The organism is Variovorax sp. AB1(2024) (assembly GCF_037482385.2).
Classification (GTDB): Bacteria; Pseudomonadota; Gammaproteobacteria; order Burkholderiales; family Burkholderiaceae_C; genus Variovorax.
In genome coordinates this window covers 794039-849324 of the sequence record NZ_JBBHKP020000002.1, presented here as the reverse complement: position 1 = coordinate 849324, position 55286 = coordinate 794039, and the positions used below count along the sequence as shown (strand labels likewise).

The 55286-nt window shown below is 66.0% G+C and carries 53 protein-coding genes (2 of these 53 running past the window's edge); 31 read left to right on the top strand and 22 right to left on the bottom strand.

What is annotated here, in order from left to right:
- Nucleotides 1–1119: the 5' portion of an aspartate aminotransferase family protein gene (locus WIX39_RS30830; RefSeq protein WP_409196862.1), read on the bottom strand. The gene continues 258 nt to the left of window position 1, outside the view; 1119 of the gene's 1377 nt are visible here — the first part of the coding sequence; it begins with the start codon at nucleotides 1117–1119; the stop codon falls past the left edge of the window.
- Nucleotides 1120–1322: 203 nt separating this feature from the next.
- Between WIX39_RS30830 and WIX39_RS30825 the strand changes: the two genes are divergently transcribed.
- The 4 genes from WIX39_RS30825 to WIX39_RS30810 all read left to right on the top strand — a co-directional run bounded on the left by WIX39_RS30825 (nucleotide 1323) and on the right by WIX39_RS30810 (nucleotide 6347).
- The gene (locus WIX39_RS30825) at nucleotides 1323–2057 is read left to right on the top strand and encodes an alpha/beta hydrolase family protein (protein WP_409196861.1); all 735 of its coding nucleotides are present in this window, start codon (nucleotides 1323–1325) and stop codon (nucleotides 2055–2057) included.
- A gap of 247 nt (nucleotides 2058–2304) precedes the next feature.
- Nucleotides 2305–4002, top strand: coding sequence for an EAL domain-containing protein (locus tag WIX39_RS30820; RefSeq protein ID WP_409196860.1), 1698 nt, complete (start codon nucleotides 2305–2307; stop codon nucleotides 4000–4002).
- Between the two features lie 83 nt (nucleotides 4003–4085).
- On the top strand, nucleotides 4086–4808 hold the full coding sequence (locus WIX39_RS30815) for a winged helix-turn-helix domain-containing protein (protein WP_409196859.1): 723 nt from the start codon (nucleotides 4086–4088) through the stop codon (nucleotides 4806–4808).
- Nucleotides 4809–5105: 297 nt separating this feature from the next.
- Nucleotides 5106–6347 carry a D-alanyl-D-alanine carboxypeptidase family protein gene (locus WIX39_RS30810; RefSeq protein WP_081269193.1) on the top strand — a complete coding sequence of 414 codons (1242 nt, stop codon included), beginning with the start codon at nucleotides 5106–5108 and terminating at the stop codon, nucleotides 6345–6347.
- A 255-nt stretch (nucleotides 6348–6602) separates the two neighbouring features.
- Here WIX39_RS30810 and WIX39_RS30805 read toward each other — a convergent pair whose 3' ends face one another.
- The 9 genes from WIX39_RS30805 to WIX39_RS30765 all read right to left on the bottom strand — a co-directional run bounded on the left by WIX39_RS30805 (nucleotide 6603) and on the right by WIX39_RS30765 (nucleotide 15018).
- Nucleotides 6603–7484, bottom strand: coding sequence for a DMT family transporter (locus WIX39_RS30805; RefSeq protein ID WP_409196858.1), 882 nt, complete (start codon nucleotides 7482–7484; stop codon nucleotides 6603–6605).
- A gap of 26 nt (nucleotides 7485–7510) precedes the next feature.
- Nucleotides 7511–8536, bottom strand: coding sequence for a phosphotransferase enzyme family protein (locus WIX39_RS30800; RefSeq protein WP_409196857.1), 1026 nt, complete (start codon nucleotides 8534–8536; stop codon nucleotides 7511–7513).
- Nucleotides 8537–8590: 54 nt separating this feature from the next.
- Nucleotides 8591–9055 carry a hypothetical protein gene (locus tag WIX39_RS30795; RefSeq protein ID WP_285412714.1) on the bottom strand — a complete coding sequence of 155 codons (465 nt, stop codon included), beginning with the start codon at nucleotides 9053–9055 and terminating at the stop codon, nucleotides 8591–8593.
- A 118-nt stretch (nucleotides 9056–9173) separates the two neighbouring features.
- Entirely contained in the window at nucleotides 9174–10562 is a 1389-nt protein-coding gene (locus tag WIX39_RS30790; protein WP_409196856.1) for an FAD-dependent oxidoreductase, read from the bottom strand.
- Nucleotides 10563–10579: 17 nt separating this feature from the next.
- Nucleotides 10580–11029: a GNAT family N-acetyltransferase gene (locus WIX39_RS30785; protein ID WP_409196855.1), complete on the bottom strand. Its 450-nt coding sequence runs from the start codon at nucleotides 11027–11029 to the stop codon at nucleotides 10580–10582.
- Nucleotides 11026–11592: a phosphonate degradation HD-domain oxygenase gene (locus WIX39_RS30780; RefSeq protein ID WP_409196854.1), complete on the bottom strand. Its 567-nt coding sequence runs from the start codon at nucleotides 11590–11592 to the stop codon at nucleotides 11026–11028. Before WIX39_RS30780 ends, WIX39_RS30785 begins: the two co-directional genes overlap by 4 nt.
- A 6-nt stretch (nucleotides 11593–11598) precedes the next feature.
- Nucleotides 11599–13047 (bottom strand): phosphonoacetaldehyde dehydrogenase, encoded by a 1449-nt coding sequence (gene phnY / locus WIX39_RS30775; RefSeq protein WP_409196853.1) that lies wholly within the window; start codon nucleotides 13045–13047, stop codon nucleotides 11599–11601.
- A gap of 14 nt (nucleotides 13048–13061) precedes the next feature.
- The gene (gene phnA, locus WIX39_RS30770) at nucleotides 13062–14288 is read right to left on the bottom strand and encodes a phosphonoacetate hydrolase (protein ID WP_409196852.1); all 1227 of its coding nucleotides are present in this window, start codon (nucleotides 14286–14288) and stop codon (nucleotides 13062–13064) included.
- Nucleotide 14289: 1 nt separating this feature from the next.
- Nucleotides 14290–15018 carry a phosphonate utilization associated transcriptional regulator gene (locus tag WIX39_RS30765; protein WP_106937991.1) on the bottom strand — a complete coding sequence of 243 codons (729 nt, stop codon included), beginning with the start codon at nucleotides 15016–15018 and terminating at the stop codon, nucleotides 14290–14292.
- Nucleotides 15019–15178: 160 nt separating this feature from the next.
- Between WIX39_RS30765 and WIX39_RS30760 the strand changes: the two genes are divergently transcribed.
- From WIX39_RS30760 to WIX39_RS30735, 6 genes are all read left to right on the top strand, one after another.
- A complete protein-coding gene (locus WIX39_RS30760) occupies nucleotides 15179–16219 on the top strand; it encodes a putative 2-aminoethylphosphonate ABC transporter substrate-binding protein (RefSeq protein WP_106937992.1) in 1041 nt (346 codons plus the stop codon).
- A gap of 127 nt (nucleotides 16220–16346) precedes the next feature.
- Nucleotides 16347–17489, top strand: coding sequence for a putative 2-aminoethylphosphonate ABC transporter ATP-binding protein (locus WIX39_RS30755; protein WP_285412723.1), 1143 nt, complete (start codon nucleotides 16347–16349; stop codon nucleotides 17487–17489).
- Between the two features lie 41 nt (nucleotides 17490–17530).
- Nucleotides 17531–19240, top strand: coding sequence for a putative 2-aminoethylphosphonate ABC transporter permease subunit (locus WIX39_RS30750; RefSeq protein WP_234383183.1), 1710 nt, complete (start codon nucleotides 17531–17533; stop codon nucleotides 19238–19240).
- A 52-nt stretch (nucleotides 19241–19292) separates the two neighbouring features.
- On the top strand, nucleotides 19293–20423 hold the full coding sequence (locus WIX39_RS30745) for a 2-aminoethylphosphonate--pyruvate transaminase (RefSeq protein ID WP_409196851.1): 1131 nt from the start codon (nucleotides 19293–19295) through the stop codon (nucleotides 20421–20423).
- Nucleotides 20424–20555: 132 nt separating this feature from the next.
- Nucleotides 20556–22949 carry a DNA polymerase II gene (locus WIX39_RS30740; RefSeq protein ID WP_409196850.1) on the top strand — a complete coding sequence of 798 codons (2394 nt, stop codon included), beginning with the start codon at nucleotides 20556–20558 and terminating at the stop codon, nucleotides 22947–22949.
- Nucleotides 22950–23027: 78 nt separating this feature from the next.
- The gene (locus WIX39_RS30735) at nucleotides 23028–24245 is read left to right on the top strand and encodes an acetate/propionate family kinase (RefSeq protein ID WP_409196849.1); all 1218 of its coding nucleotides are present in this window, start codon (nucleotides 23028–23030) and stop codon (nucleotides 24243–24245) included.
- Between the two features lie 94 nt (nucleotides 24246–24339).
- Here the strand turns inward: WIX39_RS30735 and mrdA are convergent, their stop codons facing one another.
- Together mrdA and WIX39_RS30725 are read right to left on the bottom strand one after the other, a co-directional pair.
- On the bottom strand, nucleotides 24340–26328 hold the full coding sequence (gene mrdA / locus WIX39_RS30730; protein ID WP_409196848.1) for a penicillin-binding protein 2: 1989 nt from the start codon (nucleotides 26326–26328) through the stop codon (nucleotides 24340–24342).
- An 81-nt stretch (nucleotides 26329–26409) separates the two neighbouring features.
- Nucleotides 26410–27621 (bottom strand): MFS transporter, encoded by a 1212-nt coding sequence (locus tag WIX39_RS30725; protein WP_253819910.1) that lies wholly within the window; start codon nucleotides 27619–27621, stop codon nucleotides 26410–26412.
- Between the two features lie 104 nt (nucleotides 27622–27725).
- Here WIX39_RS30725 and WIX39_RS30720 point away from each other — a divergent pair, with 104 nt between their 5' ends.
- A complete protein-coding gene (locus WIX39_RS30720) occupies nucleotides 27726–28241 on the top strand; it encodes a winged helix-turn-helix transcriptional regulator (RefSeq protein ID WP_409196847.1) in 516 nt (171 codons plus the stop codon).
- Here WIX39_RS30720 and WIX39_RS30715 read toward each other — a convergent pair.
- Nucleotides 28174–28965 carry a YoaK family protein gene (locus WIX39_RS30715; protein ID WP_081269201.1) on the bottom strand — a complete coding sequence of 264 codons (792 nt, stop codon included), beginning with the start codon at nucleotides 28963–28965 and terminating at the stop codon, nucleotides 28174–28176. The genes WIX39_RS30720 and WIX39_RS30715 overlap by 68 nt on opposite strands.
- Before the next feature lie 83 nt (nucleotides 28966–29048).
- Complete coding sequence (locus WIX39_RS30710; RefSeq protein WP_409196846.1) at nucleotides 29049–29576, bottom strand: hypothetical protein; 528 nt, start codon at nucleotides 29574–29576, stop codon at nucleotides 29049–29051.
- 298 nt (nucleotides 29577–29874) lie between these two features.
- On the opposite strand from WIX39_RS30710, the gene WIX39_RS30705 reads away from it, so the two are divergent.
- From WIX39_RS30705 to WIX39_RS30695, 3 genes are all read left to right on the top strand, one after another.
- Nucleotides 29875–30072 carry a hypothetical protein gene (locus WIX39_RS30705; protein ID WP_081269203.1) on the top strand — a complete coding sequence of 66 codons (198 nt, stop codon included), beginning with the start codon at nucleotides 29875–29877 and terminating at the stop codon, nucleotides 30070–30072.
- 152 nt (nucleotides 30073–30224) lie between these two features.
- Nucleotides 30225–30386, top strand: a complete 162-nt coding sequence (locus tag WIX39_RS30700) for a DUF2256 domain-containing protein (RefSeq protein ID WP_285412731.1) — start codon at nucleotides 30225–30227, stop codon at nucleotides 30384–30386.
- Between the two features lie 94 nt (nucleotides 30387–30480).
- The gene (locus tag WIX39_RS30695; protein WP_285412732.1) at nucleotides 30481–32022 is read left to right on the top strand and encodes a cryptochrome/photolyase family protein; all 1542 of its coding nucleotides are present in this window, start codon (nucleotides 30481–30483) and stop codon (nucleotides 32020–32022) included.
- Between the two features lie 23 nt (nucleotides 32023–32045).
- Here the strand turns inward: WIX39_RS30695 and WIX39_RS30690 are convergent, their stop codons facing one another.
- Nucleotides 32046–32966 (bottom strand): LysR family transcriptional regulator, encoded by a 921-nt coding sequence (locus WIX39_RS30690; protein ID WP_106938009.1) that lies wholly within the window; start codon nucleotides 32964–32966, stop codon nucleotides 32046–32048.
- A gap of 140 nt (nucleotides 32967–33106) precedes the next feature.
- On the opposite strand from WIX39_RS30690, the gene WIX39_RS30685 reads away from it, so the two are divergent.
- Both WIX39_RS30685 and WIX39_RS30680 read left to right on the top strand, forming a co-directional pair.
- On the top strand, nucleotides 33107–34549 hold the full coding sequence (locus WIX39_RS30685) for an MFS transporter (protein WP_409196845.1): 1443 nt from the start codon (nucleotides 33107–33109) through the stop codon (nucleotides 34547–34549).
- A 172-nt stretch (nucleotides 34550–34721) separates the two neighbouring features.
- Nucleotides 34722–34991 (top strand): hypothetical protein, encoded by a 270-nt coding sequence (locus WIX39_RS30680; RefSeq protein WP_409196844.1) that lies wholly within the window; start codon nucleotides 34722–34724, stop codon nucleotides 34989–34991.
- Nucleotides 34992–35019: 28 nt separating this feature from the next.
- Here the strand turns inward: WIX39_RS30680 and WIX39_RS30675 are convergent, their stop codons facing one another.
- From WIX39_RS30675 to WIX39_RS30665, 3 genes are all read right to left on the bottom strand, one after another.
- Nucleotides 35020–35658: a phosphatase PAP2 family protein gene (locus WIX39_RS30675; RefSeq protein WP_409196843.1), complete on the bottom strand. Its 639-nt coding sequence runs from the start codon at nucleotides 35656–35658 to the stop codon at nucleotides 35020–35022.
- A 66-nt stretch (nucleotides 35659–35724) separates the two neighbouring features.
- On the bottom strand, nucleotides 35725–36243 hold the full coding sequence (locus WIX39_RS30670) for an H-NS family nucleoid-associated regulatory protein (protein WP_253819912.1): 519 nt from the start codon (nucleotides 36241–36243) through the stop codon (nucleotides 35725–35727).
- 145 nt (nucleotides 36244–36388) lie between these two features.
- On the bottom strand, nucleotides 36389–37333 hold the full coding sequence (locus tag WIX39_RS30665) for a LysR family transcriptional regulator (protein WP_409196842.1): 945 nt from the start codon (nucleotides 37331–37333) through the stop codon (nucleotides 36389–36391).
- A 95-nt stretch (nucleotides 37334–37428) separates the two neighbouring features.
- Here WIX39_RS30665 and WIX39_RS30660 point away from each other — a divergent pair, with 95 nt between their 5' ends.
- Both WIX39_RS30660 and WIX39_RS30655 read left to right on the top strand, forming a co-directional pair.
- Nucleotides 37429–37953 (top strand): carboxymuconolactone decarboxylase family protein, encoded by a 525-nt coding sequence (locus tag WIX39_RS30660; protein WP_409196841.1) that lies wholly within the window; start codon nucleotides 37429–37431, stop codon nucleotides 37951–37953.
- A gap of 31 nt (nucleotides 37954–37984) precedes the next feature.
- Nucleotides 37985–38944, top strand: a complete 960-nt coding sequence (locus tag WIX39_RS30655; protein ID WP_081269220.1) for a Bug family tripartite tricarboxylate transporter substrate binding protein — start codon at nucleotides 37985–37987, stop codon at nucleotides 38942–38944.
- A gap of 94 nt (nucleotides 38945–39038) precedes the next feature.
- Here WIX39_RS30655 and WIX39_RS30650 read toward each other — a convergent pair whose 3' ends face one another.
- From WIX39_RS30650 to WIX39_RS30640, 3 genes are all read right to left on the bottom strand, one after another.
- Complete coding sequence (locus WIX39_RS30650) at nucleotides 39039–39443, bottom strand: hypothetical protein (protein WP_409196840.1); 405 nt, start codon at nucleotides 39441–39443, stop codon at nucleotides 39039–39041.
- Complete coding sequence (locus tag WIX39_RS30645) at nucleotides 39428–39685, bottom strand: hypothetical protein (RefSeq protein WP_409196839.1); 258 nt, start codon at nucleotides 39683–39685, stop codon at nucleotides 39428–39430. Before WIX39_RS30645 ends, WIX39_RS30650 begins: the two co-directional genes overlap by 16 nt.
- A 540-nt stretch (nucleotides 39686–40225) precedes the next feature.
- Complete coding sequence (locus WIX39_RS30640) at nucleotides 40226–41353, bottom strand: branched-chain amino acid ABC transporter substrate-binding protein (RefSeq protein ID WP_409196838.1); 1128 nt, start codon at nucleotides 41351–41353, stop codon at nucleotides 40226–40228.
- A 133-nt stretch (nucleotides 41354–41486) separates the two neighbouring features.
- Here WIX39_RS30640 and WIX39_RS30635 point away from each other — a divergent pair, with 133 nt between their 5' ends.
- The gene (locus WIX39_RS30635; protein ID WP_234383148.1) at nucleotides 41487–42131 is read left to right on the top strand and encodes a TetR/AcrR family transcriptional regulator; all 645 of its coding nucleotides are present in this window, start codon (nucleotides 41487–41489) and stop codon (nucleotides 42129–42131) included.
- 166 nt (nucleotides 42132–42297) lie between these two features.
- Here WIX39_RS30635 and WIX39_RS30630 read toward each other — a convergent pair whose 3' ends face one another.
- A complete protein-coding gene (locus WIX39_RS30630; RefSeq protein WP_409196837.1) occupies nucleotides 42298–42597 on the bottom strand; it encodes a hypothetical protein in 300 nt (99 codons plus the stop codon).
- Between WIX39_RS30630 and WIX39_RS30625 the strand changes: the two genes are divergently transcribed.
- The 12 genes from WIX39_RS30625 to WIX39_RS30570 form a co-directional block, all read left to right on the top strand.
- On the top strand, nucleotides 42584–43108 hold the full coding sequence (locus tag WIX39_RS30625) for a MaoC/PaaZ C-terminal domain-containing protein (protein WP_106938019.1): 525 nt from the start codon (nucleotides 42584–42586) through the stop codon (nucleotides 43106–43108). The genes WIX39_RS30630 and WIX39_RS30625 overlap by 14 nt on opposite strands.
- On the top strand, nucleotides 43105–43887 hold the full coding sequence (locus tag WIX39_RS30620) for an enoyl-CoA hydratase/isomerase family protein (RefSeq protein ID WP_409196836.1): 783 nt from the start codon (nucleotides 43105–43107) through the stop codon (nucleotides 43885–43887). Before WIX39_RS30625 ends, WIX39_RS30620 begins: the two co-directional genes overlap by 4 nt.
- A 3-nt stretch (nucleotides 43888–43890) precedes the next feature.
- Nucleotides 43891–44274 carry a Zn-ribbon domain-containing OB-fold protein gene (locus WIX39_RS30615; protein WP_409196835.1) on the top strand — a complete coding sequence of 128 codons (384 nt, stop codon included), beginning with the start codon at nucleotides 43891–43893 and terminating at the stop codon, nucleotides 44272–44274.
- Nucleotides 44274–45428 carry an acetyl-CoA acetyltransferase gene (locus tag WIX39_RS30610; RefSeq protein ID WP_409196888.1) on the top strand — a complete coding sequence of 385 codons (1155 nt, stop codon included), beginning with the start codon at nucleotides 44274–44276 and terminating at the stop codon, nucleotides 45426–45428. The genes WIX39_RS30615 and WIX39_RS30610 overlap by 1 nt, the downstream gene beginning before the upstream one ends.
- 7 nt (nucleotides 45429–45435) lie before the next feature.
- A complete protein-coding gene (paaN, locus tag WIX39_RS30605) occupies nucleotides 45436–47088 on the top strand; it encodes a phenylacetic acid degradation protein PaaN (protein ID WP_409196834.1) in 1653 nt (550 codons plus the stop codon).
- A gap of 34 nt (nucleotides 47089–47122) precedes the next feature.
- Nucleotides 47123–48484 (top strand): phenylacetate--CoA ligase family protein, encoded by a 1362-nt coding sequence (locus tag WIX39_RS30600; protein ID WP_285412750.1) that lies wholly within the window; start codon nucleotides 47123–47125, stop codon nucleotides 48482–48484.
- A 139-nt stretch (nucleotides 48485–48623) separates the two neighbouring features.
- A complete protein-coding gene (locus tag WIX39_RS30595; RefSeq protein ID WP_285412751.1) occupies nucleotides 48624–49721 on the top strand; it encodes a hypothetical protein in 1098 nt (365 codons plus the stop codon).
- A gap of 20 nt (nucleotides 49722–49741) precedes the next feature.
- Nucleotides 49742–50755, top strand: a complete 1014-nt coding sequence (locus WIX39_RS30590; protein WP_409196833.1) for a 2Fe-2S iron-sulfur cluster-binding protein — start codon at nucleotides 49742–49744, stop codon at nucleotides 50753–50755.
- 48 nt (nucleotides 50756–50803) lie between these two features.
- Nucleotides 50804–51970: an ABC transporter substrate-binding protein gene (locus WIX39_RS30585; RefSeq protein WP_409196832.1), complete on the top strand. Its 1167-nt coding sequence runs from the start codon at nucleotides 50804–50806 to the stop codon at nucleotides 51968–51970.
- 22 nt (nucleotides 51971–51992) lie between these two features.
- Nucleotides 51993–53030 carry a branched-chain amino acid ABC transporter permease gene (locus WIX39_RS30580; RefSeq protein ID WP_285412753.1) on the top strand — a complete coding sequence of 346 codons (1038 nt, stop codon included), beginning with the start codon at nucleotides 51993–51995 and terminating at the stop codon, nucleotides 53028–53030.
- Complete coding sequence (locus WIX39_RS30575) at nucleotides 53027–54814, top strand: branched-chain amino acid ABC transporter ATP-binding protein/permease (RefSeq protein ID WP_285412755.1); 1788 nt, start codon at nucleotides 53027–53029, stop codon at nucleotides 54812–54814. The genes WIX39_RS30580 and WIX39_RS30575 overlap by 4 nt, the downstream gene beginning before the upstream one ends.
- A protein-coding gene (locus tag WIX39_RS30570) for an ABC transporter ATP-binding protein (RefSeq protein ID WP_409196831.1) crosses the window boundary here: on the top strand, nucleotides 54811–55286 show its 5' portion. The gene runs 289 nt beyond the window's last position; 476 of the gene's 765 nt are visible here — the first part of the coding sequence; the start codon lies at nucleotides 54811–54813; its stop codon lies off the right edge, out of view. Before WIX39_RS30575 ends, WIX39_RS30570 begins: the two co-directional genes overlap by 4 nt.

The following is a 55286-nucleotide window of genomic DNA, read 5'->3' as shown; positions in this document are numbered from 1 at the left end:
GAAGCCGCGCACTCGTTCCTGGACTTCATGGCCCAGCAGTTCCGCGCGCGGCATCAGCCCCAGCGCGGGGTCGTGCAGGATCTCGAGGTTGGCGAGGGCCACCGCAGCAGACAGCGAGTTCGCAGCGAAGGTGTTGGGGACCGAGCCATCGGGGATGCGCGCGGCCAGCTCGCTGCGCATGGCGATGCCGGCCATGGGCACGTCACCGCCGATGCCCTTGCCGAAGGTCAGCATGTCGGGTTTCACACCCGTGTGCTCCACCGCCCACATGCGGCCCGTGCGGCCGGCGCCGCACTGCACCTCATCCACGATCAGCAGCGTGCCGCTGCGGTCGCAGGCCTTGCGCAGCAGCTGCAGGAATTCGGGTGAAGGCGGGACGTACCCGCCTTCGCCCTGCACCGGCTCCACGATCACGGCGGCCACGTCGTCGGCGGCCGTGTAGGGCGTGTTCAGCAGGTAGTCGACGTATTCGCCGGCGATCTGCTCGGCCGATTTGTGGGTGGTGTCGAACGGGAAGCGATAGGCGTATGGGTAGGGCGCATGGATCACGCCGCCCATGAACGGTCCGTAGCCCTTGCGGTAGGCCGTGCCCGTGGTCAGCGCGTTCGACGCATGCCACACGCCGTGATAGCCGCCGTGGAAGGCGATGATCTGGTGGCGGCCCGTCACGCGCCGCGCGAACTTCACAGCCGCTTCGAGCGCATCGCTTCCGCTCTGCGCGAAAAATGTGATGCAGTCGTTGCGCAGGCCTTCGGGCATCAGGGCCGACAGGCGCGCGGCCAGCTCGGTGCGGCGGGTGCTGTTGACCTCCATCGCATGCATGAGCTGCTGCGACTGCTCGACGACCGCTTTCTGCACCTTCGGATGGCAGCGGCCCACACTGCTCACGCCGACGCCGGCCGACAGGTCGATGAAGGTGCTGCCGTCCGGGTCCTTGAAGGTGGCGCCGAAGGCGCGGTCCATGACGACCGGCATGCGGCCGCCGCCGCGCGCCATGGATTCGGTGCGAGCCGACAGCGCCAGGGCTTCGGCCGCGCGCGGTCCGGGATAGGGGCCCGCGGCCATCTTGGGTGCGTCGGGGAAATGCAGGTTTTCGAGAAGGGATTCGATGTCGTTCACAACATACCTCGGTGAGTCTCTGGGTGCTTGAGTGCAGGCGCGTTCAGCACGCCAGCCGCAGTCATGGTTCCATCGATCACCGCAGTCCATTAGCCCGAATCGGCAAGTCCGCTGCCCTGGCGGTGGACCGGAACGCGGCGCGGCGTTCGTCGGCACGGCAGAATGCGGGCCTGGACGGGGCAAGAACTTGATGAAACTGCATCATGCAAAACGCGATCGAGCCCACACATGACAGGGAGTTGCTTTCAATGCTGACGCAGACGCTGCAAGACGGAGTTGATTCATTCAAGGTGTCGGTTCAGGAAGCGGCCGCCGGCGCTCCCGTGGTTCTTTTCGCGGTGGGCACGGGCGGCCAGCCAGAGCGTCACGCGACTCTCCTCGGTGCCTTGGCCGGGTCTGGCTGCAAGATCGTGGCGCCGCATTTCGAGCGGCTTGCTTCGACCACCCCGAGCGAGGACGAACTGACTCTCCGCGCAAGGCGTCTTTCCCTCGCACTCGACGCATTCACTGAGCCATCGGCGAAGGTGGTGGGAGTGGGGCATTCGATTGGCGCGGCCACCCTCGTTGCCAAGGCGGGAGCTCAAATGTGGTTAGCGCCAGGTCGACGCGTCTGGATTGCACCGGACGGTCGCTTGACTCGTCTGGCTCTCTTGGCTCCCCCTACCGGATTCTTCCGCGCGCCCGCAGCGCTTGATGCGGTGCGAGTTCCAGTCCTGGCGTGGGTAGGTTCGGCGGACAGCATCACTCCGCCAGTCCAAACCGAATGGATGGCGAGTGCCATGCGCGCTTCGATTGCCGTGGACGTCCGCGTCACGGAAGGAGCAGGTCACTTTTCATTCATGGACATTCCCCCGCCGCATACCACGGAGCCACTGCCCGACAAGAATGCGTTTCTCCAGGCGTATTCGCGCGAGATTTGCAAGTTCGTGATCGGCTGAAGCGCGGAAAAAAAGCGCGCGGCAACTTTGGTGCGAGGGAACAATGGTCGCCACGGGGCGGCCATCTCGGCCGTGGAACCTGATATCTGGAGTGGCCCCCGTCTTCTGCAGCTTGTGATTCGAATCACACTTCGGAGTCGATAGAGGTCCGCAGCCGCTGCTTTACTTCCTCGCGTCCGTCATATTTCGCCCAAGCGGGCGTGAATGCAATATCGTTCGGGCTTTACCCGCGAATGAAAGTTGCGTGATGTTCCGTGCCGACTTTCATCCAGGCAAATCAACCATATCTCGGCGCGACAATGACCCCGATGCGTCAGTGCTGGGTCAGATGGCGTCCAACAGACAGCGCATCATCGTGTGGTCGACGTTCGGCGTTGTGGCCACGCTCGCGGTGCTATGCGCATTTCTGATTGCCGACGAACAACGCACGATACGCGCGGCCGCGGCGGCCGTCATCTCCAAACCGCTGGAGCGGGTTGCCGAAGTCAATGCGGCGTTCGCGGAACTGCGCGCCCTGGATGCCCAACCATGCTCCTCGACGCATCTTGAAGCACTGCGGTCCATCGCCTTTCGATCCGCGATCATTCGCGACGTCGTCTACCAGGGCGATAACGCCGGCCCGCGGTGCAACGGCAACATTGGCGCCGCCGCTTCCAGCCTTCCTTCCGACAGTCCCGATTTCACGACCGAGACAGGCCGCCGGATATGGCGCAATGTCGACCTGCCGCTCTCGCCCGGCGTCAAATCCACCCTCGTCAAGGAAGGCGCCTACGAGCTCCTCGTCGCGCCGGAGAAGCAGCCGGCGACGGTGGAGGATGGCCGCTACGCGTTGAGTGTTGTCTTGTTGAACAGCGCAACCGGCACGATGCTCGTCGTGCGTGGCGCAGATCCAGGCATCGCGCAACCGTTGTTCATCCCGGGCTCCACGTACTGGCTTCGGGGTGACATCATTTCAGTCGCGTGCCTGCCTGGGCAGGTCACCTGCTATGTGCTGAAGGCGCGCGGGTTGGCTGTCCTGATGAGCAACCTGATGCTGCTCATCTTCACAGGAATTCTTGCCGGCATCGGTGTGGCGTTCGGCATCGCATCCTGGTCCGCTCGCGGATACAGAACGCGCACCATCGACGCGCTGCTGCGCGAGGCGGTTGCCAAGAAGGAGCTGTTCATGCACTACCAGCCGATCGTGGACAACCGGACCGGCGAGACGGTGTCAGCGGAGGCGTTGATGCGATGGACCCTGAAGAGCGGGGAAAGCGTCTCACCTGCGGTATTCATCCCCATCGCCGAAGCGAATGAACTGATCGGCAAGTTGACTCTGCTGGCGCTCCAGCGGGTCTCCGAGGACTTCGGCGATTTCCTTCGCACCCACAAGAACTTCAAGATCAGCGTGAACGTCGTTCCCGCGGACATGATGGACAGCAGCTTCCATCAGTCGCTGCAGCATCACTTTGTAGAAGCCGGCATCGCGCCGACGCAATTGGCCTTTGAACTCACAGAGCGGACTTCCGCAAGGCTCGAATCCGCAGTGACCGTGATGCTGGAGCTGGGCGGTCGTGGCCACGAAATCTACATCGATGATTTCGGCACGGGGTACGCCAACCTGTCCTACCTCAGCGACCTGAAGGTCGACAAGATCAAGCTGGACAAGAAATTCACCGACACCGTGGGCACGGGCACGTTGAGGGAGCGAATCGTCCCATCCGTGATTGAGCTGGCCAGAGAACTGGGTGTGGAAATCATCGTCGAGGGCGTCGAAAGCAGCGCACAGGTCGAGTACTTCCGGGATCGCGGAGTGCACCTGATGCAGGGCTGGTTTTACGGCCGCCCGCTGGCTGCGGAGGCGCTTATTCGCACGCTGGAGGCCGCCCAGGCGCATAGCAATGCTTCGCCATGGGCTGGACAATTCAGAAGATTCGCCGAGGTGTGTTGTGGAGAGGAATCTTGAAGACAATCAGGGCAGCGCTTGTTGATCGAGACCCGAGTCGCAGAGATCAACTGAGTTCGCTTCTTCGGCGGATCGGTCCCTCCGTGCATGAGTTTCAGGATTCCAACGAATTCCTGGAGCGGCTCGCGGAAAATCACGAGTTCGATGTGCTGGTGATGACTGTCAAGCGCCATTCGGAGTGGCTCGGCGTCTCGGGCATTTGTCGGGCAAAAGATGTTCCGGTCCTCCTCTGCCTGGATGAAATGCAATGGCGATCGCTTCCGCGCAACGCCGATTTCTTCGCAGCCAGCGTCATCGGCATCGCGAGGTTGAGCGAGGACGAGCTTGAATGGAGGATTGAAGCACTCCTGCACCGGTCCGGTTTTCGTGCAGTGCGCAGCGATGCCGAGCGGGAAGTAAGTTGGGGCGACTATCGCTTTGTGATGGACGGCCGCCATGTGGTGATTCACAAGAACCTTGAAATTCAGCTTCAACCGCTTCAGTTCGACCTGGCCATGGCTCTCTTCGGCAACATCGGCCACGTGGTGTCGCGGGAACTGCTCATGGGCTCGTTGTGGAATGGTTCCACGCAAAGCAGCCGCTCCCGGGCGCTGGATGTATGTGTCGCGAGGTTGCGAACCCGCCTGGCCTTGCGCAAGGAAAATGGATTCTTGCTGGTGCCGGTTTACGGACGTGGCTACCAGCTGCTGGCCGCCGCGTCCGCGGATGCGGTTTCCGCCGAGGCCGGTCCGCAGGCTCTTGTGCATGGAAACGCAGTCGTGGAATCCGACGCCCCGGTGATGCAAGCAGTGAATGGCGGCTCCTAGGTGGCGTTTGCCGCTGGGGGTGCCGGCGGCTCCTGGCGGTGTACAGTTGGCCCCCGGCCGCCGCTTGCGCAGTTCCTCGAGGTTGCGCCTGGCGGCGGGCCCGACCGAACCCCGTCTCCAGCAGGCTTGAGCGGCGGGCATGCGGTAACGGCAGGAAACGCCACCGCGGACCGCGTGCGGATCGGGTAGCGTCCGGGGTGTTCCACCGGTTGGCGAACTTGCGCGGCGATTCCTGGTCTGCCAAGCACCCCCGAATCGCCACATCCGCCAGAATCGCCGTTCAGCTCCTACACGCACATGCAATTCAAGACTCCTTCCGTCCTCCCGCTCGCCTTCGCAATCGCCACGGGCGCCCTGATTTCCGCCGCACCCGCTTTCGCGGCCTCCCATGCCGCCAAGCCTGCAGCCCAGAAGAAGCCCGCTGCCACCGCGCCCGCCGCCGCACCGGCGGCCGGGCAAACGGCCGTTGCCGGCGGCCCGCCGGCGCTGCCGGCCAAGGCGTGGTTGCTGATGGACTTCGATTCCGGCGAGGTGCTGGCCTCGGCCAACCCCGACGAGCCGCTGCCGCCGGCGTCGCTGACCAAGATGATGACCAGCTTCCTGGTCGAACAGGCACTCCGGTCCGGCAAGCTCAAGAAGGACGATCTGGTGTCGGTCAGCCAGAACGCCTGGTGCCGCGGCTCGAGCACCGAGTCCTGCATGTACCTGCCGCTGAACAGCCAGGCTACCGTGATCGACATCCTGCGCGGCATCATCGTGCAGTCGGGCAATGACGCGTCCAAGGCGATCGCCGAGCACATGGCCGGCACCGAGGAGGGCTTCGCCAAACTCATGAATGCGGAAGCCCAGCGCCTGGGCATGACGCACACGCATTTCGTGAACTCCACGGGCCTGCCCGATCCCGATCACAAGTCGTCCGCGCGCGACCTTGCGATCCTGGCGCGCGCGATCATCCGCGACAGCTCGGAGTACTACCCGATCTACGCGGAGCGCGAGTTCAAATACAACGGCATCAAGCAGGGCAACCGCAATGCGCTGCTCTACACCGACCCCACGGTCGACGGCCTGAAGACCGGGCACACCCAGGAGGCGGGCTACTGCCTCGTGACTTCCTCCAAGCGCAACGGCATGCGCCTGATCACCGTGATCCTCAACACCAACAGCGCGCAGGCACGTGCCGACGAAACCCGCGCGCTGCTCGGATGGGGATACGGCAACTTCGAGAAGGCCACCCCCATCCAGCCCAACGCCGTGGTCACGACGACCAACGTCCGCTTCGGCAAGGCCGATACGGTTGCCGCGGGGCTTGGAGCACCCTGGACGGTGACGGTGCCGCGCGGCCAGAAAGTGAATACCTCCGTGCAGATCAACCCGAAGCTGGAGGCACCGGTGGCCAAGGGCGCGGTGATCGGCAAGGTCGTCGCCGAGTCGAACGGCAAGGCGGTGGGCGAGGCACCGCTGGTCGCGCAGGCCGACGTGGAGCGCGCGGGCTTCATGCTGCGCACGTGGCAGCGTGTGGCCGGGTTGTTCGGCAAGTGACGTTCGGCTGCTGCGTGCCGTCGAATTGGGCACGCAACGCATCCGCTGCGCCAAAGCGCGGCTATGGTTTTCAGCGTTTCGGTGAAGGCTGGTCCGCTGAAGCAGGCTCCTGGCCGAGCTGTTCTGCGAGCCCGACGATGATGCCCTCGGGCCCGCGAACATAGGCGAGCCGCGTCCGGCGTCCGCAGCATCGCGAGCGTGGCTCGGGCGTCTCCGAGCCCTATGAGGCTCCCGACAGCGGGGCCGAGCAGCAGATCAGCTCCGGGCCGGCCGCTTTGCTGCCTCGCTGCGCGCCAGCCACAGGCCGCTCGCGATGATCAATGCGCCGCCGCCCAGCGTCCATGCATCGGGCGCGGCCTGCCAGAACAGCCAGTCCAGCATCAACCCCCAGGCGAGGGCGCTGTATTCGAAGGGCGCGATGGCGGCGGCCTGGCCGTGGCGGAAGGCCTCGGCGATGGCCAGCTGGCCCAGGAAGCCGCTGATGGCCAGACCCGCGAGCACCCACGCGTGCCCGGCCTGGATGGGCACCCATTGCGGTGCGGACAAAAGGCTGCCGCCCACGGCCATGCCTGCCGTGGCCCAGAAGACCAGCGCGGCGCTCGACTCGGTACGGCTCACGAGCCGGCCCAGCATGTTCGACAGTGCATAGCAGACGGCGGCCACCAGCACCGCCAGGGCGCCCGTCGAGAGAAACGCGCCCTGCTCGGGCCGCAGCGCGATCACGACACCGACGAAGCCCAGCCCGATGGCGGTCCAGTGCCGCGGCTGCACCGACTCGCCCAGCATCGGCACGGCAATGAGCACCATCAGCAGCGGAGCGATGAAGGTGAGCGTGTAGGCCTCGGCCAGGCCCAGCGTCTTCAGCCCGTGGACGAAGAGCACGAGCATCCCCATGTTCAGCATGGTGCGCAGCAGGTGCAGGCGCCAACGAAGCCGGCGGTTGAAGACGCCGGCCGCCTCGCGCCGCCACGCGATGTACAGGCACACCAGGGGCAGGGCGGTGAGACCGCGCAGCGCCATCACCTGCACCGGCGGGTAGTGTCCGGCGAGGTTTTTCAGCAGCGCGTCCATGCAGGCAAAGAAGGCGCAAGCCAGCAGCATCGCGGCGATGCCGCGCAGGGTTCCGGTCGGGTACATGGTCGGGTTGTCGTGCGGCAGCGGTGTCAGACCCGCAGGTCCAGCCCTTTCCACGCCTCGAACACCTCCATTTGCTTTTGCAGCCAATCCACGGGCACCGAATTCGTTCCCCAGTGGTTGAGCCGGCCGGCCGCCTCGCCAAGGTTCCACAGGTGGCGAAGCTGCATGAACAGCGGCAATGCCGCCAGGTCGCGATCGCTGACTTCGCCGCCGCCCGCGCGGTATCCGCGCAGGTAGTGCATCCAGCGCTCGCGCAGCACGTCGTCGGGTGCCTTGAGGTTCTTGCGGAACAGATGCGACCAGGGCAGCACGCACAGGTCGTAGGCCAGGAAGCCCGGGCCGGCATCGTCGAAATCGAAGAACACCGTCCTGCGGATGCCGTCCGCGTCGGTGTTCACATGGTTGTTGAAGCCGTGCGTGTCGCCGTGGCAGACGACGCGCGTCAGCCCGGGCTCGACCTCGGCCAGTTCTTCAATCAGGCGCTGCACCAGGAGGCGGTAAGCCTGCAGCAGCTGCGTGCCGATCTCCGGATACACCTGCAGGTAGCCCAGGGTCCGCCCGGCCAGGTGGTGGCCGTCCAGCGTGTAGCGGCTGGGTGGACCGGCGTAGTCACGTGCCGCCCCGTGGATGCGGGCCAGCATGCACCCGGTCAGCTCGATTTCTTCCAGCGTCTCCGGAATCGCGCCTTCGGCATTCCGGAACAGGGCCAGCGCGCGCGGTCCTTCGGGGAATTGCAGCGGTACGCAGGCGCGCCCGTCCGCCGCCGGCACGGCCGCGGCAACCCCGACCCCTTTGGACTGCAGGTGTGCCAGCAGCGCCATTTCGAAATGCGCATTGAAGCCGCCGCGCGGGCGGATCGAGTACAGGCGCGCCACGTAGCGGATGCCGTCCGCCGAAAGCAGCGCGTAGTTGTCATTCAGGCCGCGGCGAATCAGGTGGCACTGCTGCACCGGGATGCCGTGGTGGTGCGAGACCCAGTGTGCGACGGACGATGGGGCCGCGGTCGTGTGGGTAGGAACGAGAGCGGGGTCGTGGGGGCAGGCATCGTGCATGAGCCATTTTCCGCCAAGGGCGCGCTCGCCCGGGCGGCGGATCCGGACGAGGCGCTAGCCGGCATGCTGCTTGAGCACGCGCGGGTCGATCGGAGGCGCCTGCCACAGCTGCACGAGATAGCGGTCCTGCCCCTGCAGCCCATCCTCCGACAGGGAATTCAGGCCTGAACACGACAGCCTCACCCGGTAGGTGCCGGGCTCGATGTCGAAGCGGGCCGCGTCCGGAAGATAGTCCGTGCAGCCCGCCACGACCAATGGGCCGGTCTCCATCACCAGCGAACCTTCGGCCACATGATCGAACGGGGCGAGGTCATCCGCAGGCTCCGCGTCCAGGAACTCGAGCGTCACCGGCACACGCATGTTGCGGACGGTGCCAAGGCCGACCATGCCCGATGAGGTGGCGAGCATGCGCTCCACGGCCGGGTCATCCCAGGCATCCGACAGATCGCCCTGCGCCGTTTCGTCCTGCAGGTAGAACTGAAAGTAGTCCGCGAAGATTTCGAGCTGATGGGATTGCATGCTGTTGTTCCGGAGTTGAGGGCGCGAAGTGCGCTTGCCTGACTGCACCGGAAGCGTACGCCACAACCGGGGTCTGCGGCCCCGTCCACGGGCTTCGCGCCGAAGTGCCGCAGTTGGCTCAGGCTTTGTCCGACTTGCCCGCCGCATTGGCGAACTTGCTGAGCAGGCGGTCGCCCATCCACGGACGGGCGTCCCGGTCTTCCGCCGCTTCCTTGCGGCGGATCGCGTCGCGCACGACGATGGAGCCGATGTAGCGGATCGGCTCCGGCGGAAACAGCCCGAGCGGCCCCCGCAACAGCGAGCTCCGCGTCCAGGCGTTGTCCTCGTCCAGCAGCAGCGACGACAGGATCTGCCCGCCCATGTAGGTGGGCCCTACGCCGTTGCCCGAATAGCCGAAGCCGTAGTAGATGTGCGGCGTGCCGTTGAGCCTGCCGAAGAAAGGAAAGCCGGTCACCGAACGGTCCGAGGGGCCGTTCCAGCTGGCGGTCACGGGCACCTGGCGCAGCGAGGGAAAGAAGTCGCCCAGCGCGCGCGTCAGGTCGGCCTCGTAAGGCGAGCGCTGGTCGAACACCGGCGCGATGCGCCCGCCCCAGGCGAAGGTGTTGCCGCCCTTGCCCAGCATTAGCCGCCCATCGACGGTGGTCCGGTAGTAGTAGACGAAGGTGCGCGAGTCGAGCACCGACACACCGTCGATGAGGCCGGTCGCGCGAAGCAGGTCGGGGCATTTCTCGGTGATGACCATGTCGCTCGAGACGATGGCGATGCTGCGTTCGAAACAGGGCAGGGCACTGGCCATCCAGGCATTCATCGCGAGCACCAGCTTCGGCGCTTCGATGCTGCCGGCAGGTGTGCGCACCGTGACCGGATGGCCCTGCGTGAAGTCGACCATCGGGCTGCGCTCGTAGATGCGGATGCCCATGCGCAGCGCCACGCGGCGCAGCCCGCGCACCAGCTTTCCCGGATGCACGGTCGCCGCGATGGGCGAGAACACGCCGGCGAGGTTGCGTGCGGAGCCCGAGCGGCGCGCCACCTCTTCCGGCGGCAGGTGGTGGTAGGAGTGGATGCCGCAGTCCTCCAGCCCCTTCATCACCGGGTCGAGCGCGCCGACCTGGGCCTGCGAGGTGGCGGTGTAGAGCGTGCCGTCCTGCCGCAACTCGGCATCGATGCCCTGTGCGCGGCAGAAGTCTGCGATGTGCTGCACCGCGGCTTCCGAGGCCCTCACGAGGCGGATCGCCTCGGCTTCGCCGAACAGCCGGCGCAGCGTGAAGAACTTGGCCGACCAGGTGAGCAGGCAGCCACCGTTGCGGCCGCTGGCGCCCGAGCCGCAGAGGTCGCTCTCGACGATCGCGATGTCCAGTGCGGGGTTGCGCTGCTTTGCCTGGATGGCGGTCCACAGGCCCGTGAAGCCGCCGCCGACGATGCACACGTCGGCGCGCTGCATGCCCTGCAGCGCGGGGGCAAGATCACCGTCGTTGAAAAGGGCCTGTTCGATCCAGAAGGGGCGCATGTCGGCCTCGCAGGTTGTCAGGGCTTGCGCCGCATTTCGTAGGAAAACTCGGACTCGCGCTCGACGACGAACCCGAAGCGCTCGTAGAGCGACTTCGCGGGATTCGCCTTCAGCACGCTGAGCGTGAGGTCGACGCCGGCGCTTGCGGCCTGGTGGACGACCTCTGCCAGCAGCCCGGTGCCGATGCCGCCACCCTGGCAGACGGGCGCCAGCTGGATCTGGATGACGACCCACTCATGCGGATCGCGCGACACCTTGAGCAGGCCGACCGGCATCCCCGCGTGCAGCAAGACCTCGGCGCACTCGAAGCGATGCATCAGCCGCGCCATGTGATGCGCGTCGCTGACCTCGGCACCGGAAGCAATGACGTGGCCGTTCATCGTCTGCTGCCGCAGCGCGAGCAAAAAGGGAATGTCCTGCGTCGTGGCCCGGCGCCTGGTCAGGGCGACCGTTGGCGCCGCGCTCATGCCTGTGCCGCGGCAACGTGTTTGGACGCGATTGCCAGGTGACGCGCGTAGTACGCCAGGTCTGGCGTCCTCGCATCGGCGCACTTGGCCTGGTCGTCCCAGCGCCGGAGGCGGACCGCATCCATTGCATGCGGCAGGGCCTCGAAAGCGCTGGCTTGCGCCGAGTCGAACACGCCGCCCTGCAACTGCAGGCTGCGTTTCGAATCGGGCGACAGCGCTTCGAGATAGCCGGGCTCCCTGGCGCAGAGGAAGCGCTTGGCATCCACATGCAGGCGGATCGGCTCCAGCGTGGCCGGGCCGAACAACGCGCGAAGAAATGGCAGGCAGCGGTACTGGTGCAGGTCGTCCAGTCCCTGCTGCGTCGGCGTGCCGCCGAAGTCGTGCAGCAGATGCCCCAGGTCATGCAGCAGCGAGGCAGCGATCAGCTCGCTGCCGGCGCCCGCCTGCTCAGCCAGGTGCGCCGACTGCAGCGCATGCTCCAGTTGCGTGACCGGCTCGCCGTCGTACTGCGCGCCGCCCTTGCTTTCGAACAGGCCGACGATGTCGGTAATGCTCAGGCTCATCGTGGTCTACCAGGGCAGTGAATATGTCTTGCAGTTGGTGAAGCTCTTCATGGCCTCGAGGACGCCTTCCTTGTAGCCCAGGCCCGAGTCCTTGATGCCGCCGAAGGGTGTGAGCTCCAGCCGGTAGCCCGGCACCTCGCGCACATTGACGCTGCCCACGTTCAGCTCGCGGATGAAGCGCGTGATGTAGTCCATGCGGTTGGTGCACACCGCCGAGGACAGGCCATAGGCCGTGCCGTTGGAGATGCGGATCGCCTCCTCGATGTTCTTGAATCGGATCACCGGCGACACCGGCCCGAAGGTCTCGTGCTTGGCCACCGTCATCTGCGGGTCCACATGGTCGAGCACCGTGGGCGAGTAGAGCGCGCCGCGGCGCTCGTTGCCGCACAGCAGCCTCGCCCCCGCCTTGATGGCCTCGTTGACCACCGACTCGAACTGGATCGCCGCCGCCTCGTCGATCACCGTGCCCATGTCGGTGGCCGGATCCATCGGGTCGCCGTACTTCAGGGCCCTGGTCTTGGCCACCAGCAGTTCGACGAACCGGTCGGCCACCGCCTCATGCACCAGCATGCGCTTGATGGCGGTGCAGCGCTGGCCCGAATTCTTGTAGGAGCCGCTGGCCGCCAGCGTCGCGGCCTCCTCGATGTCGGCGTCTTCCATCACGATGATCGGATCGTTGCCGCCCAGCTCCAGGATCTGCCGCTTGTAGACCGCCTTGCCCGCGATGTACTTGCCGATGGCCACGCCGCCGGTGAAGGTGACGAGGTCGACGTCGTCGCTCGTGAGCATCTCGTCGGCGATCTCGCGCGGGTCGCCTGTGATCACTGACAGCATCTGCGGCGGCAGTCCCGCCTCGTACAGGATGTCGGCCAGGATGAAGGCGGTGAGCGGGGTCTTCTCGCTGGGCTTGAGCACCATGCGGTTGTTGGTGGCGACGGACGGCGCCACCTTGTGGATCACCTGGTTCAACGGATGGTTGAACGGCGTGATGGCGGTGATCGCGCCCTGCAGCGGCTCACGCAGCGTGTAGACCTTGCGGCTCTTGCCGTGGTGCGTGAGGTCGCAGGAGAACACCTGGCCGTCGTCCACCAGGGCCTGGTTGGCCGCGAACAGCAGCACATCGGAGGCACGGCCCACCTCGTACAGCGAGTCCTTGCGGCACAGGCCCGACTCCATGGTGATGACGCGCGAGATCTCATCCAGGCGCGAGGCGATGATCTCCCCCGCGCGCATCAGGATCTTGTAGCGCTCGTAGCGCGTGAGGGTGGGCTTGTAGTCGCGCGCGATCTTGTAGGCCACCCGCAGGTCCTCGAGCGAGGCCTTGGGCACGGTGGCGATCACTTCGCCGGTGTAGGGGTAGGTGACTTCGATCGTGCGATCGCGATAGACCTTTTCCCCGGCGATGCGCAGCGCTTCCTTGTGGACGGTGCCTGGCTTCAGCATGGCTTGGCTCATGAGGTTCTCCGCAGTTACTGAGCGTGGTTCAAGGCGAGGTCGAGCGCATCGAAGTTGCGCAGCCGGCGCCCGGCTGCGATCCCGGTGACCGGGCGGTTGCAGATCAGCGGCACGCGCTGCTCCGAGACGCCGCCGTGCGAGCGCAGCGGCACTTCGAGGGCCGACAGGTCGTGCCGGCTGGCCGAGGTGCCGATGACCGTGCTCTGCTCGCTGACGACCACGATGTCGCCGATGCGGTCCGGCGGCAGCCCGAATCGCTCGGCGGCTTCCTTGCGCGAGAGCACCAGCTCCATGCCGGGAATGCCCTTGATGCGCTCGATCCAGCCGGGCACGCTTGCCTGCGCGGGCACGTACACGGTGGCGAAGGAGCCGAGCGCACCGTGGTGCACCACGTAGGGGTCGGTGATCGGGAGGATCACGCGGGCCTCCTCAGCGCCGTACCAGCCGTCGAGCACGTCCTGAAGGTAGATGACCTTGGGCGCGCCTTGCGCGTCGTGCTTGTCGTTCATGCCGTGGTCGGCGGTGACCACGATGGTGGCGCCCATTGCATCGAGCTGCGACAGGTAGCCATCCATCATGGCGTAGAAGGCATTGGCCGCCGGACTGCCCGGAGCGGCCTTGTGCTGCACGTAGTCGGTGGTCGAGAGGTACATCAGGTCGGGGCGCCTCGACGCCATCAGCTTCACGCCGGCGGCGAACACGAACTCCGACAGTTCGGCGCTGTAGACCGAGGGCACGGGCATGCCGACCATGTCGAGCACGTTGTCGATGCCGTTCTCCTCCATCGTGACCTGGTCGGACTTCTCGGAGGAAAAGCAGATGCCCTTCATGCGGTGGCCCAGGAGCTTGCGCAGCTTGTCCTTGGCGGTGACCACGGCGACCTTGGCGCCTGCGTCGGCAAAGGCGGCGAGCACGGTGCCCGCGCGCAGGTACTTGGGGTCGTTCATCATGACTTCCTGGCCGAGTTCGCGGTCGAAGAAGTAGTTGCCGCAGATGCCGTGCACCGCCGGCGGCGCGCCGGTCACGATGGACAGGTTGTTCGGGTTGGTGAACGAGGGCACCACGCAGTCGGCCAGCAGGTCGGCGCCGGACTTCCTCATGCGGTCGAAGTACGGGGCCACGCCCGCGGCGATGGCCGCGTCCAGGTACGCCGGCTCGCAGCCGTCCACGCACACCACGACGACCGGGCGCGACATCCAGCGGTAGCTGCGGGCGTTGACTTCGAGTGTCTCCTGTGTCATTTCAGACTTCCTTTTGGGGTGGGTTGTTCGGGGCTGCAATGGGAGCGGGATCGGCGCGGCCGAAGGCCTTGTGCATGCGTGCGCGGCTGCCGGCGACGTGCTGGCGCAGCGCCTGTCCGGCGACGTCGGGGTTGCCGCTGGCAATGGCGTCGACGATGGCGCGATGCTCGTCGGCCGAGACCCGCAGGCCGCCGCCGCTGTCGAGCGCGCGCATTCTGAAAAGGTGGAGTTCCTTGACCAGGCGCTTGTAGGTTTCGGTCAGCTTCTTGCTGCCCGCGGTGTCGAGCAGGATCTCGTGGAACTGCAGGTTGAGCTGCGCGTACTGCTCCACGTCCTGCGCGTGGGCGGCCGAGCGCATCGCGTCGAGCATGGCGCGCAGCCGCTCGATGCCATCGGGCTTGATGGCGAGCGCCACGCGCCGGCCGATGACTTCTTCCAGGGCCTCGCGCAATTCGTAGATTTCGTCGGCTTCCTCGAATGCGATCTCGCGCACGAAGACGCCGCGGTTCTTTTCGTTGCGCACCAGGCCGGCTTCTTCCAGCGCGCGCAGCGCTTCGCGGATGGGGCCGCGGCTGGTATTGAAGCGCTGCGAGAGCTCGCTTTCGTTGATTCGGCTGCCGACGGGGAGTTCGCCCGTCATGATCAAACGCTCGATCTCCTCCTGCATCAGCATCGGCAGCGAGCTGGACTGGAGGAATGCGAGGGCGGCGGAGTGATTGCTGGTGACCATGGGGCGTATTTTCCCGATGGATTGAAAACTGTCAACAATTTTTTATTGACAGTCTTCAATCACCAATCTACATTTTGCCCACCGGCGCTTGGTACAGCCCTTGCCGGAGCCCGCCACTCACTCACCTCTTCCAGTGACAGCAAGCCCTCAGGAGAAACAGATGACGATGAAACAAAGCACGCGCCGTCTCACGGCGGTTCTGTGTGCGGCGGCGCTAGGCCTTGCGGCCAGCGGCGCCGCATGGGCGCAAAAGACCTCGCTCCTGGTCTACACGGCGCTCGAAACCGACGCGATGAAGCTCTACAAGGACGCCTTCGAAAAAGCCAATCCCGACATCGAGGTGAAATGGGTGCGCGATTCCACCGGCATCGTCACTGCGAAGCTGCTGGCCGAAAAGGCCAACCCGCAGGCCGACGTGGTCGCCGGCCTGGCCGCCAGCAGCCTCGCGCTGCTGGCCCAGGAGGGGATGCTCCAGGCCTATGAGCCCAAGGGCTTCAATGCGCTCAATCCCGCGTACTCGGACAGCGCCCGCCCGCCGTCCTGGGTCGGCATGGACGTGTGGGCCGCCACCATCTGCTTCAACCGCGTGGAGGCCAAGAAGCTGGGCCTGCCCAAGCCCGAGAGCTGGCAGGACCTGGCCAAGCCCGTCTACAAGGGCGCCATCACCATGCCCCATCCCGCCTCCAGCGGCACCGGCTACCTCGACGTGTCCTCCTGGCTGCAGAACATGGGCGACGCCGAGGGCTGGAAGTACATGGACGCGCTGCACCAGAACATCGCCCAGTACGTGCACTCGGGCTCCAAGCCCTGCAAACAGGCGGGCGCGGGTGAGTTTCCCATCGGCATCTCGTTCGAATTCCGTGCGCACCAGGTCAAGAAGTCCGGTGCGCCCGTGGACCTGATTTTCCCGAAGGAGGGTCTGGGCTGGGACATCGAGGCCACCAGCATCATGAAGACGAGCAAGAAGATGGACCAGGCCAAGCGCTTCGCCGACTGGATGGCCAGCAAGGAGGCCAACCAGATCACCTCCACATGGTGGGCGGTGGTGGCCTACCCCGGCGTGGCATCGAAGCTCGAAGGCATTCCCGACAACTACGAGAAGCTGCTGGCCAGGAACGACCTGAACTGGGCGGCCAAGAACCGCGAGCGAATCCTCGCGGAGTGGAGCAAGCGCTACGAAGGCAAGGCCGAACCGAAATAGGGCCCGCCCCCGGGGCTGCGCGCATCTTCTGTCGCGTCAACCGACCCCTGCCGGGGCGACACCCGCAGCCCTTCTCACAACCCGCGGCGCCCATCCTTGCGGCGTACGCCAACGACGAGTGCGAAAAATGGATATGACCGATACCAAGTTCATTGCCAGCCCGGTGCCCGCGGGCGCTTGCGCCGCGCTGGAGATCGCGGGCGTTCGCAAGGACTTCGAGTCCTTCAGCGCGCTGCGCGACATCCACCTGCGCGTGAACCCGGGCGAGATGCTGTGCTTTCTCGGGCCCTCGGGCTGCGGCAAGACCACGCTGCTGCGGATCATCGCGGGTCTGGAGACGCAGACCTCGGGACAGATCCTGCAGAACGGCAAAGACGTCTCGTGGCTGCCGCCCGAGCGGCGCGACTACGGCATCGTGTTCCAGTCTTACGCCCTCTTTCCCAACCTCACGATCGCCGACAACGTGGGCTACGGGCTGGTCAATTCGCGCGCGCGCAGAGCACAGATCAAGGCGCGCGTCAGTGAATTGCTCACGCTGGTCGGCCTGCCGACCTCCGCGCACAAGTACCCCAGCCAGCTCTCGGGCGGCCAGCAGCAGCGCGTGGCCCTGGCGCGCGCGCTGGCCACGCGGCCGGGTCTGCTGCTGCTGGACGAGCCGCTGTCGGCGCTCGACGCGCTGGAGCGCATCCGCCTGCGTGGCGAGATCCGCCGGCTGCAGAAGCAGGTGGGCATCACCACCATCATGGTCACGCACGACCAGGAAGAGGCGCTCTCGATGGCCGACCGCATCGTGGTCATGAACCACGGCGTGATCGAGCAGGTCGGCACGCCGATGGAAATCTACGAGCAACCGGCCACGCCCTTCGTGGCCGACTTCGTGGGCAAGGTCAACGTGCTGCGCGCGGTGGCGCTGGGCCAGCAGCGCTTCAAGGTCGGCGACCTGGAGCTGCAGTGCGATGCCTGCGACGGTGCCTTCGCGCCGGGCGACGCCGTCAACCTCTATCTGAGGCCCGAAGACCGCATGGCGGAGAACCTGCGAGAAGACACCGCCAACCGCATGAGCGTGCTGGTGAGCAAGGTCGAGTTCCTGGGCGGCCTGTGCATCGCGGAAGTCACGGCGCAGGCGCTGCACGGCCAGACGCTGGGGCTGCACTTCTCGCTCAACCAGCTGCACGACCTCGACATCCGCGAGGGCAACACCATCGAGATCGCGCTGCGGGCCAACCGCATCCGCGCCTTCGCGGCACCGGCCGCCCGGACGGTCGCATGAACACGCTGGCGCACACTCCCCCCGCGCCCGGCGCGCCCGCCATGACACCGCCCGCAGCCTACCGCCGCACCGGCATGCGCTGGAGCCGTGACGAGATCATCGCGCGCGGCGTGCTGCTTGCGGTGATGGCCATGCTGTTCGTGTTCCTGGTCGCGCCGCTGGTGACCATCCTGGCGCACGCGGTGCAGGACAAGGACGGCCGCTTCGTCGGCCTCGCGCATTTCATCACCTACTTCCAGACGCCCAGCCTGCTGCGCGCGGTCTGGAACTCGGTGTGGGTCGCGGCCGCGGTCGTCGCGATCTCGGTGCCCGCGGCCTTCGTATTTGCCTACGCGCTCACGCGCAGCTGCATGCCGGCCGGGCTCAAGGCCGTTTTCCGGCTGATCGCGCTCATCCCGCTGCTGGCGCCGTCGCTGCTGTCGGCCATCTCGTTCGTGCAGTGGTTCGGCAATCAGGGCGCGCTCAAGTTCCTGCTCGGCGGCGTCTCGATCTACGGGGCGCCCGGCATCATCCTGTCCGAGGTCTACAACACCTTTCCGCACGCGCTGATGATCCTCGTGACCGCCATGTCGCTGACCGACGGTCGGCTGTACGAGGCGGCCAAGGCGCTGCGCACCAGGCCGATGCGCCAGTTCATGACGATCACGCTGCCTTCCTGCAAGTACGGCCTGATCAGCGCGTCGACGGTGGTCTTTACCTACGTGGTGAGCGACTTCGGCGCGCCCAAGGTGATCGGCGGCAATTTCAACGTGCTGTCGGTCGACGTGTTCAAGCAGGTGGTGGGTCAGCACAACTTCTCGATCGGCGCGGTGGTCGGGATGCTGCTGCTGGTGCCTTCGATCGTCTCCTTCGTGATCGACTACGTGGTGCGCCGCAAGCTCAAGGCACAGCTCACTGCCCGCTCGGTGCCCTACAGCCCGAAACCGCGCAAGGTGGCCGACACGCTGCTGCTCATGTTCTGCGCGACGGTATGCGCGCTGTTGCTGGCGATCATCGGCATGGCGGTCTACACCTCCCTGATCACGCTCTGGCCCTACGACCTTTCGTTCACGCTGAAGCACTATCGCTTCGCGCTGCTCGAAAGCGACATGGCGGCCGCCTACACCAACAGCCTCGCCGTCGCCGCGGTCACGGCCGTGGCCGGTTCCTTCATCGTTTTCGTGGGGGCCTATCTGATCGAGAAGACGCGCAATCTGGGAATGATGCGGCCCACGATGCACATGATGGCGGTGCTGTCGATGGCGGTGCCGGGGCTGGTGCTCGGCCTGGGCTATGTGATGTTCTTCAACCATCCGGCCAACCCGCTGGGCTTTCTCTATCAGACGATGACGATCCTGGTCGTCTCGATGATCGTGCACTACTACACCTCGAGCCATCTCACGGCCGTTACCGCGCTCAAGCAGATCGACAACGAATTCGAGGCCGTGTCGGCCTCGCTCAAGGTCCCGTTCATCAAGACCTTCTTCCGCGTGACGGTGCCGGTGTGCCTGCCCGCGATCCTGGACATCGGGCGCTACTTCTTCGTGGTGTCGATGGCGAGCCTGTCTTGCGCCATCTTCCTCTACACGCCCGACACCATCCTGGCTTCGGTCGCGATCATGCACATGGACGACGCGGGGGACATCGGCCCCGCGGCCGCCCTGGCCAGCCTGATCGTCGTCACCTCCGTCGTCGTGTGCATCGTCTATTCGCTGCTCACGCGCGTGCTGCTGACGCGCACGCAGGCCTGGCGCCTGCTGGGGCGCACCTGAGATCGCGTTCCCCCTCGACCTTCCCGCTCTTTACCTGTACGGAGATATCACGATGAGTTCGACCACCAGCCCCATCCTTCTCACGCCGGGCCCGCTCACCACCTCGGACCGCACCCGCAACGCCATGCTGCGCGACTGGGGATCGTGGGACAGCGACTTCAACAAGATCACCGCGCGCATCCGCGAGCGAGTGCTCGACATCGTGCACGGCAAGGGCACGCACGAATGCGTTCCGATGCAAGGCAGCGGCACCTTCTCGGTCGAGGCGGCCGTCGGCACGCTGGTGCCGCGCGATGGGCATGTGCTGGTTCCGAGCAACGGCGCCTACTGCCAGCGCCTTGCCCGGATCTGCCGGGTGCTCGGGCGCAAGGTCACGACCATCGACTACACCGAGGACCGGCAGGTGCAGCCCGACGACGTGGAGCGCGCCCTTGCCGCCGACCCGAGCATCACGCACGTGGCGGTGGTGCACTGCGAGACAGGGGCCGGCGTGCTCAATCCGCTGCATGAAATCGCGCTCGTTGCGGCCAGGCACGGGTGCGGCCTGATCATCGACGCCATGAGCTCCTTCGGTGCCATCGAGATCGATGCGCGCAAGACGCCCTTCGATGCGGTGATCGCGGCCTCCGGCAAGTGCCTGGAAGGTGTTCCGGGCATGGGCTTCGTGGTCGTCAGGCGCAGCACGCTCGAGAAGTGCGAAGGCCACTGCCACTCGCTGAGCATGGACCTGTACGACCAGTGGGTGTACATGGAGAAGACCACGCAGTGGCGCTTCACGCCTCCCACGCACGTGGTCGCCGCGCTCGACGAAGCGATCGCGCAGTACATCGAGGAGGGCGGCCTCGCGGCCCGGGGCGGGCGCTACGCGCGAAATTGCAAGGCGCTTGTAGACGGCCTGGCCGCGCTCGGGCTGCGCAGTTTTCTCGATCAATCGATCCAGGCGCCGATCATCGTCACGTTCCATGCGCCCGACGACGCGAACTACGACTTCAAGACCTTCTACCAGGAGGTGAAGAAGCGCGGCTACATCCTCTACCCGGGCAAGCTGACCCAGGTCGAGACCTTCCGCGTCGGCTGCATGGGCCACTTCGGCGAAGCGGGCATTCCGGGTGCGGTGGAAGCGATCGGGCAGACGCTCAAGGCGATGGGCATCCGGCAAGGCGAGGGCGTGGTGGCGGCGTGAGCGAGCAGACGCCGCGCAGCGCGGCGACGCGTTGCACGACCGCTTCGCGCGGCGGGCCGGGACCGGGGAGAATCGGGCGTGCCCAAGCCTGCCGTTCCGATCCACCCGACTCACCCGATACCCCCGACCCCCGTGGCGTCCACCGGACTCACGGGCTTCATCCTCACCCGCCACTGGCGAGACACCCCGGGTGGCACGGAGATCGAGTACTGGCTGGCAACGGATGCAGGGCCGAGGAAAGTGGTCCTGACCTCCCAGACGTCGGTCGCCTTCGTCGAGACGCGGCACCGGGCCGCGGTGGAAGCGCAGCTTGCGGCCTTGCCGGGACTGCAGCTGCGTGAACTGGAGCTAAAGACTTTCGATCGGAACCCCGTCTTCGGCGTCTATGCGAAGCACTTCCGCCAGTTGGGCCGCATGGCGCGCGCCCTGCAGGCGCAGGGCGTGCGGGTGTTCGAAGCCGACGTGCGCCCGCACGACCGCTACCTGATGGAGCGGTTCATCACCGCCGGCGTCCTGGTGGAGGAGGGCCGCGCAGACCGCGCCACCATTTACGACTGCAGGCTCAAGCCCGCGCCTGAATTCCGGCCGATGCTGAAGATGGTGTCGCTGGACATCGAGACGAGCCAGGACGAGGCGCTCTATTCCATCGCGCTGGACGGCGCGCAGGAGCGCGTGGTCTTCATGCTGGGCGAGCCGCCGCCGCCGCCGCCGCAGCAGCAGCAGCCGTCGGGCGAGCCCATGGACTTCGCGCTTGTCTATTGCCCGACCCGCAAGGCCATGCTGGAGCAGTTCAATGAATGGCTCGAGCGCAACGACCCGGACGTCGTGGTCGGCTGGAACGTCATTCAGTTCGACCTGCGGGTGCTCCAGAAGACCGCCAACGACTGCGGGACGCAGCTCCTGCTGGGGCGGGAGCGTCGGCCCATCGACTGGCGCACCCATCCGGGCAAGCAGGGCTACCTGTTCGCGCCCACGCCCGGGCGGGTGATCATCGATGGCATCGACGCGCTGAAGGCGGCGATGTGGAGTTTTCCGTCCTTCAGCCTCGAGAGCGTCTCGCAGGCGATGCTGGGGGAGGGCAAGGCCATCGGCGACGAATACGACAAGATGGCGGAGATCGAGCGGCGCTATCAGCAAGACAAGCCCGCGCTCGCGCGCTACAACATCCGGGACTGCGAGCTGGTCCTGCGCATCTTCGACAAGGCGAAGCTGCTGCAGTTCGTGATGGAGCGGGCGCACACCACGGGCCTGCAGGCCGATCACTTCGGCGGCTCCATTGCCGCGTTCAGCCACCATTACCTTCCAAGGATGCATCGCCTGGGCTATGTGGCACCGAACGTGGGCGAGATCCCGAGCAAGGCTTTCCCCGGTGGCTACGTGATGGACTCCAAGCCCGGGTTCTACGACTCCGTCGTGGTCCTCGACTACAAGAGCCTCTACCCCTCGATCATCCGGACCTTCCTGGTCGATCCGGTGGGGCTCGTGGAAGGCGCCAATGCCGGCGACCCGACGATGGTCGTCAAGGGTCCGCAGGGGACCGCCTTCTCGCGTGAGAGGCACTGCCTGCCGGAAATCGTGACCACGCTCTGGCGTGCGCGCGACGAGGCCAAGCGCGCGAGGAACGAGCCGCTGTCCCAGGCGCTGAAGCTGCTCATGAACTCCTTCGCCGGTGTGCTCGGCGCGGCCGACTGCCGCTTCTTCAATCCCCAGCTCGTTTCCGCCGTCACCCTGCGCGGCCACGAGATGATGAAGCTCACGCGCGACTTCGTGGAGCGCCGGGGCTACGAGGCCATCTACGGCGACACCGATTCCATCTTCATCTGGCTCAGGCGCACCCACAGCAACGAGGAAGCGCATGCGGTCGCGGCGGGCCTGGCGCGCGACATCAACGACTGGTGGACGCGCACGCTTCGCGAGGGGCAGGGGCTGGAGAACTTCCTCGAAATCGAATTCGACACCCACTACCGGAAGTTCTTCATGCCCACCATTCGCGGCTCGGAGGTGGGCAGCAAGAAGCGTTATGCCGGCCTCGGCGTGGATGCCGACGGCAAGGAGGAAATGGTCTACCGCGGGCTGGAGATGGCCCGCAGCGACTGGACGCCGCTGGCGCGCCAGTTCCAGGAGGGCCTGCTGTCGCGCATCTTCCAGGGCGAGCCCTACAAGGCGTTCGTGACCGCCTATGCGCAGTCGATGCTCGCCGGCGAGAAGGACGACCTTCTCATCTACAGGAAGCGCCTGCGCCATCGCCTGGACGCCTATCTGGTCAACGTGCCGCCGCAGGTTCGCGCCGCTCGCACAGCGGACGAATACAACGCCCGCATCGGAAGGCCCAGGCAGTATCAGAACGGCGGCTGGATCCGCTATGTCATGACCCGCAACGGACCGGAGCCGCTGGAAACGCGCCATTCCCGCATCGACTACGAGCACTACCTGAGCAAGCAGCTCCAGCCGATCGCCGACGCCATCCTGCAGCCCTTGGGCGACAGCTTCGCGGCCCTGACGAGCCTGCAGCAGGGCTTGTTCTGACGAATAGGTGCATGTGGTCGCGAATGTTCGCTACCGCACAGACGGACTTTTGCCGGGGACCAGAAACTGCGGCCACTCATGAAGCCCGCGCGCCCTCTCATCCTGGCCTTGAACGGCGGCTCCTCCAGCATCCGGTTCGGTGTGTACCGGATGGGCGGGAGGCCGGCGTGCCAGCTTCAGGGCAAGCTGGACCGCATCGGCGTGGGCGGCTCCACCCTGCGCTTCGCGGGGGCGGACGGCGTGACGCACGAATTTGCGCTCAGGGCTGTCAGGGACTACAGCTCGGCCACCAAGGCCGTGCTCGACTGGCTGAGCGCGCGCAAGGTTTTCGACACGCTCGCCGCCGTCGGCTACCGCCTGGTGCACGGCATGGGCCACACCGACCCCGAACTTGTCACGCCCGACCTGCTGGATGACCTGCGCCGCATCCAGTGGGTCGACCCCGACCACCTGCCGGACGAGATCGAGTTGATCGAGGCCGTTCGAAAGTACGTGCCGTCACTGCCGCACGTTGCTTGTTTCGACACGGCCTTCCACAGCCACATGCCGCTCGTGGCCAGGATGCTGGCCATTCCCCGGCGCCTGGGCGAGAAGGGCGTGCGCCGCTACGGTTTTCATGGCTTGTCGTACGCGTATCTGATGCTGGCGCTGGCGCGCGCCGCCGGTCCGGCTGCCGCGAAGGGGCGGGTGGTTCTCGCGCATTTGGGCAGCGGGGCCAGTCTGGCGGCGGTGAAGGGCGGCACTGGCATCGACACCAGCATGGGTTTCACGCCCGCCAGCGGCATGCCCATGGGCACCCGCTCCGGCGACATCGATCCCGGTCTCGCGCTCTATCTTGAAAGAACCGAGCACATGACGCCCGTGCAGTTCGACGCAATGACCAAGGATGCATCGGGGCTGCTCGGCGTCTCGGAGACCAGCTCCGACATTCGCGACCTGCTTGCGCGCGAAGCGGTCGATGCAAGGGCCGCGGATGCGGTGGCCTTGTTCTGCTACCAGGCCAAGAAGTGGGTCGGCGCCTACGCCGCCGCGCTGGGCGGGCTCGACACGCTGGTGTTCTCAGGCGGCATCGGCGAGAACTGCGCGGCGGTGCGGGCGCGCATCTGCGAGGGGCTGGAGTTTCTCGGCGTGCGCCTCGATGCGTCGCGCAACGTCGCCAATGCCGACGTGATTTCCGTTGCCCGCAGCCGCGTCACCGTGCGTGTCATCCGGACGAACGAGGAGTGGATGGTCGCGAGGCTGACCGCCGCCCGCGTGTTCGCAGACTGCCCGCCGAAGGGCGAAACGCCTGAATGATCGGCTCCGCGAGCCCCGCGCGGATCGGCCTCCACAATGCGCCACCAGGGAATCGGTGTCCGCTCGCTGGCGCGCGAAGACGCCCTGGGCGGTCTCAGAGCGCCGAGGGTTCCTCGCCGCCTTCTTCCGCCTCCGCCAGATCCTCGAGAGCCTGCATCTCGCTCGCCGACAGAGGCTTGCCGATCGGCGCCGCGGCCTTCCCGATCCGGACCGCGGCCATGTCGGCCTCGTTCGGATATTGCCCGGAAATCCAGTAGTCGAACACCCGGCGCACGATGGGTGCGGCGTGGGCCGCACCGAAGCCTGCGTTCTCGACGATGGCCGCCACCGCAATGGTCGGCGCCTCCGCCGGCGCAAAGGCCATGTAGAGCGCGTGATCGCGTTGTCGCTCTTCGAGCGCCTTGCCGCTGGCGCGCGCCTTCGGCCCGAGGCCGACCGCCTGCGCCGTGCCCGTCTTGCCGGCCGAGGTGTAGGCGGCCCCGGCGAACACGCGGGTACCCGTGCCGCCCTTCGTGACGGCAACCATCGCATTGCGCACCACGTCGACATGCTTTTGCGCGTAGCCCAGATCCCGGGCCTGCGGCTGCACCTGCTCCACCACCTCGTCGGTGACGGTGTCCTTGATGGCGCGCACCAGGTGCGGCCGATAGTGCATGCCACCGTTTGCCAGCGTGGCGTTGGCGGATGCGAGCTGCAGCATCGTGAAGCTGTTGTAGCCCTGTCCGATGCCCAGCGAGATGGTTTCGCCGGCGTGCCATGTCTTCATGTCGGGGCGGCGATACGCGGCACGCTTCCACGCCTTGCTCGGCAGCACGCCACGTGACTCGCCAAGCAGGTCGATGCCGGTGAACTGCCCGAAGCCCAGTGGCGCCATGAACTCGTGAATCAGGTCGACGCCCATCTCGTTGGCCAGCGAGTAGAAGTAGGTGTTGCTCGAAAACTGGATGGCGCGGTGCATGTCCACCCCGCCCAGCCCGCCCCGATGACTGAGGAAGGTGCGCCCGCCGAAGCTGTAGGAGCCGGGGTCGTTCTCGACCTTGTCCGCGGCACGCGTGCCGGTCTCCAGCGCCGCCAGTGCCATGAAGGGCTTGTAGGTGGAGCCCGGCGGGTAGGTGCCGCGCAGGGCACGGTTGAGCAGCGGCTTGTCGATGGACTCGATGAGCGCGGTCCAGCTTTCGTGGTCGATGCCCTCGACGAAGAGATTGGGGTCGAAGGTGGGCTTGCTCACGAAGGTGAGGATCTCGCCCGTGTTGGGGTCGATGGCCACCAGCGCGCCGCGGCGCTCGCCGTACATGTCCTCCACCAGTTTCTGCAGCTTGATGTCCAGCGACAGCATCACGGTGTTGCCCGGCGTGGCGGGATGGCGGGCCAAACGCCGCACCGCGTGCCCGCCGGCGGAGGTTTCCATCTGCTCGACGCCGGTCTGGCCGTGCAGTGTTTTCTCGTAGCTCTGCTCGATGCCGAGCTTGCCGATGTAGTCGGTGCCCCTGTAGTTCGCCTGTTCTTCGTCGTCCCAGTCCTCCATGGCGGTTTTCTCGCGCTGGTTGATGCGGCCGATGTAGCCGATGACGTGCGATGCCACCTCGCCATGCGGGTAGGTGCGAAACAGACGCGCCTTGATCTCGATGCCCGGGAAGCGGTAGCGCTGGGCCGCGAAGCGCGCGACTTCCTCGTCGCTCAGGCGGGTGCGGATGGGGATGGAATCGAAGCTGCGCGCGTCTTCGCGCAGGCGCTTGAAGCGGCGCCGGTCGCTCGGCGTGATCTCGACGATGGCCTCCAACTCGTCCAGGGCCGAGCCGAGGTCCCCCACTTTCGAGGGCGTGATTTCCAGGGTGTAGGCCGCATGGTTCGAAGCCAGCACGACGCCATTTCGATCGAGGATCTGACCCCGGTTGGGCACCACAGGCACGACGGCGGTGCGGTTGCTCTCCGCCCGGTCGGCCAGTTCTTCGTGGCGCACGACCTGCAGGAAAGCCAGGCGCGCGCCGATCAGTCCGAAACCGAACAGCACCACACAGCCGACCACCACCACACGGCGGCGAAAACGGGAAAGCTCGGCGGCGGCATTGCGGATTTCATTCATCTGGGAAGAGAAAAACTGGGTAAGAGGCCCGGGTCTTCCGGAGGTTCCGCATGTGCAGGTCGACAAGAAAAAATCAGTTCTTCACGGCTGCACGCATGGCGCGCCGAGGCGAGGACGCATCCAGGTGGAAGCCCAGAAGACGAGCGCGAGCGCGCTCACGGATGCGCCCAGCACGCACACGCCAAGCCATCCGAGGTGCGCGTACACGGTCGTCGATGCAATGGCCCCCGCACCGCTGCCCGCCGCGTAGAACAGCATGTAGCACCCGATGAGGCGGCCATGCGACTCGGCCGGCCCTCGCAGGATCATCGCCTGGTTGGTGACATGCAGCGCCTGGCAGCCCACGTCGAGCATCAGAATGCCGACAGCCAGCCACCACAACGACGACTGCGTGAAGCCGAGAGGTATCCATGCCAGGAGCAGCAGGGCGAGCGCAGCGGCGCTCGTGCGCTGGCCCCACCCCCGGTCGGCCCAACGTCCTGCCCGCCCCGCGAAGAACGCGCCGGCGGCACCAATCAGCCCGAACGCCCCGACGGCGGAATGCGACAGCGACAGGGGTGGCGCGGTAAGCGGCAAGGCGAGCGCGCTCCAGAAGATGCTGAAGACGGCGAACATCAGCAACGCCAGAGTGCCGCGCGTTCGAAGCACCCGGTCTGTCAGCAAGAGGCCCAGCGTCGAGCGCACGAGCTGGATGTATGGCAGACGCGATACCGCGGCCGGCTGTGCGGGCAGCTGCCGCCAGACAAGCGCCCCAAGCACCACCATGACCGCTGCGGAACCGACATAGACGCCGCGCCAGCCGAGCAGGTCGGCAACGACACCCGACCAGACCCTCGCAAGCAGCAGTCCGACGACCACTCCGGCCTGCGCAGCTCCGACGACGCGCCCACGTTCATGAGAAGCCGCGGCGCTCGCCGCGTAGGCAATCATCCCCTGCGTCATGGCAGTGCCCAAAAGGCCGACCGCCAGCATGCCCGCCATCAGGGCGACGGCGCTTCGAGCCATGGCCACGCCGCCGAGGGCGAGGATGAGGCCCATCAACTGAAGGCGGGCGAGCCGTCGGCGGTCGTACTGGTCGCCCAGAGGAACGAGCAGCAGCAAGGCCAGCACCGACCCGGCCTGGGTGGCCGTCACGACGCCGCCGATAGCGGCAGGCGCGACGCCGAAGTCCATCGCCAGGCTGTCGAGCAGAGGCTGTGCGAAGTACACGTTTGCGACGCTCACGCCGCTCGTACAGGCAAACAGGGCGACCAGCCTCCTCGGCATGGTCGGAGGGTTGCTCGCGGTATCCATGGGAATTCATCTCCATCTGGTTTCATTTTAAAACTGGATGGAGCATAGCTTGTTGGTTTTAAAATGCAACCAGAAGGCGGCGCTTTCGCTGCCCGGAGATGTCGATGGCTGAACGAAAGCGAATGAACACGGCGAGTTGTCCGGTGGCGCGAGCGCTCGACGTCATCGGCGACCGCTGGTCGCTGCTGATCGTGCGGGACGCGTTCGACGGGGTCAGCCGATTCGGCGACTTCCAGGCGAGCCTGGGCGTCGCGCGCAACATCCTGGCAAGCAGGCTCAAGGCGCTTGTGGAGGAGGGGGTGTTGGAGGTTCAGCCGGCTTCGGACGGCACGGCGTACCAGCAATATGTTCTGACGCCAAAGGGGCAGGGGCTCTTCCCTGTGGTCGTCGGCTTGCGGCAATGGGGCGAGGACAACCTCTTTCGCCGTGGCGAACACCATTCACGGCTCGTGGAAAGAAAAAGCGGCAAACCGGTCGCACCCCTGAAGGTCTCCGGGCCCGATGGGCGCGCTTTGGCTTTCGGCGATGCGGTGGTGGTCGAAAAGCAGGCCCCTATCCACCCTGGTGCTGGCCCTTCGCGAACCGCGGCAGCAGCCCGGAGCGCGGCAGGTCGCGCATGAACGGCGGCACCGACAGCGCCAGCAGCAATGCCGCGAGCGGCACCACGCACACGAACCCCACGTACTTGAAGCCGAGCGCACCCACGACACCGCCGAGCACGAACATGCCGATCAGCCCGGCGGCCCTGCGCATGCGGGTGCGGTCGTGGCGCACGGCGGGAGCGGGGGAGGCCGGGGCCTGCGCCGACTTCCTGTTCCAGTAGAGCAGCTTGCCGATCTCCATCCCCAGGTCGGTGATGTTGCCGGTCATGTGCGTGGTCCGGATGCTGCCGCCCGAGGTCTTGGAGGCGATCGCGTTCTGCAGACCCATGATGAAGGACAGCAGCAGCACCGTGAGCGGCACGGCGAAAGGCGTGGCCCAGGTGAGTGTCACGGCACCCATCAGCCCGAACGGAAACATGAGCGCGGCTTCGAGCAGCAGCGGCAGCGCATAGACGCTGCGCAGGCGATGCTGCCGGCCCCAGTTCACCAGCACCGCGCACACGGCCGCGCCCGAGGTGAACGCCAGCACGGCCCCGAGGGCGTTCAACAGCAGCCTGGTATTGCCCAGCACCAGGCCGTCGGCAAGCTGGGACGCGAACCCCGTCATGTGCGAGGTGTACATGTGAAGCACCAGGAAGCCGCCCGCATTCACCGCGCCGGCATTGAAGGCCAGCAGCAGGCCCAGCACCCAGTTCGTCGAGGGCGCACGGTGTCGGCTGGTCAGAAAGCGCAGTCTGCGCATGGGTGGGGCTGTCCTTTGGAGCGTCGCCCATTCTCGCGCACAAGCCATGGGCGGAACCGTTTGCCGGCCTGGGCCGGTGCGGATCAGGCATCCAAGCTGTACGGATAGCGCTGCGACAGGCCCTCGGACAGCCGATTCATCTCCCGGGTAATTTTCTCAACGTTCGCGAGGCCTGACGCGCATTGCTCCACGTGCTCCACCTGCGCCATCAGGTCGGCCAACTGGAGCCATTGGTTGAAGTCCAGGAACATCTCGATCGACAGCGCGTCGGTGCCCTGATCGTGGTCAAGAAAGGCCACCTGATCGCCGTGTTCGGTCGGGCCTAACAGCCACGCGTCTCCCGTGCCGGAGGTGCCGAAGACCCACCACTGCGTCCCCAGCGCAATCAAGGGATGGTCCCTGTCGGCTGTCTCGCGCAGCAGTTGTGCCAGGTTCAGCAGCATGAAGTCGCCGGCGATCTCCTGCCCGCCGATTTCATCGACCAGCGAAAGGAAGCCTGCAGGCAGGCTTGCCGCGAGCGCTTCGCGCGCGGTCACGGAAATAGCCGTGGGTTCGCGACGTCGCGTGCTCAGTTCCGCCACGATCTGCCCCACGGGGCGAAGTGCCAGCATGCTTCTAGAACCTCCATAGTCATCCCACAAGCCCCTGATGATGCCGTCATTTGCGGTCGGTCCCCGAGTCCACATAAGCGAGCGCGTTTGCCCGCGGCTCGAAGATCGGGTGCGGGCGAGCCGGTAGCGTATTTGCCTTCGGCTGGAATGGTCCTAGGGCAGGCGCCGCGCTCGGCCTACGCGCCGCGTCATCCTGCCCGCTACAACTGGTTTCAACGCCGTCTGACAGCAGCGACTTCGGCCCCGACGCATCCTTTTCGCCATCAACAGGAGCCATGAGAGAGAGAGAGAGAAGACGATGTCGAAAAAGCGTGACCGCAAACCCACTGCCAGCTCGCTGAGCGGCGAGTTCTGGCTTCTGATTGCCGTATTCACCTGTATCGCCACGCTGGCGCTGCTGCAGGTTGCGGTGGAGCGCGAGCGATCGCTGATCAAGGGTGGCGGCAAGGCCGAAGCAGTGCTGTTGTCGAGTTCGCCGGGCTTTTACGCGCGCTAGCTAGCCTAGCCGCCCAAGGCGGCCGCCTGCTGGCCAGGCCAGGGCTGCGCGGCGTGGATACTCGCGCGACAAGCAACCCGATGTACACCGTTGTATGGTTCATGCCGACAGGCCGCACCCGACCTCCGCAGCAGAGCCTGAATTCATGAGCCATGCATCGCAAACCGCATCTGCCCCAAAAACTCTGCCTGTGCTGCGGCCGGCCCTTTGTCTGGCGTAAAAAGTGGGCCGAGGTGTGGGACGAAGTCAAGTACTGCTCCGAGCGCTGCCGCCGCAACCGCGCAAGCCCGCAACCGCAGGGCACGCCGCCATGAGCACCGCCACCGGCCATCTGAGCGTCCGACTGCGCCAAGTGCTCGCGAACTGCTTGGCTCACGACAAAGCCTGCCAACGCCTGTGGGGCATCGCATGAACGGTCCCACCCATACCCTGCGCCTGGTGCTGGGCGACCAGCTCAACGCCGGGCACAGCTGGTTTGCCCAACGAGATCCGCAGGTGGTCTACGTGCTGATGGAGGTGCGCCAGGAAACCGACTACGTGCTCCACCATGCCCAGAAGATCCTGGCCATATTCGCCGCCATGCGCGACTTCGCGCGCCAGCTGCGCGCTGCCGGGCACCGCGTGCGCTATGTGGCGCTGGACGACGCGAGCAACCGGCAGTCCATTCCTGCCAACCTGGCGGCGCTGGCCGCGCACTACGGCGCCCAGAAGGTCCAGTGGCAACAACCCGACGAATGGCGGCTGGATGCGCAATTGCTGGAATGGGCCGCTACACAGCCCCAGGCCTGGGAAGTGGTCGACAGCGAGCATTTCCTGACACAGCGCGGCGAGCTCGCAGCGCTGATGCGCGGCCGCAAGCAATGGCTCATGGAGCACTTCTACCGCCATATGCGGCGTCGCTGGCAGGTGCTGCTGGATGCCGGCGGCGAACCCGAAGGCGGGCAATGGAACTTTGACCACGACAACCGCAAGCGCTGGCCCGGCACGCCGCCCGAGCCCGCCGATTGGCGCCCCCAGCACGACCACAGCGTCCTGTGGGACATGGTTCAACGCGCGGGTGTCGCGAGTTTTGGCGACCCGCAGGCCGCTGTCCTGCGCTGGCCCCTGAACCGCGATGAAGCCCTGGCCTGCCTGGATGCCTTCATAGCCACGGCACTGCCGCATTTCGGGGAATACGAGGACGCTCTCGCCAGCAGCGCACCGCGCTTGTTCCATTCGCTGCTGTCGTTCGCACTGAACGTGAAGATGCTGCATCCGCTGGAAGTGGTGAAGCGCGCCGAGAGCGCCTGGCGCGCTGGCCAGGCGCCGTTGGCGGCCGTGGAGGGGTTCGTGCGCCAGATCCTGGGTTGGCGCGAATACGTGCGCGGCATCTACTGGGCACACATGCCGGGGTACGAGGCGCACAACGCACTGGCGCATCGCGCACCGCTGCCGCAGTGGTTCTGGAGCGGCGACACGCGCATGCGCTGCCTGCACCTGGCCATCACCCAGTCGCTGCAGACCGCCCATGCCCACCATATCCAGCGCCTGATGGTGATCGGCAATTTCGCGCTGCTCGCCGGATTGGAGCCGCAGGCGCTGCACCGCTGGTACCTGGGCATCTACATCGACGCCTTCGAGTGGGTGGAGCTGCCCAACACGCTGGGCATGAGCCAGCGCGCCGATGGCGGCCTGATCGCCACCAAGCCCTATGTGAGCAGCGCCGCCTACTTGCAGCGCATGGGCGACTACTGCAAGGGTTGCGCTTACGACCCGGCCCGGAAAACCGGCGAACGTGCCTGCCCCTTCAACGCGCTGTACTGGGACTTTTTCGAGCGCCACGCCCCCGCGCTGGAAGGCAACCCGCGCCTTGCCCTCGTCTACCGCCAACTGCAAAAGATGCCCGACACGCAGCGCGAGGCCTTGCGCACGCAGGCTGGGCAGCTGCGCGAGCGGCTGGATGCGTTGTAGCTAACGGGCGATGTACATGTTGTCTACTTGGGTGGCTCATCGAGCGGCCGGCAGACTTCCAGCACCAGTCCGCGCAGCCACCGATGCGCAGGATCGCGGTCAAGACGCGGATGCCACATCTGCGAGACGGTGATCTGCTGCGTGGGTACCGGCAGCGGGAACGAGCACAGCGTGCCCCGCGTCCTCAGGTGTTCAAAGTACGAAGACGGTATCAATGCAACCAGGTCGGTCTCGGCCGCGATCGACAGGGCTGTGCTGAAGCTCGGCACTACTACCGCGGTATTGCGAACCAGGCCCATCGCTGCAAGCGCGTTGTCCACCGGTCCCTCGGTCCGGCCGTGGCGCGAAGTGACCACGTGGTCGCAGGCGGCGTAGCGTTCTGCAGTTATCTCGGGTTCGGCGAGCAGAGGGTGGCCTTGGCGCACCACCGCGACGAATCGGTCGCGAAAGAGCGCCTGCACGCGTACCTCCGGACCCGAATCGCCGAGAACGCCGACATCCAGATCGAGCAGTCCCTCGCGCAGCGGGCGAACGTCCTTGTCGGGCTTGGGCGCGAAGCGCAGGCGAACGCCGGGCGCATCGTGTGCGGCGCGAGCCACCAACCGATGCGCGAAGGCCTCGATGAAGCCGTCGTTGGCCCGTATGGTGAACAGGCGCCGGAGCGTGCGGGGATCCATGCTCGCGCCAGCGGTCTGAAGCACCGCGCGCGACTCCTGCACCAAGTCCCTGACGCGGTCGCGAAGCGTCAGCGCATGCGGCGTGAGCACCATTGCGCGGCCCGCGCGCACGAGGAGCTGGTCCCCGGTCGATTCCCGCAACCGCGCGAGTGCGCGGCTCATTGCCGACTCGCTCAGGCCCAGGCGCTCGGCGGCTTTCGCGACGCTGCCCTCGGAAAGAAGTGCGTTCAACGCAAACAGCAGGTTCAGGTCGGCTTCTGTCGGCATGCCCGAACCTAGCACGGCCGCGAGGATTTCGACAGGCGCCCCATGCAGGGACAAGCTGCGCGCCGCGCGCTGTGCAAGCCGTGCGTGCAGTCCTAAGCTGGCCTGGCGCAATAGAGCGTGACCCTTCCAGTTGTCCAATCATGTTGTCACCCACGCTTCGACCGAACCCTTCCTCCACCATCGCTAGCGCCGTCGAAGGCCGGGAGGCGAACGACCTGAATGCCGTGCACGATGCCGATGGCCTGCCTCTGCCGCGGCGCTACGCAGCCGTCGCCGCGATCCTGGGCGCAGGCGTGCTGGTGGTGCTCGATGGCGCAATCGCCAACATCGCGCTGCCAAGCATTGCGCAGCAATTGCAGGCGACACCCGCCGATGCCGTCTGGATCATCACGGCCTACCAGCTGGCCGTGGTCATGTTCCTGTTGCCGGCTTCCGCTGTCGGGGAGCGGTTCGGATATAGGCGGGTCTTTGCCGGTGGTGTGGCGCTGTTCACCGCGGCGTCGGTGTTGTGCGCGGTGGCGCCGTCGTTGCCTTGGCTCGTGGCCGCGAGGTGCCTCCAGGGTTTGGGCAGTGCAGCCGTGATGCCCCTCGGGCTGGCGCTTTTGCGCTTCACCTATCCGCATCGATTGCTGGCGCGCTCGATCGCCTGGAATGCACTCGCAGTCGCGGCCGCTTCCGCATCGGGGCCTACCCTGGGCGCCTTCATACTCTCCGCGGCAAGCTGGCCTTGGCTCTTTGCCGTGAATCTGCCGATCGGCCTCGTTGTGCTCGCAGCCTGCGCGGGCTTGCCGAGCCCGCCGCGCTCGGTGCGTCGCATCGACGTGTGGAGCATTGCGCTCAACGCGGTCATGTTCGCTTCCTTCGTGCTGGGGAGTGACCGGCTGGTGGTGCATCCGTTGCACGGCGGCGCGTTGCTTGCCATGTCGGCCCTTTGCATGGTCCTGCTGGTACGGCGCGAGATGCCGAAGGCGGCGCCGCTGGTTCCGTTGGACCTGCTGCGCGTGCATTCCTTCCGGATCTCGGTGATTGCCTCCGTCTGCTGCTTTACAGGCCAGATGGCCAGCCTCGTGGCGCTGCCGTTCTATATCCAGCACGAACTGGGTCAGAGCGCGGTGACCGCCGGGCTCTTGATGACCCCGTGGCCCCTGGCGGTGATGCTGGCCGCACCGCTGTCGGCACGCCTGGCCCAGCGCGTGCCGAGTGCATGGCTGTGCGCGGCCGGAAGCGCGTGCTTCGCAAGCGGCCTGGCCCTGTGTGCCCTGTGGCCGCTGCACGGAAACCCGGTCCTGCCGATCGCCTTGTTCACGAGCCTCGCCGGTCTGGGCTTCGGCTTCTTTCAGACACCGAACAACCAGAACATGTTGCTCTCGGCACCCAAGGATCGCAGCGGCGCGGCCGGTGGCGCGCAAGGCACCGCACGGCTCACGGGGCTGACGCTCGGCAGCTTGCTGATGAGCTTGATGTTCGGGATGCTGCCGTCCCACGGCGCAGTGCACTGGGGCCTGGCGATCGCGGCTCTGGCTGCGTTGATGGGGAGTGTGGCGAGCCTGCTCAGAAGCCCAGCAAGGGCTCGCGCCACGTGATCGGAGAAGCGCGATCGCTCAGTCGATGGATTTGGCCAGCGCCGCCGTAAAGCCAACTCCGCGGCTAAGCCGAAACTGGCCTACAGATGGATGCCGCCGCCGCGTACGCTGCAAGCGTCGGAAGCAGCTAGTGTGAGTGGTTCCTAAACCATCAACAACACAAGGACCTGTGATGAAGACTTCATTCGCTTTGATTGCGGCGACGACCGCCGTTGCATTGCTCACCATGGCCGGCACCGCAGACGCCAAAGGCTGCATCAAGGGTGCGGTGGTAGGCGGCGTGGGCGGGCATGTCGCTGGGCATCACGGCCTGATTGGCGCTGCTGGCGGCTGTGTGGTGGGGCGGCATATGGCCAACAAGAAGGAAAAAGAAGCCGAAGCGGCGGCCGCCGCGCAGAGGGCTCCGGCAGACTCCTCATCCAATAGTCAAGTCAAGCAGTAGGCCCGTACTGCGCTGCCTGCATGACGCATCAGCCCGGTGAGGCCGGGGAGTTGGCCAGCATGTCATCCCGGGTGTAGGGACGCTCCCGGTTTGCCAGCTTGGCCGCAATCACCTCGAGAGCGTCCTGGGTCGGCGCCGGGCGGCCCTGCGAAAGCAGGGCGATCAGCAAGACCATGGCACTCAGCGGCCAGCGCCCGCCTCGAGGAAGAGAAATCAGCCGGCTGTGGCACCACAAAAAGCCGGCGCTGACAATGGTGCCCAGCGCGGCACCCGCGATGACCTCCGAGTTCGAGTGCACCTCCAGCGCCAGGCGCGAGATGCCAATGCTGATGGCCAAGCACCAGCCCAGCGCTGCGGCGATCAGTCGCCGCCGTTGCGTCATGTGCGGCACAGCCATCCACAGCAGTACCGGCCCTACGCTCGTGGACAGCGCAGTGTGGCCACTGAAGCCGGTGAAGTTGAACTTTGCGCTGCCGATGCCCCAGCCCATGAAGGCGAGTTTCGACAGCATGACGATGAGCCCGCAGGCGCCAAACATCAGGACCCAGTGCAGGGCAGCCGTACGCGAGCCTTTGCCAAGGAAGAGCCACAGCGCCATCAGCAGCCCGACAGGCAAGAGAAATCCGCTGTCACCCAACGAGGTGAACGCCTGCCAGAAGCTGTGCATGTGGTTGGGGGCGCGATACAAGAGGCTACGACAACGTCGGCCTGCTTCTTCGCTCCCGAGCTCGCGTCACGCGCCTGTTGCGGCCAATTGCTCCAATGTCTTCCCGGCCGCCAGTGCTTCTTTCAGCCAGCGGGGCTTGGGGCCGAAGCCGGACCACGTGTTTCCAGCTTCATCGCGATATGCCGTGGCGCTGCGCTTTTTGGCAGGCGCGCCTTTGGCCTTCCTGGGTGTCTTCACTGCTTTTGCAGGCGCAGCCCCGCTGGGCGACGCGAAGTCCTGGAGTGACTTGCCGGCAGCCAGCGCCGCCTTCAACCATTGTGGGCGTGGGCCGCGGCCGCCCCAGGTGTTGCCGAGGCCGTCCGAATAGGCCGGAGCATCGGCGGAGCCCGCATTGCGCGCGTCACCCTTTTTTGCCTTTCGCGGTGTGTCGCCATAGCCGAGTTGCCTTGCAGTCAACCCGTAATGGGCAATGGCCTCTTTGATACGGGCGACGACGCCCTCGATCTCCTGGGCTCGAAGCTCGTCGGCTTGCCGTTGCAATGCCTCGATCTGCTTCTGAATTTGCGCGTAGCTTTTCTGAGCCATGGGTATACCTAATTTATGTGAGTCCAGGGCGCGACTTTAATCCTATTTGCAAGTGTTGCTGTTAGTCGACTCTGAGTGGAGCCGGCATGCGATATCGGGAGAAGCTCTACATAAACCAGTGCTTCATGCGCCCGATCGGCACTAATCAAGAATTTGCCCGGCGCGTGGATTTTGTAGGTGCAAGCAGCCGTTCCGGGTTTTGCAGGACCAGTTCGTCGAATGTTCGGCGAACCTCCGCCATGGCATCGACTGCGATCGTCGTCGGGTTGCCCAAGCGTCGCGTGACGATTCCGATCGAACGCAGGGGCCCGTCCTCGATGTCGACCTTCTGTAGCCGGAGCAACGGCATGGCCGCCAAATAGGGAAGCACCGCAACTCCCAAACCTTCAGTCACGAACGCGGCCACGGTACCCAGTTGATCGAATTGCATCTTCGGCCGGAATTCAATGCCGCGCTGCAGATAGGCGGCGCTGATGTAGCGCATTGCCGTGCTGTTGTCCGTCATTGTGATGAGCGGCAGCGAAATCATTTCTTCCAGGCACACGACTGGATTCAACTTCCGCCTCCACCGTCGGCCGGCCAGCAGGACAAAACGGTCCCGGACCACTTCCTCGTAGTGAAGGTCTGGATGAGAGGGCGCGATCGAAGCCAGCGCAAAGTCCACTTGGTAGCGCAGCACTTGTCCCACAGCTGTGGTGTTGCTGCAGTCATTGACGGTGATGCGGGACGCGGCGTGGCGTGCTTCCAGCGCGGCGCACACCTGGGGTAGAAGCACGCTGGCCAGAGAGGGAAATGCCGCGATCGACAGGTGTCGTGCCTCGCGCTCCGCCGAGGATTGCAGTCGCTTGAGACCGGCCTCGTACTCGCCCACCACACTGCGCGCCACCGCCACGAGCTGCGCGCCGCCCGCTGTCAGCCGAACATGGCGCGTGGTGCGCTCGAACAGCGGTAGCCCCAAGGACTCCTCCAAGTCCCGAACAGCCTTGCTCAAACTGGGTTGCGTCATGAACAACTGTTCGGCCGCCTTGCTGAAGTTCAGCGACTCCGCCAAGGCCAAAAACATGCGCAGGTGTCGAGGGGAAACATTCATTCCAGAATTCTATATATCAATAGAAATATGGAACTTCACCGATAGATCGCCGATGGATAGCATTGCCGCCATTCAAGAATCAGGACAACTCATACATGGCCCGCATTCCCTACGCTGACACGCAGACTGATGCTGTGCGTCCGTTGGTGGACAAGATGATCGCCCAACGCGGCAGCGTCCTTCACCTGTACCAGATGCTTCTGCACAGCCCTGCAGTCGCCGATGGTTGGCTCGCATATCTCACATCCATTCGACAGAAATCAAGCCTGGACGGAGCCTTGCGCGAGCTGGTCATCATGCGCGTTGCATTGCTGAATCGCGCACCTTACGAGGCCGACCAGCATGCGCCGATCGCCTTGAGGGAAGGGGTCTCGGAGGGAAAGCTGGCAGGCTTGGCCGACTGGCCCGATTGCCCGCTGTTCGAGCCGATCGAGAGAGCGGTGCTGGCGTATGTGGATGCGATGACACGACAGGTGCAGGTCGACGATGAAGTTTTCGCGGCCGTCGCGGCGCACTGCGCACCACAGCAACTTGTCGAACTCACAGCCACGATTGCCGCCTACAACATGGTGTCGCGGTTTCTCGAAGCGCTGCAGATTCATTCCCACGACACGCGCTGAAATCACTGACCGAATCACTGGAGACAAAACCATGAGAAGACTCACTCTGCTCGCCGCGATGCTGCTGCCGATCGCAGCCTTGGCGCAAGGAAAATGGCCGGAGAAAGCCATTACCTTTGTCGTCCCCTTTCCGCCTGGTGGGCCGACGGACATCATGGCGAGGCTGATTGCCACGCCCCTGTCGAAGCGCTTGAACGTGCCCGTCATCGTGGACAACAAGGCTGGCGCCAGCGGCAACATCGGAACCTTGCAGGTCGTCCGGGCGAAGCCCGATGGTTACACCATCTTGCTGGCCGCCAGCGGAAACCTCTCTGTCAACCAGTATCTCTACAAGAATCTGGGCTTCGACCCGATCAAGGACCTGACTCCGATCGTCCAAATCTCGAAGTTTCCCCTGGTACTGGAGGTATCGGCATCGAGCTCTCTCAAGTCCTTCGAGGATTATGTGGAGTACGCCAGGAAGCCGGCCAACCGAGTCACGTTCGCTTCGGCGGGCAATGGAACTCCACAGCACCTCGGCGGAGAACTGTTCAAGGACGGTGTCAAGGTCGATATCACCCACATTCCGTACAAAGGCGCGGCGCCCGCTATCGTGGATTTGATAGGTGGCCAGGTCACCAGCATGTTCGACATTCTTGGCAGCTCGATGCCGCACATCAGGTCTGGCAAGCTTCGCGCGCTTGCCGTGACCACCAGGAGCCGTTCCGAACAACTGCCGGACATTCCGTCGGTCAGCGAACTTGGTTACCCGAATTTCGACTACTACGCATGGCACGGCATCTCGACCACAGCCGGCACGCCGAAACCAGTCATCGACCGACTGAACGCCGAGATCCGGGGAATCTTTCAGGATTCGGCATTCAGGGCGCAGTGGAAGGAGATCGGTTCGGACATCGTCGTAGGCACTCCCGAGCAGTTCGGGGAGGTCACCCGCAGCGAGGCTCGAAAGATGGAGACCCTCATCAAGAGCTTGAAGATTCAGCTGGACTGAACCTGGATTCCCTGATGACAGACAACGGCTCTGGGCGCGCCTTCCTCCAAGAGCAGGTCACGCAGCCAAGAGGTCGCTGTCGGCGGATGGTGCGTCATTCTTGGCGCAAGCGCAGCTTGGTGGCGCGGGCCCCCTCGGGGCAAGGGCCGTCGGAGTATTCAGACTCGCCCGAAAGCGTGACGCACTTGCTCACCTCGACCGTCTTGACAGTCTTTGCGACCACCGGCTGCTGCGGGGCGTCGGCCACTGCCAGCGCGTAGGTCCTCACGGGCCGCGGCGCCTGCGGCGCGCGCTCGGCCATCACGGGCGGCGGCCTCACGTCCACCTGCGCGGGCATGACGGCAACCGGCACCGGTGCCCGCGCGGCGCTTTCGCGGACCAAGTCCTGCAGCGCCACGTAGAAGAGGAACATGGCAAGCAGCGCCACGGCCAGACACGGCGCCCAGAAGCGCTCGGGCCCGGCAACCGGACGGGCACGAGGTGTCAGCGACGCGGCCATGCCCGGCCTCCCGTCTGCAAGGCACCCGCCAGCTTCGCAATGCCGCCGGTTCCGCTGGCTGCGCGCCCGATCAGCGCACCGCCCGCCGCACCTGCCACGATGCGCGCCAAGAATGAGCGGCTGCGGCCTGCCGCCAGCAGCAGCAACACGCCCGCGCCGAGCACCACCAAGTGCTCGCCGGGGTAGTCTGCGCGCGCGGCGTCCACTTTCTTGAATTCGTTGATCGTCGATTCGAGGCTCATGGCTGAAGCTCCTTTTTTTGTGTTCATCCGTTCGTATCCTCCGGGGCGACGCGTCGCTGTAGGCCTGCGCCATGCACGCTCGCGGGATCCCACCCGAAAACATGGCGGACTGCGCCGCAGGGGTCCCGTGTAGCCGCTCCGGGCCGGGGCTCGTCGGCCTCCTTCGACTACGGTCGGCAGCGGATTCAACCGGCCGAGGCAACACATTCGCTGAACATTTCAGCAGGTGTATGGAGTCCGCGGAAGAAGTGGCGTGCATGGTTTCCCGGCTCGCAGGTCCGAAGCTGGCTTTTTCACGGGGGCCATGCGCGCGATCGATGGTGCGTTCGGGGCGTGAACCGGTTTGGATCACGCATCCAATTCGATGCGGTCACCGTGAAAGCAGCTCGATCACCTCAGCCGTCAAGGTGACCGAGCGCGTCGAGTGGCTTGCGGTGCCAATCCATCGGCGCGCGTGTCCAACTTGTCTGCAGCTTTTCACTTGGCTTCGAATTCAAGCGACGTCCCGGTAGTTCCGAATTTGAGCCACGTGCAGAATTGCTATGGTGCCGGCACCAACTTACCCGCGCGCACCTTATATATCGTCACCGTACCGCGGAGATTGTCTCCGCGTGCATCGAAGGCGATCGGACCGATCAGGCCGGTGAGCTTTACGCTCGTGAGCTTCGGCCCGTAGACCAAGGGATCAGTGGAGCCGCCTTGCTTCATCGCTTCCACCAGCACCATGACCGCATCGTAGGCATAGGGCGCGAACACAATCACGTCGGTGCCGAAGCGCGCCTTATATCGCTGGTTGAAGTCCGCAAAGGCGACCATGGCCTCGCGCGGCGCGCCGGCCTGCGAGCAGTAGGCACCCTCGTTGGTGCCTGCTGCAAGCTTGCTCCATTCGCTGGTGCACACGCCATCACCCGCGATGAAGGAGGCTGTCAATCCAAGTTGCTTCATCTGCCGGTTGACCAGCGCGGCCTGCGCGTCGGCACCGGCGTAGACGATCACATCGGGCTTGAGCCCGCGCAGGGTGGTGAGAATGGCCGAAAAGTCTGTCGAGCGGTCTGTGCCGAACTCGCGTTTGATGATTTTCACCCCTGCCTTGCCGAGGTCCGTGATCACTTGGTCGGCCAGGCCTTGCCCGTACGCGGTGCGGTCGTCGATGACCGCTGCGGTCTTTGCCTTGAGTGTGCGTGCGATGTAGCCGGCGATGCCGTCGGCTTGCTGCACATCGGTGGCCATGAGCCGCGCGGCGAACTTGTACCCAGCGCGCGTGTACTGGGGGTTGGTTGCGGCTGGCGCGACCTGCGGGATGCCGGCGTCGTTGTAGACGCGAGCCGCGGGGATGGTCGTGCCCGAGTTGAGATGGCCGACGATGCCATTCACCCGCATGTCGGCGAGCTTCTGCGCCACCGTGGTGGCACTGGCGGGATCCGCCCGGTCGTCCTCGACCACCGCCTCGAATCGCAGCCTGCGGCCGCCAATTGCGAGGCTCTGCGCATTGAGGTCCTCGATGGCGAGCCTCGCGCCGTTCTCCATGTCCTTTCCGAGGTGGGCGATGGCGCCGGTCAGCGGCGCGGCGACGCCGATGCGTACAGGCGCGTCTTGTGCCTGCGCCTGTGTGCCGGCGAGGGTAGCGATGACGAGCAAGGCGAGGACGTGGCGTTTCGACGGGTTCATGCGCAACTCCGTGGTTCGGGTGGATCGTGATTCGGGCCGGCTCAGCGCCGCAAGGCCTGGGTTAGAGTAGGCCGTCCAGATGGAATAAATTTCGCTGTTTTGCCCGAGTGCGTAGAGCGCGGGCGGACGAAACATGCGCAATACGCGCGTGCATCGAACGAAGCATTTTTCTTTTGCGGGCAATGCCGACATGGCCAGAACCAAATCCGACAACTTTGACGACATCCGGGCCACCATCCTCGACGCGGCCGCGGCGCTCTTTGCCAAGAACGGCTTTCGCAACACGAACATCATCGACATTGGCGCCGCCTGCAATGCGTCGAAGTCGCGCATGTATCACTACTTCCCCTCGAAGGAAGCAATGCTTGCAGAGATGCTTGGTAACCACGTGAGCGCCTTGGTGGCGATCGCCTCGGACTTGGTGTCTGCACCAATCGATCCGCGTACACGGCTGCGCAACTACTTTCTCGCGCACCTCAAGTACTACTACGAGCAGCGCGACCGGCACACGGTGCTGATCGAGGATGTCTATCACCTGCCGGATGAACTGCGCGCGCAGGTGAATGCCAACGAGCAGAAGCTGGTGAACTTTCTGTGTGCGCTGCTGCGCGAGATCAACGCCCAGAAATTCAAGGACCGTCAGGCGGCGACCACGCATGCAATGCTGATGTATGGCATGCTGAACTGGACCTACACCTGGTATCAACCTACAGGGCGTCTTAGCCTCGATTCATTGGCCGATCAGGCGACCGACATGTGTTTGCATGGAATTGTGTAGCGTCTTCGTTGGAACACATCTTCGCAGCGGCGACGACGTAGAAGCCGGGGGCCTCCTCCCGCGCACCGAGCCAACTTTCGAGTGGGGAGACGCACACCCCTCGTCTCCATTGCGGTCCTCGCCTACCGAGAACTGCCATCGCTGCTTTGCAGCACAGCAAGTGGATTTACGCGTTCAGCCCGCGGGGCTTGAGCAGACCGCGCAGCCCGGCGTACCACCGGCGGCACGCATTCGGGCTTGGCGGCTGGTTCAAGCCCTCGTTCGGCTTCAAGCGAAACGAGAGCTTGCTTGATGCGACGAGCACGGCGTCACGCACGTCTGAATCCATAGCCGCCTGGCGGTACGGTGACCGGCGCAACGCTGAAAAGTCGTCAAGCGACGAATAGCGCGAGGCGCATTGCTTCCTGCTCGGCGGCGTTGCCCGGCTGCGGGTAAGCCCTAGCTGCCACAAAGTGTTGTCCTTCATTTATATTCCGTCTGGAAGGATAAAGAAATTGCAAACGACCGATATCACCAGTACCTGCGCATTTCTCGAGCAGTACTTCGACCAGATCGAGGAGGGCGCCAGCTTCCGTTCGCGCGGACGCACCCTCACAGAGGCCGACATACTTCAGTGGTGCGCGCTGACCGGGGACTGGTACGTGCTGCACACCGACGCGCACCATGCGGCGCGCACGCGCTTTGGCCAACGCATCGCGCCCGGCTTGATGTTGCTGGCCTATGCGGCCGGCCTCGGCATTCCGCCCGCTGCGCCGGCGATCGTCGCGAACTACGGCAGCGACGCGCTGCGATTCACGGCGCCGGCGTTCATCGGCGACACCATTCATCTCGAGGCCGCAGTGCTCGAGAAGACGGTGAAGCGCCCCGCCACCGACGGGGTGCTGCGGCTGCAGTGGAACGTTCACAACCAAAACGGGCTGCTGCTGATGGCCAGCGAACTGCGCATCCTGATGGCTTTCCAGGGAGCTGCGCGATGAGCGGCGGGATCTCTACCGAAGCGGTGCGCCTGACGCTGGAACTGCCGCTCGCAGTCGTCGCGATCGACCGACCCGCTGCGAAGAACAGCCTGCGTCTCGACGAGATGACGGCGATCGCCGACGCAATCGGCGAAGCGGTGTCCGCTGGTGCGCGCGCGGTGCTGGTGCGCGGCACACGCCATGCCTTCTGCGCCGGACGCGACCTCAAGGACACGCATCCCGGGACCGACGACACGCTCGCGATCCTGCGCGAGCGGATCAACCCGGTCCTTGCCGCCGTGCGTGACTGCCCGGTGCCGACGATCGCAGCGGTGCAGGGCCCCGCGCTGGGCTTCGGCTTCGGGCTGGCGCTGGCCTGCGACATCGCGCTCGTTGCCGATGATGCGCTGCTAGGCAGTCCGTTCCGCAACATCGGCGCGGTGCTCGACTCGGGCGGTCATCATCACCTGCGCGAACGCGTCGGGCAGCATCGTGCAGCCGAGCTGATATTCCTGGGGCGGCTGATCTCGGGGCGTGAAGCCGCAGCGATGGGGCTCGTCAACCGAAGCGTGGCGGCCGAAGCGCTGGACGAGATCGCTCTGCAGATGGCGCGCGAGATCGCGGGTGGTCCAACTGCCGCCTTTGTTGCGTCGAAGCGAATCCTGTCGCGCGCGCTTTCTTTCGAAGAGACGCTCGAGCTCGAGGCGATCGCGCAAACCGAGGCGTTGGGAGGACCCGATGGCATCGAAGGCATCGGCGCTTTCCAGCAAAAGCGCAAGCCGCGCTTCATCGGACGCTAGGCGATGGCTATGACCCCCGCTCCTGATACAGCGCGTTCGCCGCGCGCCCACTTCCTTGCCGCGTTGGCCGAAGGCCGGCTGGTCTACCAGTTCGACCACGGCGCGGGTCGCGCGGTCTTTCCGCCGCAGGCCGTGGGACCGGGTGGACGACCCGGCGATCTCGAATGGCGCACCAGCCGTGGCAAGGGTACGGTCCATGCGTGCACCGAGGTGCAGCGGCGCGACGGCTCGTTCAACATCGCGCTGGTCGATCTCGACGAGGGATTCCGCATGATGGCCACGGTGGTCGATGCGTCGCCCGGCGCACTGCGCATCGGGCTGCGCGTGGCCGCGCGTATCGAGCTCTGGAACGATGTGCACCGCGTGGTCTTCGGAGCGCTCGCATGATGGCAACGAACCTGCGCGGCGCGACCGCGATCGCTGGCATCGGCAGCAGCGGCTTCGCGACGATGCCGGTACTTTCATCGCCTCTCGACGCGATGGCGTTGGCATCGGTGCGCGCGCTCGACGACGCGGGGCTCTCGCTGGCCGATGTCGATGGCGTGTTCGCGGCCGGGCTGCAGCTCTTCATGCCCACGCTCAGCTTGTGCGAGTACCTGGGCCTGCGCCCACGCTACACCGACTCAACCCAGGTCGGCGGCGGTGCCTTCCTCGCTCACTTGAATCACGCGCGAGCCGCGATCGCGGCCGGACTCTGCTCGGTCGCGTTGATCGCCTATGGCAGCACGCAGAAGTCCGCGGGCGGACAGTTCGCGACCCATTCCGAACCCAACCCCTACGAAGTGCCCTATGGCTACCCGGGCCCGCTCGCGGCCTACGCGATGGTCGCGCAGCGCCACATGCATGAGTTCGGCACCACGCGCGAACAGCTCGCGCAGGTGGCGGTGAGCGCGCGCGACTGGGCGCGGCTGGACACCGACGCGCCAGATCCGGGGCCGCTGTGCATCGAGGATGTGATCGCGGCGCGGCCGGTGGCGCTTCCCTTCACCGTGCGCGATTGCTGCCTCGTGACCGACGGCGGCGGCGCGCTGGTCGTGGTCTCGGCCGATCGCGCCGCACAGCTTCGACGCGAGCCGGTATATCTGCTCGGCGTGGGCGAAGCCGCCACGCACCGCAGCATCGCGCAGATGCCGGACCTGGTGCGCACCGCAGCCGCAACATCCTCGGCCACGGCCTATGCACAGGCCGGCTTCGGGCCGAAGGACATCGACGTGGTGCAGTTCTACGACGCCTTCACGATCATGCCGATCGTCTTCGCCGAGGACGCGGGCTTTTGCGCCAAGGGAGAGGGCGGTGCCTTTCTCGACGGCGGTCGCACCTCGCCAGGCGGCGATTTCCCGATGAACACCAACGGCGGTGGGCTCTCACTCGGCCATCCAGGCATGTTCGGCATCTACACCGCGATCGAATCCGTGGTGCAGTTGCGCGGCGATGCCGGTGCGCGCCAGGTGGCCGGCGCCGAACTCGCGCTGGCCCACGCGCCGGGCGGCTACATGTCGAGCCAATGCACTGCAATCTTCGGCACCGCCGCCACGCTCTGAACCCACCATGAAACTCCAAGCCCTCCAACAGAAACACGCCGGCCCCCTGGCCGATGCCATCTCCGCCGTGGCCCGCCGCGGCTACCACAGCGCCTATCCCGAGGATCCGGCGCATCCCGTCTATGCCGATGGCTCGCGCGAAGCCGGCGAGGCGGTTGTGCGCGCGCGCTGGATGCAGCGCGATGGCGCGATCCGCGGCGAGGAGCGCAGCGCCTTCGGCGCGCCGTTCGACACGGCCTACGCCGACGAGCCGGTAGACGCCGTGCTCGCACGCGCCGAAGCCGTGGCGCCGGCATGGGCCGCGCTCGACCCGGCCGAGCGCGCCGCGGTGGCGCTCGAGATCTTCGAGGCGCTGCAGCAGCGCGCTTTCGAGATGGCTTTCGCCTGCACGCATGCCTGCGGCCAGCCGTTCGCGATGGCCTTCCAGGCCGGCACGGCGCATGCGCTGGACCGCGCGCTCGAGGCCGTGGCCATCGCCGTGCGCGAGATGGGCGCCTATCCGGCGCGCGTGCTCTGGGAGAAGCCCGATGCGCGCCGGCCGCTGCGCGTGGAGAAGACTTTCGAGATCCTGCCGCGCGGCATCGCAGCCGTGATCGGCTGCGCTACCTTCCCGACCTGGAATTCCTATCCGGGCCTGTTCGCAAGCCTGGTCACGGGAAACCCGGTGATCGTGAAGCCGCATCCCACGGCCGTGCTGCCGCTCGCGCTGTGCGTTGATACGGCGCGCACCGTGCTCGCGCGCCTGGGTCTCGACGCCGATGTGGTGCAACTGCTGGTCGACACGCGCGTTGCGCCCAAGACCAAGGCGCTTGCGCTCGATGCGCGCGTGAAGCTGATCGACTTCACGGGCGGTCCCGAATTTGGCGAGTGGCTCGAGACTCACGCGCGCCAGGCCCATGTCTTCACCGAGAAGGCCGGCGTCAATGCGGTGCTGATCGAGAGCACCGGCGACTACCCGGGCCTGGTACGCAACCTTGCGCTCACGCTGAGCCTTTACAGCGCCCAGATGTGCACCACGCCTCAGAGCCTGTACCTGCCGCGCACGGGCATCCGACTGCAGGACGGCATGGCGAAGACGGTCGAGGATTTCAAGGCCGACCTCGCCGCAACCGTGGGCAAGCTGGTCGCCGATCCGGTACGCGCCGTCGAATTGCTGGGCGCGATCCAAAGTGATGCCACCGAGGCGCGCGCCGTCGAAGCCACGTCGATCGGCGAGCCGGCGTTCGTCTCGCGCCGGCTCGCGCATCCCGAGATGCCCGATGCGGTGCTGCGCACGCCGGCCCTGTACACAGTGCCGCCCGAAGCCCTCGACACCATCGCGCGCGAGCACTTCGGCCCGATCAGCCTGCTGATCGTGACCGAGGACGCGGACGCAGCGCTGCGGCATGCGCACGAGGTCACGCGCTTGCGCGGTGCGATCACCTGGTCGGTGTACTCGCGCGACGAGGCCTTCGTGCGCCGCGTGAAGCACGCGGCCGCCGACGCTGGCGTGCACCTCACGCTCGACATGACCGGCCCGGTGCTCGTGAACCAGTCCGCGGCCTTCAGCGACCTGCACGTGAGCGGCCACAACGCGGCCGGCAATGCGGCGCTGTGCGACACGGCCTTCGTGCTCCCGCGCTTCCGCGTGCTGCAGACGCGCCGCTACCTCGCCGCCTGAGGCGCGGCCACTGCCAAGAACCAAGGAGACGCCCATGACCGAATCCCGCAATGCGAAGGCCGCAGCCGATGCCGCCGACGATTTCCTGTCGCTCGACGAACTGCAGTCGCGCCAAGACGCCAAGCTCGCCGCGCTTGGCCGCCGGCTCGCCGACTCGCCGCAGTGGCGGGCGCATTTAGCGGCCGCCGGTGCCTCCCCACTCGACCTGAAGGACCGTGCCGCGCTGCAGGCGCTGCCGTTGCTCGAGAAGAGCCACCTGCGTGAGCTCTATCCGTATCCGCTGCTCACGGTGCCGCTCGAGCAGGTGGTGCGCTTCTGCGCGACCTCGGGAACCACGGGCCTGCCGGTGCTGTTCGGCTTCACGCGCAAGGACTGGGAAGACACGCTGGTGCGCCAGCTTGCACGTATTTACCGCACGGTAGGCGTTCGCGCGGGTGACCGCGTCTACCAGGGCTATGGCTACGGGCTGTGGATCGGCGGCAGCTCGATGGACGAGGCGCTCAAGGCCTATGGCGCGGTCAACTTTCCTGTCGGCCCCGGCCGTGGCGAACTGATGGTCCAGTGGCTGCGCGACCACCGCCACACGGTCACGACCATGTCGCCGCTATGGCTGATGACGTTGATCCAGCAGGCGCACAAGGCCGGCATCGATCCGCGCCGCGACTGGTCACTGCGCGTGGGGCTGTTCGGCGGCCAGTCGGTGTCAGCCACCTTCCGCAGCGAAATGGAGGCGTTGATGCCCGAGGGTTTTCTGGCGCACAACATCTACGGCACCACGGAGGCCGGCGGGCCGGTGCTCGGCGTCTCCTGCGCGCATTCGCACGGTGACGACGAGATGCATCTGGTCAATGACGACAGCGTGCTCAGCGAGATCCTCGATCCGCAGACCCTGCGCCCAGTGGCGCCGGGCGAGGTTGGCGAGATCGTCTTCACCACCCTCGACAAAGAGGCCTCCCCGGTGCTGCGCTGGCGCACGCGCGACCTGGTTCGCCGCTCCGCCCAGCCCTACCGTTGCGCTTGCGGCCGCCATGCCTATGCGCGCATAGGCCGCATCATTGGCCGCTCGGACGACATGCTCAAGGTGCGCGGCGTGCTGGTCTATCCTTCGCAGATAGAGGACGTGATCGCCGGAGTCGAGGGCTTGGCCAAGGACGCCTGGCAGATCTACATAGACAGCGAGCGCAGCGTGCTCGACCACATGGAAGTGGCCGTGGAGCGCGTGCCTGGCGCTGCCTGCGCGGGCGACGAACTGGCGCGCGAGGTGCGCGCTCGGCTCAAGGCCCGGCTGGGCCTCACGTGCGAAGTGCGTTGCCACGACGAGGGCGCACTGCCGCGCTACGAAGCCAAGGCCACGCGCGTGCTGAGGCGCAGCGCTGCAGAAGCCAATCTGGCATGACGCACCGCACACAACCATGCGGACCACCCGCGCGGATGTCTTTGCGGACACGTCCTTTTTTTTCAATTGATAAGCCGTCTGGAAGGCGAATCAATGAACAACCCCTGAAAACTGAACACATGACAAGGAGAGATTCCCGATGAACCCGTCCCCCGCTTCCCAGGACACCGCCGCGCTCGCGCGCGCGCTGATCCCGCCGCCCGAACAGGTGCTCGCCATGCCCGATCCGCAGACGCTGCTCGCCGAGATCGAGACCGCGCCCGGCATCGACGGGGCGAACATCTTTCCCCTCGAGTGGCACGTGCAGACACCCAAGCTCTACGACATCTACGACGCCGCGCGCGATCCGGGCTGGTCGCCGCACACGCTGGCCTGGGACACGCTGCGCGCGGAGGACTACAGCCTCGACCAGCGCTACGCCATGGCCTACTGGTTCTCGCTGCTCGCCGTGTTCGACGGCTCGGGGCCCTCGGTGTTTGCGCGCGCCATGATCCACACCTACGAGAGCAAGGAAGAGGACCCCGTGCGCAAGTGCTTCTTCTCGGTCGTGCGCGACGAGATGAACCACGAGGAAGTCTGCGGGCGCGCCATCAAGCGCCTCACACCCGGCGGCCCGCTCGGCTATGTCCCCGAGACGCCGCTCGGGCATCTGGCGCGCAACAACATCGAGTGGCTCTACTACAACGGCTCGCGCTACTGGACCGGCTTCAAGAACGGCGTCGACAAGTACCCACTCGCGATTCTGTTCACCTCTTTCCTGTTCGGCGAGGTGGCCTCGAGCACGCTGTTCCACGGGATGTACCAGCGCACCACTATCCCGGTTTTCAAGGAAGCATTCAAGCGCATCGGGCAGGACGAGGGACGCCACCTGGGCATCTGCCTCGCGGTGCTGCAGAAACTGCTGCCGGTGCTCACCGAAGACGACAAGCAGATGATCAGCATCCAGCTGCGCGCAGGTTTCGTGTTCCTCTCAGGCATTCTGTATGAGCCGCCCGAGCAGTTCTGGAAGCTGCCGCCCACCTTCATCCCCGCGCAGCGTCATATCGACGAGGTCGCGCGCAGCGCCGGCTTGGGCATCCTCACGCTCGACGAGCGCAAGGCCAATTGGAAAACGGCCGTACTGCGGATGAAGGCCAACCTCGATCCCTACGGCATCGAATTCCCCGCGCTGCCCGAAGTCGGCATCGAGGGCAAGGAAGTGGTGTTCGATCCCGAGAAGGTGATCCCGATCTTCTAGGCCGAATGAAATTCATGAACATGAGCAGAACGATCGTCGTCAACGAGGCCCTGCGCTTCGGTGTGCCCGAGGGCGAGATCATCCTGGACGCCGCGCTGTCGCAGGGCGTGATCCTGCCGCACCAGTGTCGGGGCGCTTCCTGCGGCATGTGCAAGGCGCGTGTCACGCAGGGCACGGTCGACAACAGCTGGTCGCTGGGCCTCGCGATCTCCGACCAGGAGATTGCCGACGGCTTTTGCCTGATGTGCCAGTCGCGGCCGTTGAGCGCCGAGGTGCATCTGAGCACGGTGCAGCCGATCCCGGGCGGCGAGGGCTCGGCCGTGCAGAGCTTTGAGGCGCGCGTGCTATGCAACACACCGCTCACGCCGCGCGTGCGGCGGCTGGTGTTGCAGGCGTGCGAGCCGGCGCGTTTCGAAGCGCAGGCCGGCACCTATGTGGAGCTCGCGCTGCCGGGACTCTCGCCGCACCGACGCTACAGCCTCGCGACCGTGCCCTCAAGCGATGGCCTGATAGAGCTGCTGGTGGCGCGCCATCCGGGCGGAGCGGCCAGCGGCCACGTCCACGACCTGCTGCAGCTCGGCGACATCATCGGTGTGACCGGGCCGTACGGTACCTGCCGATTGCCCGAGGGTGAGGGCCCGGTGCTCGGGCTCGCGGGTGGCACCGGCCTGGCACCCGTGCTCTCGATCATGGAGGATGCGCTCGGGCAAGGTGACACGAGCCCGATGACGCTGCTGTTCTCGGTTCGCGACGACACCGAATTGATGCTGCTGGACCGCCTCGCGGGGCTGGCGCACGCGCATCCGAACTTCCGCTATGCGCTGCTGGTGACCGAGGCACGCAGCCGCTTCTCCACGAAGCAGCAGTACGCGCCCTCGTGGCTGCGCGAGAACCACGAGTCGCTGGCCGGCGCTCGCGCGGTGATCGGCGGCTCGCCGGGCTTCGTCGCGGCCTGCTCCGACACCTGCATCGCGCTAGGCATGGGGAGCGAGGCGATCTCAGCCGACAGCTTCACGCCGGTGGCGCAGACCTAGCTTTTCCGATTTCTTCCCGGCACGACAGACATATAAAAGGAGACAACGATGATTGAGATTGCAAAGGCCCATTTCCGGGCTGCCGCCTTCGGCGCGTCACTGTGCTTCGCGGCGCTCACGGGCGCGCGGGCCGACATCAATGTGGGCGTGGTGGTCTCGGCCACCGGGCCCGCCGCCTCGGTCGGCGTGACCCAGCAGCGCACGGTGTCGGTGCTGCCCGCCAGTGCGGGTAGTGAGAAGATCAACTACATCCTGCTCGACGACGCGTCCGACACCTCGACCACGGTCAAGAACGTGCGCAAGCTGATCTCCGAGTCGGCAATTGACCTGCTGATCGGGCCGAGCCTCACGCCCAACTCGCTGGCCGTGCTCGACGTCCTGGTGGAAAGCGGTACGCCGATGATCAGCCTCGCGGGCTCGGGCGCCATCGTCGAGCCGGTGGACGAACGCAGGCGCTGGGCCTTCAAGACGCCGCAGAGCGACACTCACATGGCGACTGCGATCATCAAGCACATGGCCGACAACGGCGTGAAGCGCGTGGCTTTCATTGGCTTCAACGATGCTTACGGCGAAGGTTGGTGGCGTGAGTTCAACAAGCTCGCGGAGCTGCGCAAGATCGAGGTGGTGGCCAACGAGCGCTACACGCGCACCGATGCTTCGGTTACCGGGCAGGTACTCAAGCTGCTGGCCTCGCAGCCCGATGCGGTGTTCATCGCGGCCTCGGGCACGCCGGCGGTGCTGCCGCAGGCCACGCTGTTCGACCGCGGCTACCGCGGCAAGGTCTACCAGACGCATGGCGTGGCGAACAACGACTTCCTGCGCGTGGGAGGCGCCAAGCTCGAGGGCACCTTCGTGCCGGCTGGCCCCGTGCTGGTGGCCGAGCAACTGCCCGACAGCCATCCGGCGAAAAAGCCCTCGCTCGAATTCATCCGCAAGTATGAGGCGCTGCCGAACGCGGGCCAACGTTCCACCTTCGCCGCCTACCTCTGGGATGCGGCGCTGATCCTGCAGGACGCGGCGCCGCGCGCGCTCAAGGGCGCCAAGCCCGGCACGCCCGAATTCCGCAAGGCGCTGCGCGACGCGATAGAGGTCACGCAGGACCTGCATGCCACCAACGGCGTCTACAGCCTCGGGCCCAAGGACCACATCGGCCTGGACCAGCGCAGCCGGGTGATGGTGCGCATCGAGAAGGGCAGCTGGAAGTACATCCCCTGACGCACGCCGGACACGAAAGATCATGGATATGCAGATCTTCGGCCTGCTGGTGCAGGACGGCCTTGCGAGTGGCGCGGTCTACGTGCTGCTGGCGCTGGCGCTCGTGATGGTCTTCACCGTCACGCGCATCGTGTTCGTCCCGCAGGGCGAATTCGTCAGTTGCAGCGTGCTGACCATTGCGGCGTTCCAGCAGGGCCATGCGCCGGGACTGGCGGTGCCGGTCGCGGCGGTGGCTCTGTTGGCCTGCGGCATGGAAACCGCCGGGCGTGTGCGGCAGCGCAATCTCGCGGGGCTCGGTGCCCGGATCGCGCTGCTCGGCGCGCTGCCGATGGCGGCCTGCGCCTTCGCGTGGTTCGGCGTCGACGCGCGCTCTCCGGCCTGGATGCAGACGGCCGCGGCGGTGGCGCTGGTCACGGCGATGGGGCCGCTGATCTACCGCACGGTGTTCCGGCCGATGGGCAATGCCACGCCGCTGGTGCTGCTGGTGGCGGCGATCGCGCTGCACTTCGTGCTGGTGGCGCTGGGCCTGTACGTGTTCGGGCCCGAGGGCTCGCGGCTGCCGGGCTTTGAACTGCCGGCCGGCCTGCTCGCGGGACTGCCGGTGGCGCCCCAGACGCTGGCTGTGGTGATGGCGAGTGCCGTGCTCGTGGCCGTTTTCTTCGCTTTCTTCGGCCACACGCTGAGCGGCAAGGCGCTGCGCGCCACCGCCGTGTGCCGCGATGGCGCGCGGCTGGTTGGTATTTCGCCTGACCACTCGGGCGAGTTGGCGCTGACCATCGCCGCCTTCATCGGCGCCGTCTCGGGCGTGCTGATCGGCCCCTTCACAACCATCTACTACGACTCGGGGTTCCTGCTTGCGCTCAAGGGCTTTGTAGGTGCGATTGTCGGCGGCCTCTCGGGCTACGTCCTTGCCGCTGGAGGCTCGCTCGTAGTGGGCCTGCTCGAGGCCTTCTCGTCTTACGGTGCGAGCGCTGCCAAGGAGATCATCGTGTTCGCATTGATCGTGCCGCTGCTGCTGTGGCGGTCGCTGGCCGACCCGCATTCGCAGGAGGCTTCATGACGTTTCGTTCCTGGGTGCTCGCGGCCTTCGCCGTGGCGGCCATTTCTGGCGTCGTGCTGTTCGCCTCAAGCTACTACGTCACGCTTGCGAGCTTCGTGCTGCTCTACGCCACGGTGGCGCTCGGGCTCACCTTGATGACCGGTTTCGCCGGGCTGATCTCCTTCGGGCAGGCGGCCTTCGTCGGCATCGGCGCCTACGCGGCCGGCTACCTCGCGGTGGCACACGGCGTGCCCGGCTGGGCCACGCTGCTGGCCGGGGTCGCGCTCGCAACGCTCGCGGCCGCAGGGATCGGCGCATTGACGCTCTCGATGGGCGGCCACTACCTGTCGCTGGCCACGCTGGCATGGGGCGTGGTCGTCTACTACGGGCTGGGCATTGTCGAGCCGCTGGGCGGCTTCAACGGCCTGTCGGGCATTCCCGCGCTGACCCTCTTCGGTCTCGACTTCGCCTCCGAGCGGTCGATGTTCTGCCTGATCGCGCTGGGCTTCGCGCTCGCCTTCTGGCTGGTGCGCAACCTGCTCGACTCTCGGTTGGGGCGCGCCGTGCGTGCGCTGCGCGCCGGTGCCGACCTGCCCGAGGCGTTTGGTGCGCATGCGTTCCGGCTCAAGGTCGCGGTGTTCTGCACCGCCGCGGGCTTGGCCGGCATGGCGGGCTGGCTCTACGTCTACATGCAGCGCTTCCTCAACCCCACGCCCTTCGGGTTGCAGATGAGCATCGAATACCTGTTCATGGCCGTGATGGGCGGCGTGGGTGCGCTGTGGGGTGCGCTGGTAGGCGCTGGCGTCGTGGTGGTGCTCAAGCAGGTGCTCCAGGATGTGCTGCCGGCACTGCTCGGCCGCTCGGGCAACTTCGAAATGGCGGTGTTCGGCGTGCTGATGCTGCTGATCCTCGCGCGCGCCAATGCGGGACTGTGGCCACTGCTGGCGCGCTGGACGCGCGCCGCGCCCGCGGCGGCACCGCGGCCCGTGGCGAGCGGCGAACCGGCCGTGCTGCAAATGCCAGCGCAGCGCGCGCCCGCCACGGCAGGTGAGGTGCTTCTGTGCGTCGACGAGGCCGAGAAGCGCTTCGGTGGGCTGGTCGCGGTCAACCGCGTCTCCTTCGAGGTGCGCGACCGGGAGATCGTTGCGTTGCTGGGTCCCAACGGCGCGGGCAAGAGCACGCTGTTCAACCTGATCACCGGCCTCTTGCCCGCCAGCGCCGGCGCGATCACGCTGCGCGGCCAGCGCATTGATGCGCTCGGCGCGCGCCGCGTGGCCGCGCGTGGCGTGGCGCGCACCTTCCAGCATGTGAAGCTGGTGGCCGATATGAGCGTGCGAGACAACGCGGCGCTCGGCTGCCATCTGCTCGGGCGAGACGGCTGGCTGCGCGCGATGCTTCGGCTGGACCGTCGTGAGGAGGCCGAGATCCAGGCCATGGCGCTGGCTCAGCTGAGGCGCTGCGGCCTCGAGGACCTCGCGGACGCGCCTGCCGCCAGCCTGCCGCTGGGCAAGCAGCGCATTCTGGAGATCGCGCGCGCCCTGTGCGCCCGCCCTCAGCTGCTGCTGCTCGACGAGCCCGCTGCCGGCCTGCGGCACCAGGAAAAAAGGAACCTGGCCGTGCTGCTCAAGCAACTGCGCGGCGAGGGCGTGACCGTGCTCATCGTGGATCACGACATGGAATTCATCATGGACATCGCCGACCGACTGGTCGTGATGCAGTTCGGCCAAAAGATTGCAGAGGGCGAGGCGCAGGCAGTGCGCGACGACCCGCGCGTGCAGCAAGCCTACTTGGGGAGTGCGGCATGACGCTGGAAGCCCGCGCCCTGTGCGCGTTCCATGGCCGAATCCCGGCGCTGCACGAAGTCGACGTGGCGGTGCCGCCCTCGGGCATCGTCACCGTGGTCGGACCCAATGGCGCAGGCAAGTCCACGCTGCTGGCCGCGCTCATGGGTCGGCTGCCGATGAGCGGCGAAGTCCGGCTTGACGGCACCGACCTGCGCTTCGTCTCGCCCGAGCGCCGCGTGGCGATGGGCCTTTCACTGGTGCCGGAGCAGCGCGACCTTTTCGGGACCATGAGCGTGGCCGACAACCTTGAGCTCGGCGCCTTCTGCTGGCGCCGCGCGGGGCGGCGTGCCATCGCCGCCGAGATGGAGCGCGTGTACGCGCTGTTCCCGCGCCTGGGCGAGCGGCATGCCCAGCTGGCGCACACGCTCTCAGGCGGCGAACGGCAGATGCTCGCTTTGGGCCGTGCGTTGATGGCGCGCCCGCGCATTCTCCT

Excerpts from the sequence above, each read along its gene's own strand:
- WIX39_RS30680 (WP_409196844.1), top strand. The coding sequence starts at position 34,722 with ATGAAGACTTCATTCGCTTTGATTGCGGCGACGACCGCCGTTGCATTG.
- WIX39_RS30695 (WP_285412732.1), top strand. The coding sequence starts at position 30,481 with ATGAACGGTCCCACCCATACCCTGCGCCTGGTGCTGGGCGACCAGCTC.
- phnA (WP_409196852.1), bottom strand. The coding sequence starts at position 14,288 with ATGACACAGGAGACACTCGAAGTCAACGCCCGCAGCTACCGCTGGATG.
- WIX39_RS30630 (WP_409196837.1), bottom strand. The coding sequence starts at position 42,597 with ATGAAGGACAACACTTTGTGGCAGCTAGGGCTTACCCGCAGCCGGGCA.
- WIX39_RS30795 (WP_285412714.1), bottom strand. The coding sequence starts at position 9,055 with ATGCAATCCCATCAGCTCGAAATCTTCGCGGACTACTTTCAGTTCTAC.
- WIX39_RS30635 (WP_234383148.1), top strand. The coding sequence starts at position 41,487 with ATGCGCAATACGCGCGTGCATCGAACGAAGCATTTTTCTTTTGCGGGC.
- WIX39_RS30655 (WP_081269220.1), top strand. The coding sequence starts at position 37,985 with ATGAGAAGACTCACTCTGCTCGCCGCGATGCTGCTGCCGATCGCAGCC.
- WIX39_RS30685 (WP_409196845.1), top strand. The coding sequence starts at position 33,107 with ATGTTGTCACCCACGCTTCGACCGAACCCTTCCTCCACCATCGCTAGC.
- mrdA (WP_409196848.1), bottom strand. The coding sequence starts at position 26,328 with ATGAATGAAATCCGCAATGCCGCCGCCGAGCTTTCCCGTTTTCGCCGC.
- WIX39_RS30810 (WP_081269193.1), top strand. The coding sequence starts at position 5,106 with ATGCAATTCAAGACTCCTTCCGTCCTCCCGCTCGCCTTCGCAATCGCC.
- WIX39_RS30790 (WP_409196856.1), bottom strand. The coding sequence starts at position 10,562 with ATGCGCCCCTTCTGGATCGAACAGGCCCTTTTCAACGACGGTGATCTT.
- WIX39_RS30820 (WP_409196860.1), top strand. The coding sequence starts at position 2,305 with ATGTTCCGTGCCGACTTTCATCCAGGCAAATCAACCATATCTCGGCGC.
- WIX39_RS30780 (WP_409196854.1), bottom strand. The coding sequence starts at position 11,592 with ATGAGCCTGAGCATTACCGACATCGTCGGCCTGTTCGAAAGCAAGGGC.
- WIX39_RS30705 (WP_081269203.1), top strand. The coding sequence starts at position 29,875 with ATGTCGAAAAAGCGTGACCGCAAACCCACTGCCAGCTCGCTGAGCGGC.
- WIX39_RS30760 (WP_106937992.1), top strand. The coding sequence starts at position 15,179 with ATGACGATGAAACAAAGCACGCGCCGTCTCACGGCGGTTCTGTGTGCG.
- WIX39_RS30615 (WP_409196835.1), top strand. The coding sequence starts at position 43,891 with ATGGCTATGACCCCCGCTCCTGATACAGCGCGTTCGCCGCGCGCCCAC.
- WIX39_RS30805 (WP_409196858.1), bottom strand. The coding sequence starts at position 7,484 with ATGTACCCGACCGGAACCCTGCGCGGCATCGCCGCGATGCTGCTGGCT.
- WIX39_RS30610 (WP_409196888.1), top strand. The coding sequence starts at position 44,274 with ATGGCAACGAACCTGCGCGGCGCGACCGCGATCGCTGGCATCGGCAGC.
- WIX39_RS30720 (WP_409196847.1), top strand. The coding sequence starts at position 27,726 with ATGGCTGAACGAAAGCGAATGAACACGGCGAGTTGTCCGGTGGCGCGA.
- WIX39_RS30670 (WP_253819912.1), bottom strand. The coding sequence starts at position 36,243 with ATGGCTCAGAAAAGCTACGCGCAAATTCAGAAGCAGATCGAGGCATTG.
- WIX39_RS30595 (WP_285412751.1), top strand. The coding sequence starts at position 48,624 with ATGAACCCGTCCCCCGCTTCCCAGGACACCGCCGCGCTCGCGCGCGCG.
- WIX39_RS30600 (WP_285412750.1), top strand. The coding sequence starts at position 47,123 with ATGACCGAATCCCGCAATGCGAAGGCCGCAGCCGATGCCGCCGACGAT.
- WIX39_RS30750 (WP_234383183.1), top strand. The coding sequence starts at position 17,531 with ATGACACCGCCCGCAGCCTACCGCCGCACCGGCATGCGCTGGAGCCGT.
- WIX39_RS30710 (WP_409196846.1), bottom strand. The coding sequence starts at position 29,576 with ATGCTGGCACTTCGCCCCGTGGGGCAGATCGTGGCGGAACTGAGCACG.
- WIX39_RS30640 (WP_409196838.1), bottom strand. The coding sequence starts at position 41,353 with ATGAACCCGTCGAAACGCCACGTCCTCGCCTTGCTCGTCATCGCTACC.
- WIX39_RS30755 (WP_285412723.1), top strand. The coding sequence starts at position 16,347 with ATGGATATGACCGATACCAAGTTCATTGCCAGCCCGGTGCCCGCGGGC.
- phnY (WP_409196853.1), bottom strand. The coding sequence starts at position 13,047 with ATGAGCCAAGCCATGCTGAAGCCAGGCACCGTCCACAAGGAAGCGCTG.
- WIX39_RS30735 (WP_409196849.1), top strand. The coding sequence starts at position 23,028 with ATGAAGCCCGCGCGCCCTCTCATCCTGGCCTTGAACGGCGGCTCCTCC.
- WIX39_RS30660 (WP_409196841.1), top strand. The coding sequence starts at position 37,429 with ATGGCCCGCATTCCCTACGCTGACACGCAGACTGATGCTGTGCGTCCG.
- WIX39_RS30825 (WP_409196861.1), top strand. The coding sequence starts at position 1,323 with ATGCAAAACGCGATCGAGCCCACACATGACAGGGAGTTGCTTTCAATG.
- paaN (WP_409196834.1), top strand. The coding sequence starts at position 45,436 with ATGAAACTCCAAGCCCTCCAACAGAAACACGCCGGCCCCCTGGCCGAT.
- WIX39_RS30690 (WP_106938009.1), bottom strand. The coding sequence starts at position 32,966 with ATGCCGACAGAAGCCGACCTGAACCTGCTGTTTGCGTTGAACGCACTT.
- WIX39_RS30700 (WP_285412731.1), top strand. The coding sequence starts at position 30,225 with ATGCATCGCAAACCGCATCTGCCCCAAAAACTCTGCCTGTGCTGCGGC.
- WIX39_RS30765 (WP_106937991.1), bottom strand. The coding sequence starts at position 15,018 with ATGGTCACCAGCAATCACTCCGCCGCCCTCGCATTCCTCCAGTCCAGC.
- WIX39_RS30800 (WP_409196857.1), bottom strand. The coding sequence starts at position 8,536 with ATGCACGATGCCTGCCCCCACGACCCCGCTCTCGTTCCTACCCACACG.
- WIX39_RS30785 (WP_409196855.1), bottom strand. The coding sequence starts at position 11,029 with ATGAGCGCGGCGCCAACGGTCGCCCTGACCAGGCGCCGGGCCACGACG.
- WIX39_RS30650 (WP_409196840.1), bottom strand. The coding sequence starts at position 39,443 with ATGGCCGCGTCGCTGACACCTCGTGCCCGTCCGGTTGCCGGGCCCGAG.
- WIX39_RS30665 (WP_409196842.1), bottom strand. The coding sequence starts at position 37,333 with ATGAATGTTTCCCCTCGACACCTGCGCATGTTTTTGGCCTTGGCGGAG.
- WIX39_RS30590 (WP_409196833.1), top strand. The coding sequence starts at position 49,742 with ATGAGCAGAACGATCGTCGTCAACGAGGCCCTGCGCTTCGGTGTGCCC.
- WIX39_RS30645 (WP_409196839.1), bottom strand. The coding sequence starts at position 39,685 with ATGAGCCTCGAATCGACGATCAACGAATTCAAGAAAGTGGACGCCGCG.
- WIX39_RS30675 (WP_409196843.1), bottom strand. The coding sequence starts at position 35,658 with ATGCACAGCTTCTGGCAGGCGTTCACCTCGTTGGGTGACAGCGGATTT.
- WIX39_RS30580 (WP_285412753.1), top strand. The coding sequence starts at position 51,993 with ATGGATATGCAGATCTTCGGCCTGCTGGTGCAGGACGGCCTTGCGAGT.
- WIX39_RS30620 (WP_409196836.1), top strand. The coding sequence starts at position 43,105 with ATGAGCGGCGGGATCTCTACCGAAGCGGTGCGCCTGACGCTGGAACTG.
- WIX39_RS30725 (WP_253819910.1), bottom strand. The coding sequence starts at position 27,621 with ATGGATACCGCGAGCAACCCTCCGACCATGCCGAGGAGGCTGGTCGCC.
- WIX39_RS30585 (WP_409196832.1), top strand. The coding sequence starts at position 50,804 with ATGATTGAGATTGCAAAGGCCCATTTCCGGGCTGCCGCCTTCGGCGCG.
- WIX39_RS30745 (WP_409196851.1), top strand. The coding sequence starts at position 19,293 with ATGAGTTCGACCACCAGCCCCATCCTTCTCACGCCGGGCCCGCTCACC.
- WIX39_RS30715 (WP_081269201.1), bottom strand. The coding sequence starts at position 28,965 with ATGCGCAGACTGCGCTTTCTGACCAGCCGACACCGTGCGCCCTCGACG.
- WIX39_RS30575 (WP_285412755.1), top strand. The coding sequence starts at position 53,027 with ATGACGTTTCGTTCCTGGGTGCTCGCGGCCTTCGCCGTGGCGGCCATT.